General features: G+C 45.2%; 55 protein-coding genes (1 of these 55 running past the window's edge). 18 read left to right on the plus strand and 37 right to left on the minus strand.

Annotated features, from left to right (window positions below):
• Window positions 1-341: 341 nt before the first annotated feature.
• Both QMA41_RS22105 and vexH read left to right on the plus strand, forming a co-directional pair.
• Window positions 342-1,406 carry an efflux RND transporter periplasmic adaptor subunit gene (locus QMA41_RS22105; RefSeq protein WP_281630639.1) on the plus strand — a complete coding sequence of 355 codons (1,065 nt, stop codon included), beginning with the start codon at window positions 342-344 and terminating at the stop codon, window positions 1,404-1,406.
• Window positions 1,406-4,516 (plus strand): vibriobactin export RND transporter permease subunit VexH, encoded by a 3,111-nt coding sequence (gene vexH, locus QMA41_RS22110; protein ID WP_281630640.1) that lies wholly within the window; start codon window positions 1,406-1,408, stop codon window positions 4,514-4,516. The genes QMA41_RS22105 and vexH overlap by 1 nt, the downstream gene beginning before the upstream one ends.
• Window positions 4,517-4,576: 60 nt before the next feature.
• Here the strand turns inward: vexH and QMA41_RS22115 are convergent, their stop codons facing one another.
• Window positions 4,577-5,176 (minus strand): YitT family protein, encoded by a 600-nt coding sequence (locus tag QMA41_RS22115; protein ID WP_281630641.1) that lies wholly within the window; start codon window positions 5,174-5,176, stop codon window positions 4,577-4,579.
• Between the two features lie 366 nt (window positions 5,177-5,542).
• On the opposite strand from QMA41_RS22115, the gene glyA reads away from it, so the two are divergent.
• Together glyA and QMA41_RS22125 are read left to right on the plus strand one after the other, a co-directional pair.
• A complete protein-coding gene (glyA, locus tag QMA41_RS22120; protein ID WP_006957347.1) occupies window positions 5,543-6,793 on the plus strand; it encodes a serine hydroxymethyltransferase in 1,251 nt (416 codons plus the stop codon).
• 281 nt (window positions 6,794-7,074) lie between these two features.
• Window positions 7,075-7,641, plus strand: coding sequence for a hypothetical protein (locus tag QMA41_RS22125; RefSeq protein ID WP_006957348.1), 567 nt, complete (start codon window positions 7,075-7,077; stop codon window positions 7,639-7,641).
• Window positions 7,642-7,712: 71 nt separating this feature from the next.
• On the opposite strand, the gene QMA41_RS22130 is transcribed toward QMA41_RS22125, so the two are convergent.
• The 13 genes from QMA41_RS22130 to leuS form a co-directional block, all read right to left on the minus strand.
• On the minus strand, window positions 7,713-8,039 hold the full coding sequence (locus QMA41_RS22130; RefSeq protein ID WP_019277808.1) for a hypothetical protein: 327 nt from the start codon (window positions 8,037-8,039) through the stop codon (window positions 7,713-7,715).
• A gap of 133 nt (window positions 8,040-8,172) precedes the next feature.
• Entirely contained in the window at window positions 8,173-9,138 is a 966-nt protein-coding gene (gene lipA, locus QMA41_RS22135; RefSeq protein WP_006957350.1) for a lipoyl synthase, read from the minus strand.
• Between the two features lie 23 nt (window positions 9,139-9,161).
• Window positions 9,162-9,815 (minus strand): lipoyl(octanoyl) transferase LipB, encoded by a 654-nt coding sequence (gene lipB / locus QMA41_RS22140; RefSeq protein ID WP_006957351.1) that lies wholly within the window; start codon window positions 9,813-9,815, stop codon window positions 9,162-9,164.
• Window positions 9,816-9,993: 178 nt separating this feature from the next.
• The gene (gene ybeD / locus QMA41_RS22145) at window positions 9,994-10,272 is read right to left on the minus strand and encodes a DUF493 family protein YbeD (protein WP_006957352.1); all 279 of its coding nucleotides are present in this window, start codon (window positions 10,270-10,272) and stop codon (window positions 9,994-9,996) included.
• A 143-nt stretch (window positions 10,273-10,415) separates the two neighbouring features.
• The gene (locus tag QMA41_RS22150) at window positions 10,416-11,594 is read right to left on the minus strand and encodes a serine hydrolase (RefSeq protein ID WP_006957353.1); all 1,179 of its coding nucleotides are present in this window, start codon (window positions 11,592-11,594) and stop codon (window positions 10,416-10,418) included.
• 89 nt (window positions 11,595-11,683) lie between these two features.
• The gene (locus QMA41_RS22155; RefSeq protein ID WP_281630642.1) at window positions 11,684-12,466 is read right to left on the minus strand and encodes a septal ring lytic transglycosylase RlpA family protein; all 783 of its coding nucleotides are present in this window, start codon (window positions 12,464-12,466) and stop codon (window positions 11,684-11,686) included.
• Window positions 12,467-13,588, minus strand: coding sequence for a rod shape-determining protein RodA (gene rodA / locus QMA41_RS22160; RefSeq protein WP_006957355.1), 1,122 nt, complete (start codon window positions 13,586-13,588; stop codon window positions 12,467-12,469).
• Window positions 13,588-15,471 (minus strand): penicillin-binding protein 2, encoded by a 1,884-nt coding sequence (gene mrdA / locus QMA41_RS22165; protein WP_281630643.1) that lies wholly within the window; start codon window positions 15,469-15,471, stop codon window positions 13,588-13,590. Before mrdA ends, rodA begins: the two co-directional genes overlap by 1 nt.
• 6 nt (window positions 15,472-15,477) lie before the next feature.
• Window positions 15,478-15,948, minus strand: a complete 471-nt coding sequence (gene rlmH / locus QMA41_RS22170; RefSeq protein WP_006957357.1) for a 23S rRNA (pseudouridine(1915)-N(3))-methyltransferase RlmH — start codon at window positions 15,946-15,948, stop codon at window positions 15,478-15,480.
• 3 nt (window positions 15,949-15,951) lie between these two features.
• Window positions 15,952-16,269: a ribosome silencing factor gene (gene rsfS / locus QMA41_RS22175; RefSeq protein WP_006957358.1), complete on the minus strand. Its 318-nt coding sequence runs from the start codon at window positions 16,267-16,269 to the stop codon at window positions 15,952-15,954.
• A gap of 60 nt (window positions 16,270-16,329) precedes the next feature.
• On the minus strand, window positions 16,330-17,343 hold the full coding sequence (holA, locus tag QMA41_RS22180) for a DNA polymerase III subunit delta (protein WP_281630644.1): 1,014 nt from the start codon (window positions 17,341-17,343) through the stop codon (window positions 16,330-16,332).
• A 6-nt stretch (window positions 17,344-17,349) separates the two neighbouring features.
• Window positions 17,350-17,982 (minus strand): LPS assembly lipoprotein LptE, encoded by a 633-nt coding sequence (gene lptE, locus QMA41_RS22185; protein ID WP_019277803.1) that lies wholly within the window; start codon window positions 17,980-17,982, stop codon window positions 17,350-17,352.
• Window positions 17,983-18,126: 144 nt separating this feature from the next.
• Window positions 18,127-20,700, minus strand: coding sequence for a leucine--tRNA ligase (gene leuS, locus QMA41_RS22190; RefSeq protein ID WP_281630645.1), 2,574 nt, complete (start codon window positions 20,698-20,700; stop codon window positions 18,127-18,129).
• A gap of 138 nt (window positions 20,701-20,838) precedes the next feature.
• On the opposite strand from leuS, the gene QMA41_RS22195 reads away from it, so the two are divergent.
• Window positions 20,839-21,309, plus strand: a complete 471-nt coding sequence (locus QMA41_RS22195) for a zinc ribbon-containing protein (protein ID WP_006957362.1) — start codon at window positions 20,839-20,841, stop codon at window positions 21,307-21,309.
• A 69-nt stretch (window positions 21,310-21,378) separates the two neighbouring features.
• Here the strand turns inward: QMA41_RS22195 and lnt are convergent, their stop codons facing one another.
• The 5 genes from lnt to miaB form a co-directional block, all read right to left on the minus strand.
• Window positions 21,379-22,887, minus strand: coding sequence for an apolipoprotein N-acyltransferase (gene lnt, locus QMA41_RS22200; protein WP_281630646.1), 1,509 nt, complete (start codon window positions 22,885-22,887; stop codon window positions 21,379-21,381).
• 38 nt (window positions 22,888-22,925) lie between these two features.
• On the minus strand, window positions 22,926-23,825 hold the full coding sequence (gene corC, locus QMA41_RS22205; RefSeq protein WP_006957364.1) for a CNNM family magnesium/cobalt transport protein CorC: 900 nt from the start codon (window positions 23,823-23,825) through the stop codon (window positions 22,926-22,928).
• A gap of 100 nt (window positions 23,826-23,925) precedes the next feature.
• Complete coding sequence (ybeY, locus tag QMA41_RS22210; protein ID WP_281630647.1) at window positions 23,926-24,396, minus strand: rRNA maturation RNase YbeY; 471 nt, start codon at window positions 24,394-24,396, stop codon at window positions 23,926-23,928.
• Complete coding sequence (locus QMA41_RS22215) at window positions 24,393-25,490, minus strand: PhoH family protein (protein WP_281630648.1); 1,098 nt, start codon at window positions 25,488-25,490, stop codon at window positions 24,393-24,395. Before QMA41_RS22215 ends, ybeY begins: the two co-directional genes overlap by 4 nt.
• Before the next feature lie 108 nt (window positions 25,491-25,598).
• Entirely contained in the window at window positions 25,599-27,023 is a 1,425-nt protein-coding gene (gene miaB, locus QMA41_RS22220) for a tRNA (N6-isopentenyl adenosine(37)-C2)-methylthiotransferase MiaB (RefSeq protein WP_006957367.1), read from the minus strand.
• Window positions 27,024-27,311: 288 nt separating this feature from the next.
• Between miaB and QMA41_RS22225 the strand changes: the two genes are divergently transcribed.
• Entirely contained in the window at window positions 27,312-28,466 is a 1,155-nt protein-coding gene (locus tag QMA41_RS22225) for a 2-octaprenyl-3-methyl-6-methoxy-1,4-benzoquinol hydroxylase (RefSeq protein ID WP_281630649.1), read from the plus strand.
• 67 nt (window positions 28,467-28,533) lie between these two features.
• Here QMA41_RS22225 and crr read toward each other — a convergent pair whose 3' ends face one another.
• The 5 genes from crr to cysZ form a co-directional block, all read right to left on the minus strand.
• Entirely contained in the window at window positions 28,534-29,043 is a 510-nt protein-coding gene (gene crr / locus QMA41_RS22230; protein ID WP_006957369.1) for a PTS glucose transporter subunit IIA, read from the minus strand.
• A 105-nt stretch (window positions 29,044-29,148) separates the two neighbouring features.
• Window positions 29,149-30,873 carry a phosphoenolpyruvate-protein phosphotransferase PtsI gene (gene ptsI / locus QMA41_RS22235; RefSeq protein ID WP_021457651.1) on the minus strand — a complete coding sequence of 575 codons (1,725 nt, stop codon included), beginning with the start codon at window positions 30,871-30,873 and terminating at the stop codon, window positions 29,149-29,151.
• A gap of 137 nt (window positions 30,874-31,010) precedes the next feature.
• On the minus strand, window positions 31,011-31,268 hold the full coding sequence (locus QMA41_RS22240; RefSeq protein ID WP_006957371.1) for an HPr family phosphocarrier protein: 258 nt from the start codon (window positions 31,266-31,268) through the stop codon (window positions 31,011-31,013).
• Between the two features lie 299 nt (window positions 31,269-31,567).
• Window positions 31,568-32,536 (minus strand): cysteine synthase A, encoded by a 969-nt coding sequence (cysK, locus tag QMA41_RS22245; protein WP_006957372.1) that lies wholly within the window; start codon window positions 32,534-32,536, stop codon window positions 31,568-31,570.
• A 198-nt stretch (window positions 32,537-32,734) separates the two neighbouring features.
• Window positions 32,735-33,472 (minus strand): sulfate transporter CysZ, encoded by a 738-nt coding sequence (gene cysZ / locus QMA41_RS22250; RefSeq protein ID WP_006957373.1) that lies wholly within the window; start codon window positions 33,470-33,472, stop codon window positions 32,735-32,737.
• A 208-nt stretch (window positions 33,473-33,680) separates the two neighbouring features.
• Between cysZ and zipA the strand changes: the two genes are divergently transcribed.
• From zipA to QMA41_RS22270, 4 genes are all read left to right on the plus strand, one after another.
• On the plus strand, window positions 33,681-34,607 hold the full coding sequence (gene zipA / locus QMA41_RS22255; RefSeq protein ID WP_038160855.1) for a cell division protein ZipA: 927 nt from the start codon (window positions 33,681-33,683) through the stop codon (window positions 34,605-34,607).
• 158 nt (window positions 34,608-34,765) lie between these two features.
• Entirely contained in the window at window positions 34,766-36,775 is a 2,010-nt protein-coding gene (gene ligA / locus QMA41_RS22260) for an NAD-dependent DNA ligase LigA (protein WP_281630650.1), read from the plus strand.
• 496 nt (window positions 36,776-37,271) lie between these two features.
• Window positions 37,272-38,327, plus strand: a complete 1,056-nt coding sequence (locus tag QMA41_RS22265; RefSeq protein WP_006957376.1) for a porin — start codon at window positions 37,272-37,274, stop codon at window positions 38,325-38,327.
• Between the two features lie 132 nt (window positions 38,328-38,459).
• On the plus strand, window positions 38,460-39,260 hold the full coding sequence (locus tag QMA41_RS22270; RefSeq protein WP_065741309.1) for a DUF2057 domain-containing protein: 801 nt from the start codon (window positions 38,460-38,462) through the stop codon (window positions 39,258-39,260).
• Between the two features lie 544 nt (window positions 39,261-39,804).
• Here QMA41_RS22270 and QMA41_RS22275 read toward each other — a convergent pair.
• From QMA41_RS22275 to QMA41_RS22295, 5 genes are all read right to left on the minus strand, one after another.
• Entirely contained in the window at window positions 39,805-40,257 is a 453-nt protein-coding gene (locus QMA41_RS22275) for an NfeD family protein (RefSeq protein ID WP_006957378.1), read from the minus strand.
• An 8-nt stretch (window positions 40,258-40,265) separates the two neighbouring features.
• The gene (locus QMA41_RS22280; protein WP_019274732.1) at window positions 40,266-41,189 is read right to left on the minus strand and encodes an SPFH domain-containing protein; all 924 of its coding nucleotides are present in this window, start codon (window positions 41,187-41,189) and stop codon (window positions 40,266-40,268) included.
• Between the two features lie 139 nt (window positions 41,190-41,328).
• Entirely contained in the window at window positions 41,329-42,183 is an 855-nt protein-coding gene (locus tag QMA41_RS22285; protein ID WP_281630651.1) for a co-chaperone YbbN, read from the minus strand.
• A gap of 302 nt (window positions 42,184-42,485) precedes the next feature.
• A complete protein-coding gene (locus QMA41_RS22290) occupies window positions 42,486-43,313 on the minus strand; it encodes an SDR family oxidoreductase (protein WP_281630652.1) in 828 nt (275 codons plus the stop codon).
• A 45-nt stretch (window positions 43,314-43,358) separates the two neighbouring features.
• Window positions 43,359-44,273, minus strand: a complete 915-nt coding sequence (locus tag QMA41_RS22295; RefSeq protein ID WP_281630653.1) for a TIGR01777 family oxidoreductase — start codon at window positions 44,271-44,273, stop codon at window positions 43,359-43,361.
• Between the two features lie 231 nt (window positions 44,274-44,504).
• Here QMA41_RS22295 and QMA41_RS22300 point away from each other — a divergent pair, with 231 nt between their 5' ends.
• The 5 genes from QMA41_RS22300 to yfcE are packed head-to-tail and all read left to right on the plus strand — an operon-like array spanning window position 44,505 to window position 47,367.
• Window positions 44,505-45,239 carry a DUF1538 domain-containing protein gene (locus tag QMA41_RS22300; protein WP_021457029.1) on the plus strand — a complete coding sequence of 245 codons (735 nt, stop codon included), beginning with the start codon at window positions 44,505-44,507 and terminating at the stop codon, window positions 45,237-45,239.
• Window positions 45,236-46,030: a DUF1538 domain-containing protein gene (locus tag QMA41_RS22305; protein WP_019274737.1), complete on the plus strand. Its 795-nt coding sequence runs from the start codon at window positions 45,236-45,238 to the stop codon at window positions 46,028-46,030. The genes QMA41_RS22300 and QMA41_RS22305 overlap by 4 nt, the downstream gene beginning before the upstream one ends.
• Window positions 46,020-46,370: a P-II family nitrogen regulator gene (locus QMA41_RS22310; RefSeq protein ID WP_019274738.1), complete on the plus strand. Its 351-nt coding sequence runs from the start codon at window positions 46,020-46,022 to the stop codon at window positions 46,368-46,370. Before QMA41_RS22305 ends, QMA41_RS22310 begins: the two co-directional genes overlap by 11 nt.
• On the plus strand, window positions 46,367-46,771 hold the full coding sequence (locus QMA41_RS22315; protein ID WP_021457030.1) for a CBS domain-containing protein: 405 nt from the start codon (window positions 46,367-46,369) through the stop codon (window positions 46,769-46,771). The genes QMA41_RS22310 and QMA41_RS22315 overlap by 4 nt, the downstream gene beginning before the upstream one ends.
• Before the next feature lie 50 nt (window positions 46,772-46,821).
• Window positions 46,822-47,367 (plus strand): phosphodiesterase, encoded by a 546-nt coding sequence (gene yfcE / locus QMA41_RS22320; RefSeq protein WP_281630654.1) that lies wholly within the window; start codon window positions 46,822-46,824, stop codon window positions 47,365-47,367.
• A 26-nt stretch (window positions 47,368-47,393) separates the two neighbouring features.
• On the opposite strand, the gene QMA41_RS22325 is transcribed toward yfcE, so the two are convergent.
• Genes QMA41_RS22325 through QMA41_RS22340 form a run of 4 tightly spaced genes read right to left on the minus strand, consistent with a single transcriptional unit; the run spans window position 47,394 to window position 49,876 of the window.
• A complete protein-coding gene (locus tag QMA41_RS22325) occupies window positions 47,394-47,672 on the minus strand; it encodes a SelT/SelW/SelH family protein (protein WP_171341577.1) in 279 nt (92 codons plus the stop codon).
• 6 nt (window positions 47,673-47,678) lie between these two features.
• On the minus strand, window positions 47,679-48,434 hold the full coding sequence (locus QMA41_RS22330) for a sulfite exporter TauE/SafE family protein (protein WP_281630655.1): 756 nt from the start codon (window positions 48,432-48,434) through the stop codon (window positions 47,679-47,681).
• Between the two features lie 49 nt (window positions 48,435-48,483).
• Window positions 48,484-48,999: a regulatory protein ToxS gene (locus QMA41_RS22335; RefSeq protein WP_006957388.1), complete on the minus strand. Its 516-nt coding sequence runs from the start codon at window positions 48,997-48,999 to the stop codon at window positions 48,484-48,486.
• Between the two features lie 10 nt (window positions 49,000-49,009).
• A complete protein-coding gene (locus QMA41_RS22340; RefSeq protein ID WP_038510058.1) occupies window positions 49,010-49,876 on the minus strand; it encodes a transcriptional regulator in 867 nt (288 codons plus the stop codon).
• 252 nt (window positions 49,877-50,128) lie between these two features.
• Between QMA41_RS22340 and htpG the strand changes: the two genes are divergently transcribed.
• The 3 genes from htpG (at window position 50,129) to hemH (ending at window position 54,085) form a co-directional block, all read left to right on the plus strand.
• A complete protein-coding gene (gene htpG / locus QMA41_RS22345; RefSeq protein WP_006957390.1) occupies window positions 50,129-52,033 on the plus strand; it encodes a molecular chaperone HtpG in 1,905 nt (634 codons plus the stop codon).
• Window positions 52,034-52,350: 317 nt separating this feature from the next.
• Window positions 52,351-52,995 carry an adenylate kinase gene (gene adk, locus QMA41_RS22350; protein WP_281630656.1) on the plus strand — a complete coding sequence of 215 codons (645 nt, stop codon included), beginning with the start codon at window positions 52,351-52,353 and terminating at the stop codon, window positions 52,993-52,995.
• A 133-nt stretch (window positions 52,996-53,128) separates the two neighbouring features.
• A complete protein-coding gene (gene hemH / locus QMA41_RS22355; RefSeq protein WP_006957392.1) occupies window positions 53,129-54,085 on the plus strand; it encodes a ferrochelatase in 957 nt (318 codons plus the stop codon).
• A 58-nt stretch (window positions 54,086-54,143) separates the two neighbouring features.
• Here hemH and QMA41_RS22360 read toward each other — a convergent pair whose 3' ends face one another.
• From QMA41_RS22360 to QMA41_RS22375, 4 genes are all read right to left on the minus strand, one after another.
• The gene (locus tag QMA41_RS22360; protein ID WP_172846969.1) at window positions 54,144-55,634 is read right to left on the minus strand and encodes a winged helix-turn-helix domain-containing protein; all 1,491 of its coding nucleotides are present in this window, start codon (window positions 55,632-55,634) and stop codon (window positions 54,144-54,146) included.
• A 193-nt stretch (window positions 55,635-55,827) separates the two neighbouring features.
• Window positions 55,828-56,448 carry an outer membrane beta-barrel protein gene (locus QMA41_RS22365; protein ID WP_281630657.1) on the minus strand — a complete coding sequence of 207 codons (621 nt, stop codon included), beginning with the start codon at window positions 56,446-56,448 and terminating at the stop codon, window positions 55,828-55,830.
• A 307-nt stretch (window positions 56,449-56,755) separates the two neighbouring features.
• A complete protein-coding gene (locus QMA41_RS22370) occupies window positions 56,756-57,196 on the minus strand; it encodes a DUF411 domain-containing protein (RefSeq protein WP_006957395.1) in 441 nt (146 codons plus the stop codon).
• Between the two features lie 8 nt (window positions 57,197-57,204).
• Window positions 57,205-57,671: the 3' portion of a copper-translocating P-type ATPase gene (locus QMA41_RS22375; RefSeq protein WP_281630658.1), read on the minus strand. It continues 2,227 nt past the right edge of the window; the window shows 467 of its 2,694 coding nt (coding positions 2,228-2,694); its start codon lies off the right edge, out of view; the stop codon is at window positions 57,205-57,207.

Here is a 57,671-nt window from a genome sequence, read left to right on the forward strand (position 1 = left end):
ACGGATTCGAACCATCGAAGGCAGTGCCAGCAGATTTACAGTCTGATCCCTTTGGCCACTCGGGAACCCCTCCAGGGTGTTTTTATACTTAAGAAATGATTTCCCAACACATCACTCAAGTGCGGAGCGCATCATAGCAAACTCGCTAAACCTGTAAAGCCTTTTCTTATGATTTTGAATTGAATGCTGGCTTTTTGGGCAAAGATGCCAGTAATTGACCTAAAAGCTCACGTAATCAACGTCTAAACTTACAGTTTATTGCTCTCTCTTTACATTACTTGACGTTTCCAGCGCGGTTTAACGAGTACAATGTACGGAGTTTTTTGAGGCAGAATTTAAACATGAAAAATAAAATCATTCTGAGCATTTTGTCGTTGTCTATTCTAGCCGCAGCACCTGCAGTGCAAGCTAAACGACAAAGTCCACAGACAGTTACCGTGGTGACTGAACAGGTCCAGATTCATCAAGTTTCTCAGTCCCTGTCGTTAGTTGGAAAGCTGGAAGCCGAGCAATCTGTTGTAGTCTCTTCGGAAGTAACTGGAAAGGTGGATGTCATTGCAGTTAAGGCGAATCAGGAAGTCAAACAAGGCCAGATGCTGATTCAGCTTAACGATGATAAGGCCAGAGCCAGCGTGGCGGAGGCTCAAGCGTACCTGAAAGATGAAGAACGCAAATTGAGAGAATTTGAACGTTTGGTGACGCGCAATGCGATTACTCAGACAGAAATAGACGCGCAGAAAACCAGCGTAGAAATCGCTAAAGCACGTCTTGATGCCGCGAATGCTAACTTGAGTGACCTACATATTACTGCACCGTTTTCCGGCACGGTTGGCTTTGTGGATTTCAGCTTAGGCAAAATGGTCAGTGCGGGTGATGAATTAGTGGCACTGGATGACCTGTCAGTGATGCAGTTAGATTTACAAGTGCCGGAGCGCTATCTATCTCAGATCTCTAAAGGCATGAAAGTAACAGCAAAGACGGCAGCATGGAATGATGCTGTGTTCACTGGCGAAGTCGTGGGTATCGATTCACGAATCAATGAAGAAACCCTTAACTTAAGGGTTCGTATCCACTTTGACAATCCAAAACAAAGCCTCAAACCGGGTATGTTAGTGGCTGCGGATATGGATTTTCCTCCAATGGAAGCGCCGATTATTCCTGTTCAGGCACTCGAATATTCTGGCACCAAACGTTACGTCTACGTGGTTGGTGACGACAACAAAGCGGTTCGCACTGAAGTCTTCTTAGGCGCTCGTATCGGCAACCAGGTCGTGATTGAAAAGGGCCTGGATATTGGCCAGAAAATCGTTGTTCAAGGCATTGTGAACATGCGCGATGGCGTTGCCGTGAGTGAACTGGGTGAAGATGGCAAACCACTGAATAATGAGCAAGAAGGTAACAGCTAATGTGGTTATCTGATGCTTCAGTAAAACGACCTGTTGCGGCGGTCGTTCTCAGCTTACTGCTGTGTGTGTTTGGTATTGTCTCTTTCAGTAAACTGGCGGTACGCGAAATGCCGGATATTGAAAGTCCGGTCGTTTCAATCAGTACTCGTTATGAAGGTGCTTCAGCGACCATTATTGAAAGCCAAATTACGTCTGCACTGGAAGATCAGCTTTCTGGTATCAGCGGTATTGATGAAATTGAATCGACCACGCGTAATGGCAGTTCACGAATCACGATTACTTTTGAGCTCGGGTATGATCTCAATACTGGTGTCAGTGACGTTCGGGATGCGGTTGCACGTGCGCAGCGTTCCTTGCCTGATGAGGCGGATGATCCGATTGTTTATAAGAATAATGGCTCCGGTGAAGCGTCTCTCTACATCAATCTGAGTTCTTCAGAAATGGATCGGACGCAGTTGACGGATTATGTTGACCGAGTCCTACTCGACAGGTTCAGTTTGATCTCAGGTGTAAGTTCGGTGGACGTGTCTGGTGGCTTGTACAAAGTCATGTACGTTAAGCTGAAACCTGCCCAGATGGCGGGGCGTGGAGTCACAACGTCTGACATTACTGCGGCACTCAACAACGAAAATATTGAAAGCCCGGGCGGCGAGGTACGTAACGATCAGATCGTAATGTCGGTTCGTACTGCTCGCAGCTACAACGTGGCTGAAGATTTTGAATATTTGGTGGTTAAGCGTGCCAGTGACAATACTCCCATCTATTTGAAAGATGTGGCTGATGTCTATATTGGCGCGGAGAACGAAAATTCGACCTTTAAGAGTGATGGTGTTGTTAATGTCAGCATGGGTATTGTGCCTCAATCAGATGCTAATCCGCTTGAAGTAGCGGACTTAGTGCATGATGAAGTGGAAAAAATCCAGCAGTTCCTTCCATCAGGAACTCGTCTTGCCATCGACTATGATTCAACCGTTTTTATTGAGCGTTCGATAGCAGAAGTGTATAGCACTCTGTTTATTACCGGTGGTCTGGTCATTCTCGTGCTGTACATATTCATTGGTCAGGCACGAGCCACGCTGATCCCAGCAGTAACGGTGCCTGTTTCTTTGATTTCATCCTTCATGGCCGCTTACTACCTCGGTTTTTCCATCAACCTTATCACGCTGATGGCGCTGATATTGTCGATTGGATTGGTGGTCGATGACGCCATCGTGGTGGTGGAGAACATCTTCCACCATATCGAGCGGGGTGAAAAACCACTATTGGCGGCATACAAAGGGACACGTGAAGTTGGCTTTGCCGTTGTGGCGACAACTCTGGTACTGGTCATGGTTTTCCTGCCCATCTCGTTTATGGATGGCATGGTAGGCCTGCTGTTTACAGAGTTCTCGGTATTGTTGGCGATGTCGGTGATTTTCTCATCACTGATTGCACTGACTCTGACGCCAGTACTAGGCAGCCAACTATTAAAGGCTAACGTGAAACCAAACCGCTTTAACCGTTTCATCGATCGCATGTTTGGTCATCTGGAAAGCGGTTACCGTAAAGTACTGCGTGGAGCCTTGAAATGGAAATGGGCGGCGCCTCTGATCATTTTGACCTGTATCGGCGGAAGTTGGGGCTTGATGAAGCAAGTGCCTTCTCAGCTCACGCCATCTGAAGACCGCGGGGTGATCTTTGCCTTTGTTCGTGGCGCTGATGCTACCAGTTACAACCGCATGGCTGCGAACATGGATATCGTCGAGGAGCGCTTGTTGCCGCTACTGGGCGAAGGTTTCCTTAAGTCCTTCAGTATTCAATCGCCAGCCTTTGGCGGTAACGCCGGTGACCAGACGGGTTTTGTCATCATGATTCTGGATGACTGGAATGATCGTGATGTAACGGCTCAGCAGGCGCTAGGAGAGGTGAGAAAGGCACTGGTTGGTATTCCTGATGTTCGTGTCTTCCCATTTATGCCGGGCTTCAGAGGTGGTTCTAGTGAGCCCGTCCAGTTCGTGTTAGGTGGTTCTGATTACCCTGAGCTGAAACAGTGGGCCGAAAAGCTTGAGCAGTTAGCAGAAGAGTCTCCGATCATGGAAGGGGCGGACATCAACTATTCTGAGCGAACCCCTGAGCTGGTGGTGACGGTTGATAAACAACGTGCGGCAGAGTTGGGTATCAGCGTATCAGAGATTTCTGAGACCTTAGAAATTATGCTTGGCGGTAAGAGTGAAACGACTTTTGTCGAGCGTGGTGAAGAATATGATGTTTATTTGCGCGGTGATGAGAACAGCTTCAATAACGCGACGGATCTGAGCCAGATTTATCTGCGAACCAGTTCTGGCGAGTTGGTGACACTGGATGCGGTCACTAAGATTGAAGAAGTGGCTTCGTCGATTCGTTTGTCGCACTACAACAAACAGAAATCGATTACCGTAACGGCAAACTTGTCTGACGGGTATACCTTAGGTCAGGCACTGGACTTCCTAGATCAACAAGCGGTGGACATTCTGCCGGGCGATATCTCAGTCAGCTACTCTGGTGAATCGAAAGATTATAAAGAGAACCAATCCAGTATTCTGGTGGTGTTTGGCTTAGCACTTTTGGTCGCGTACTTGGTCTTGGCAGCGCAGTTTGAAAGTTTCATTAACCCACTGGTGGTGATGTTCACTGTCCCTATGGGGGTATTTGGCGGCTTCTTGGGCTTGTTCTTTATGAGTCAGGGGCTGAATATCTACAGCCAGATTGGCATGATCATGTTGATTGGTATGGTGACCAAGAACGGTATCCTGATCGTTGAGTTTGCGAACCAGCTTCGTGATCGCGGCTTCGAATTTGAGAAAGCGATTGTCGATGCCGCAGCACGTCGTCTGCGCCCAATCATGATGACGGCATTCACCACGCTTGCTGGTGCAATTCCGTTGATCTTATCGACAGGGGCAGGTTATGAAAGCCGAGTGGCGGTAGGTACGGTGATCTTCTTCGGTATGGGTTTCGCAACGCTGGTGACTTTGTTTGTTATCCCTGCGATGTACCGACTGATTTCAGCAAGTACGCAGTCACCGGGTCATGTGGAAGCTGAACTGAACAAAGAGCTAAGCCACGATGTGAAGGCCAGAACCTCACACTAATCGCAGCAACTAATAACTCAAAAAGCCCGCAATTCGCGGGCTTTTTTTATCTAGTGGTTCTCAACCGTAATTGACGGAATAACGGGTTGGTTTGTGATTCATAGCTAACACAACATTGAGCAGGATAGCGCCCAGAATGGATAACCCGATGACTTCAGGAGAGACAAAAAAGAATGAAGCGAACAAGATGCAACAATCGATGGCTAGCTGAGATTTGCCCACTGAAATGCCGAACTTATCCTGAATAAACAGGCAAAGTACGTTGAAACCGCCGAGACTTGAGCGATGACGGAACAGTATAAGCATACCCAAACCCATCAGTAACCCACCGGCAACCGCGCAATACACAACGTTGACCGTTTCAAGGCTGACGACCAGAGATAGGTGGTCTGTAAACACAGAAACCAAGGCACCAGAAATAGCACTGTTGAAGGCAAATCTTGAGCCAAAACGCTTCCACGCGAGTAAATAAAAAGGACTGTTGGCCAAAAAGTAAAGCGTACCGAAGGAAAGTGACACAAACTGGCTCATAAGCAGGGCCAAACCTGTGGTGCCTCCGGTTAACAGATTTGCAGATTGGAGGAAGAAAACGCCCTGAGCGACCAGAAATGTTCCAGTTAAAATAGCAATCCAATCTTCTTTGCGTGAGTGTTTTTCCATCAATTTGAAACTTTTACAGTAGATAATGGCGCGCATACTATTTAAAAAATGAGGTTTTCGGTAGCTTGAGAAGCAAATTTAAGGTAAACCTATGTAATTATCGTTTTACGGGGTGTAAAGGGAAAAATTGACACTTTTCATATTTATACGTTTTAGAAAGGTGACAATATGACAATCCTTGTAGAACCACATGAAGAATCTGCATGAGAAAAAGTAAAACTTTCTCTTTATGGCCAAGATCAAATTATGTAGAATGCGCGCTATTAACGTGATGCAAACGTTTGCGTGAATCAATTTACGTAGATTAATAGGGTCATTGGTAGGTTTTTTGCAAATTTCAGTTTAAATCTGAGTCAGGAGATACAGATGCTAAAGCGTGATATGAACATCGCAGATTACGATGCGGAACTGTTCGCAGCAATCCAAGAAGAAACTCTTCGCCAGGAAGAACACATTGAACTAATCGCTTCTGAAAACTACACGAGCCCACGTGTAATGGAAGCTCAAGGTTCTCAGCTAACAAACAAATACGCTGAAGGCTACCCTGGCAAGCGTTACTATGGCGGTTGTGAATACGTTGATAAAGCGGAAGCTTTGGCAATTGATCGTGCATGTCAGCTATTCGGCTGTGAGTACGCTAACGTTCAACCTCACTCGGGCTCACAAGCAAACAGCGCTGTGTACATGGCATTGCTAAATCCAGGTGATACTGTTCTAGGTATGAGCCTAGCGCATGGTGGTCACTTGACTCATGGCTCACCAGTAAACTTCTCTGGTAAACACTACAACGTGATTCCTTACGGTATCGACGAAGCGGGTCAAATCAACTACGACGAGATGGAGCAACTTGCTCTAGAGCACAAGCCTAAGATGATTATCGGCGGCTTCTCGGCCTACTCTCAAATCGTTGACTGGGCTCGCATGCGTGAAATCGCAGACAAAGCCGGCGCGTACCTGTTCGTAGACATGGCGCACGTTGCGGGTCTAATCGCAGCAGGCGAATACCCAACGCCAGTCCCTCACGCTCACGTAGTGACGACGACAACGCACAAGACACTAGCAGGCCCACGTGGTGGTCTAATCCTGTCTAACGCTGGCGAAGATATGTACAAGAAGCTGAATTCAGCGGTATTCCCTGGTGGTCAGGGTGGTCCTCTGATGCATGTTATCGCAGGCAAAGCGGTAGCGTTCAAAGAAGCAATGGAGCCAGAATTCAAAGCATACCAAGCGCGCGTAGTGAAGAACGCTAAAGCGATGGTTGCCCAGTTCCAAGAGCGTGGTTACAAGATCGTTTCTAACGGTACAGAGAACCACCTGTTCCTAGTTGACCTCATCGACAAAGACATCACAGGTAAAGATGCTGATGCAGCACTTGGTGCAGCAAACATCACGGTAAACAAGAACTCAGTACCAAACGATCCACGTAGCCCGTTTGTGACTTCTGGTATCCGTGTAGGCTCTCCAGCAATCACTCGTCGTGGTTTCACTGAAGAAGATGCAAAAGAGCTAGCGAACTGGATGTGTGACGTTCTAGATAACATCGGAAATGATGATGTTATCTCGGCAACTAAAGCCAAGGTTCTAGAGATCTGTAAGCGTCTACCTGTTTACGCTTAAACAGCACTCAGAATAGAACCATAAACCTTCCAGTTTTTGGTTTCACTAACTGTATGCTGCAATAGCCTCCTTCGGGGGGCTTTTTATTTTTTGCGAGTTTACTTCATAAAGATCAACTGGATAAACCAGTCTTCCTCTAACTTCCCCTATCATACATATTGCTCATTTATTAACGATTAAAAACGAAAACATAATCACAATGTTTCATATCTATAATTGATTGGCATTGAGTTTAAATCTATATACTTAGTCTTAATTGGTAATTCATAAGGGAGAGTTGAATGCGTCCAACGAAAGAAAATCTGACCGCTTTAGTAGGCAAAAATATTGAAATGGATATACGCCTATCATGCCGGCCAGAGAACAGCGAAAATGGCTATTTGGAAAAGCAATATGGCGTCACTTTGCTGGAGCGCGATGGTAAAGTTGTTTTGACTCGTGATGATTCATCAGTCGATGCCGGCGTATGGGTGCCTTATGCTGAAACGAAAGCGGTAGTAGGGCGTTACACGGGCAGCGGTGTTGGTTGGTTGGCATCTGGCCCTTTCAGCGGCTGTGAAATGGCTATTGGTGTGGATAAGGACCAGAATCGTGTCTTTGCTGCGCATATTGCTAAGCAGAGTGGTTCTACGGCTCCAGCCGATTACCGTAAATTCCGGACTGATGCGAAAGCAAGCGAGTTCTACTGGAACCGTATTCCTATGCCTTTTGAAGACAAATTTTCGTGCGCCTATGTCTTCGTGATCTGTTCAACGGATGGCATTATCTCGATGAACTCGCTAGAAGTTGAAGTGACCAGCATGGGGGGCAGCAACGGTAAGGTGTTGTCGGTAAGAACGTTTAAGTAGCTTAATCCACGGATGAGATGAAATAAAAAAGGTTGATATCATATCAACCTTTTTTTGATTCTAGCTTGAGCTTATTTTGAAATGCTCAGCAGAGTGCCTGACTTACATTTGAAAGAGTAGTACTTGCGGCTTTCGCTGAACTTACCTAGGCCTTCACCATCACAGTAATCGATGTTGATGTCACGCATGGTTTCTAGAGTAGCTTCACTAGTTAGAGCAAATTTAGAACCGTCAGCACAAACGATACGTACGCGACCATCATCGCTTACAGAGTAAAGCTCAACCTCTGTATTACACAGCTCAAAAGAAGCTTCACGGAAATTGTCTTGCTGTGTATTAGAAGCGCAACCTGCTGTCAGTGCGGCAAGAGCGACAGCAACAAAACCTAATTTTTTCATAATAATTCCTTGGAAGATGTACTTTTTAGTGTTGTTAGGGGTAAGCCTATAGAAGAGTTGTGTCTCATTCAAGAAACGAAATTAAAAAGGGCTGACTTATGCAGTCAGCCCTTTCTATTAACTAAAAGAACACTTAGCTTACTTCCACACCTTGTGCCTGAAGGTCAGCGTGGTAAGAAGAACGGACAAATGGTCCACACGCAGCATGGGTAAAGCCGAGCTCCAAAGCAATCTCTTTGAGCTCATCAAATTCTGAAGGTGGTACGTAACGCTCCACTGGAAGATGGTGGCGACTTGGTGCCAAATACTGGCCTAGAGTCAGCATCGTCACACCGTGCGCACGCAGGTCTTTCAAGACTTCGACGATCTCTTCTTTGGTTTCACCTAGGCCCATCATCAAGCCTGATTTAGTCGGTACATCTGGATGCTGCTCTTTGAATTTCTTAAGCAGTTGCAGCGACCATTTGTAGTTTGCACCTGGACGAGCTTTGCGATACAGACGAGGGGCCGTTTCCAAATTATGGTTGAAGACATCTGGTGGATTGTCTTTCATTAATTCAAGTGCTACATCCATACGGCCGCGGAAATCTGGAACCAGAGTCTCGATGCGGATGTTTGGATTTTTGGCACGAATCTCACGGTTACAATCGGCGAAGTGCTTGGCACCACCGTCACGAAGGTCGTCGCGGTCTACGGAAGTGATAACCACGTATTTTAGCTTCATGTCGGAGATAGTCTGAGCCAGTTTTTGTGGTTCATTCTCTTCTGGAGCAACCGGGCGGCCATGTGCGACATCACAGAATGGACAGCGGCGAGTACAGATAGCGCCAAGAATCATAAAGGTCGCCGTGCCGTGGTTAAAACACTCAGCCAAGTTTGGACAAGAGGCTTCTTCACATACCGAGTGAAGGTTGTTTTTACGCATTGCCGATTTGATATCTTGAATACGTTGGCTGTCAGCAGGCAGCTTGATCTTCATCCAGTCTGGTTTGCGCAGAATTTCTTTTTGCTCAGTTGGCATGTTCTTGACTGGAATCAGTGCCATCTTGTCGGCGTCACGGTATTTAACGCCTTTTTCCATTTGGATTGGTTTACTCATGCTTCTTTACTTCTCTTTGCTTCTCATCGCGTAGGAGAGGCCTCTTTGCTGAATTCCACTTGCTCGTAGTTAAGCAAAGTGACAAGTTCTTCGACTAGTGTCTTCTCAACCTGGGTAAGATCATCCGGGCCGCCAAGCTGGCTAACCTGAACCATTTCCATGCCAGCATAGCCGCATGGATTGATACGTAGAAATGGTGACAAGTCCATATTTACGTTGAGTGCTAAACCGTGGAAAGAGCATCCCTTACGAATTCTCAATCCTAGTGAGCAGATCTTTTTACCATCAACATAGACGCCTGGTGCATCCGGTCGTGCCGCTGACTCAATATTGTAATTTTTAAGTGTGTTGATCACGAGATTCTCAATATGAGTGACGAGATCTCTAACACCGAGTTTTTTACGACGTAAATTTATCAGGAAATAAGCCACAAGTTGACCTGGACCGTGGTAGGTAACCTGACCCCCTCGGTCGCTTTGAACAACTGGGATGTCGCCCGTATTGATCAGGTGCTCTTCTTTACCTGCTTGCCCCTGTGTAAACACTGGGTTGTGTTCAACTAGCCAAACTTCGTCACAGGTGTCCTCTGTACGAGTGTCTGTGAAGTCATGCATGGCTTGCCAGATAGGCTCATAATCTTGCCTACCTAAGTGTTTAACAACAAGCTGGTTGTGCATCCCTAATCCTATTGCCCGTAAATAAAGTTTGTGGATTATAAACTGGTTCTGGTCAATGAACTATATACCAGTAACACATTTTTAACCCTTGATAAAATACAGGATTATTATCTGTTTGATATCTAAAAAGAAAGCAGCTTACGCTGCTTTCAAAATAATTTTACTTTATCAAATAAAATTATAGAACCATGCGCACGATATCAATCTCGCCCAATTCTTTGTATAACGTTTCTACCTGTTCAATGGAAGTCGCTGTGATTGTCACAGACACTGAGTGGTAGTTGCCTTTCGCACTAGGTTTTACACTAGGGCTGTAATCACCTGGAGCGTGGCGTTGGATCACCTCTAGAACCTTCTCTGGCAGTTCAGGTTTCGCATAGCCCATCACCTTGTAAGTAAATGAGCAAGGGAACTCAAGCAGGTCTTTCAGTTTTGCATCTGAGTTGATAGTCAACATGTTGAAACTCCAAGTTGGAAAGTCGTTTTAGCAGCGCGGAATAGTACTGCCATTAATTTTAAATCTCAAGATCCTGCCGACTTGCGTTTGGCAGGAACAAAAAAAGCCGCATTATGCGGCTTTAGATGAATGTGTGGTTTGAATTACAGGAAGCTCTTAAACAGCATCACGATGTAATCCCACAGACGGCTGAACAGACTACCTTTATTGACATCTTCTAATGCCAGAAGTGGGTACTCAGCAACATCTTCGCCTTCTAGTTGATAGTATAGCTTACCAACTACGTCACCTTTCTTAATTGGGGCTTCCAGCTCTTTTTCAAGTACGAAGCTCGCCTGAAGGTTTTTGGCCTGTCCACGAGGAAGGGTAACGTAAGTGTCCTGATCTAGACCCAGTGCAACGGTATCTTTGTCGCCCATCCAGATTTTTTCTTCAACGAAGGTTTCACCAGCTTTATGTGGAGCAACAGTTTCAAAGAAGCGGAAGCCGTAACTCAGTAGTTTTTTGCTTTCTGATTTACGTGCGTTTGCATTCTTAGTGCCCATGACGACAGCAACAAGGCGCATTTTACCTTCAGTGGCCGAGCTCACTAGGCTATAACCTGCATTGCTTGTGTGACCGGTTTTGATACCGTCAACGTTCATGCTCTTGTCCCAAAGTAAGCCGTTGCGGTTGTATTGGGTAATGCCGTTGTAGGTGAATTTCTTCTCTGAGTAAATACGGTACTCGTCTGGCACGTCACGAATTAATGCTTGGCCAAGTAGCGCCATATCGTAAGGCGTCGAGTACAGGTTAGGGTTGTCTAAGCCGTGAACGTTAGCAAAGTGAGTGTCTTTCATGCCGAGCGTATCCGCCCAAGCATTCATCAGATCCACGAAGGCATCTTCCGACCCTGCAATATGCTCTGCCATCGCAACACACGCATCGTTACCCGATTGAACAATGATGCCGCGGTTAAGTTCTTCGACTTTAACTGTCGTGCCGACTTCGATAAACATCTTTGAAGAATCTGGGAAGTTTTTAGCCCACGCATTCTTGCTGATGGTTACGTCGTCTTGAAGCGAAATATTACCACGCTCGAGTTCTTGGCCGATCACGTAACTGGTCATCATTTTGGTCAGACTTGCAGGAGACAACTTAGTGTTCATCTCTTTCTCTGCGAGGATCTTACCTGAGTTATAGTCCATCAAAACGTAGCCTTTCGCAGCGATTTGAGGAGCGTCTGGTACAACAATTGGGGTGGCAAACGAAGATGATGCGAAAGTTGCAGAAAGCGCAATAGAAGACGCAAAAACGGATTTAATTAGCGTTGTTTTTTTCATATTGACTACAGGTTTTTATTAACTGTCCATATATTAACAGAAACAATCGCTCAAACCAGTGTGCGGCGTACCTCACACTGGATTGAGGACTACTGGGATTTTATAAAAGCACTCGAATAGCCCATCAGCTTAACTTGTTCTAAGGCCTTTTGCGTCAGCATATAGTCATCAAACGGGCCCAAAAACACGCGGTGCAGGTTTTTATCCGAGCTGATATAGCTCTTTACCGAAAGTGTTTGACTCAGATCTTGCGCTAAAGTTCGTACTCTGTCTTCATGTTGTGAAGACGCAACCTGAACAACGAACTTTGGTAGTGCTTTTTGTTTATGTGCTTCCGTTGGCTTGTCGACAGAGATGATCTCTATTGACACATTGGCAGTGCCTGTACGGACCACATCTAATTTGGTGGCGGCTGCAAAGCTGAGGTCGATAATCCGACCTTCATGAAAGGGACCACGATCGTTAACGCGTACAATGGCTGTTTTACCATTATCTTGATTGGTTACTTTGACATAACTCGGTATCGGTAAGGTCTTATGCGCCGCCGTCATGGAATACATATCGTACACTTCGCCGTTGGAAGTTAGGTGACCGTGGAACTTCTTCCCGTACCAAGATGCCTGTCCTTCCTGAGTAAATCCTTTGGGCTCTCTTATGATCTGGTAGCGTTGTCCACGAAGCGTATAGTCGCTATTGCCGCCCAAACTGTACGGTTCGTACTGAGGGTTTGCATCTTCGATATGATCGACGGAGATCGGGGCATCCGGTGCAATATCGTCGTCTATCGTGTAACGCTTTGAAGGCGCAGAGGAACAACCTGCTAGAATGGTTACGGCGCATAGCGTGCCTAGCAGAGGTTTATTTATTGTCATTTAAGTTGCCTTCGAAAATGCTTTTCTATGAGTGTGGATCGACATTAATATGCCAAAGCCTGCCATTAAGGTCACCATGGACGTACCGCCATAGCTAATCAGAGGCAGCGGAACACCTACTACTGGCAAGATGCCACTCACCATACCAATGTTTACGAATACATAAACAAAGAAGCTGAGCACGATACTGCCGGCCATCATACGGCCAAAAGCTGTTTGCGCTTTACTTGCTAGCACTAGGCCGCGTCCGATGATAAATAGATACAAGCTAAGCAGAATCAGAATACCAATCAGGCCCCATTCTTCGGCGATCACGGCAAAAATAAAGTCGGTGTGACGTTCTGGTAAGAACTCAAGTTGAGACTGGGTCCCTTGTAGCCAACCTTTGCCAGCAATGCCGCCAGAACCAATGGCAATCTTACTTTGGATAATGTGATAACCAGCGCCAAGAGGATCAGACTCCGGGTTGAACAGAGTACGAACTCGGACTTTCTGGTATTCCCTCATCAGGAAGAACCACAAGATTGGCAGAAATGCGCCTAGGCCACAGGCCGCAGCGAAGATGATTTTCCAACTGATACCAGCAAGGAAGATAACAAAAATCCCTGAAGCGGCAATCAGAATCGAGGTACCTAAATCGGGTTGTTTTGCGATCAAAATGGTTGGTACAAAGACCATCACCAACGACATTACAAGAGTCTGAAACGTTGGGGGGAGTGAACGCTTACCAATGAAGCGCGCAACCATTAATGGAACAGCAAGTTTGAGTAGCTCTGAAGGCTGGAAACGAACAAAACCTAGATTTAACCAACGCTGTGCGCCTTTTGAAGCCTCACCAAAAAACAGAACCCCGAACAGCAGCAGAACGCCGACAATGAACATTAGAGGAGCCAGAGATTCATAGGTTCTGGGAGGTATCTGAGCGAGAATTACCATCACACCGAGTGATAGCCCCATACGCATCGCTTGTCGATCCATCATCGCCAGACTTTGGCCACTGGCGCTGTACATTACGACTAGACCGAAGCCCATTAATACCAAAATACCTAGCAGTAAAGGCAAGTCGATATGGAAGCGCTCGAACAGCGCTCGGTTTTGGCCTGTAGCAGGATCAAAATCCATTATTCTTTCGCCTCTTTATCTTCTACTAACACGCGGTCAAAGACCTGCCTGACCACAGGGCCACCTTGTGAAGAGCCTCCGCCCGCATTTTCAAGTACGACCGTCACTACCACTTCAGGTTCTTCCAATGGAGCAAAGCCGGTAAATAGAGCGTGATCTCTTAAGTGCTCAGCAATTTCATCTGCGTTGTATTCTTCATCCTCTGCTAGACCGAATACCTGTGCAGTACCAGATTTACCGCCACTGACGTAAGGCGTATTGTAGAAGGAGCGTCTTGCTGTGCCTTTTTTACCGTGGTTAACCAGTCGCATCCCTTCTATCGACAAGTCCCAGAATTTTTCTTTGACATCAGTAATTGGCGGGTAAGTCTCGATCTCAGACATCACTTGTTTATCAAATTTCTGGCCATTGTCGATGGTAGCTCTCAATAGGTGAGGAGCGATCACTTCGCCTCGGTTAACCAACACTGAGGTCGCTTTCGCAATTTGCATAGGTGTTGCTGTCCAATACCCTTGGCCTACGCCGACAGGAATGGTGTCTCCCTGATACCAAGGTACACGGTGACGAGCCATTTTCCATTCACGAGTTGGCATGTTTGCTTTGCTCTCTTCATAGATATCGATGCCGGTTTTTTCACCAAAACCAAACATCATCATCCAGCGAGAGATTCGATCGATGCCCATGTCGTAGGCTATCTGATAAAAGAAGGTATCCACGGACTCTTCTATTGATTTGACGATATTAACTTTACCGTGTCCCCAACGTAGCCAATCTCGGAAAGGCCTAGTTTTAGAGTTAGGAATCTTCCAGTAACCAGGGTCATTACGCGTGGTGTATGGAGTGATGACGCCTTCTTCCAGAGCCGCTACCGCTAAAAATGGTTTAATTGTCGATGCTGGTGGATAAATGCCGAGAGTGGCTCGGTTAACCAATGGACGGTTCTTATCGTTGAGAAGAGCACTGTAGGCTTTGCCAGAAATGCCATGCACGAAAGCATTGGGGTCGTAGCTTGGGCTCGAGACCATGGCCAAGACACCGTTGTCTTTGGGATCGAGCACTACGGCACTACCACGACGTCCAGCGAGTAATTCGTGAATGTAGAGCTGCAAATTTATATCGAGATTGAGAACGATGTCTTTGCCAGGAACTGGCGGAATGTACTTCAAGGTGCGAATAATACGACCACGGCTATTGACTTCGACTTCCTGATAACCAGCTGTTCCGTGAAGCAGATCTTCGTAATAACGCTCGATACCAAGCTTACCGATATCACGTGTTGCTTGATAGTTAGCGTCTTTTTCCTCGCGGATCAACCGCTGCATATCGCGGTCATTGATGCGCGACACATAACCAATCACATGGGTCAAAACATCGCCGTATGGGTAATGGCGTTTTAAGCTCGCGTTGACAGCGACACCGGGGAACTTATGCTGATTGACCGAAAACTTGGCGACCTGTTCTTGCGTGAGCTGAGTCAGTATTGGTACCGATTTGAAACGTCGGGTTTGGCGTCTTTCTCTTTCGAAACGTTCGACTTGCTCTGGAGTTATTTCAATGAACTCTTGAAGACCACCGATAGTGGCTTCCATATCTTTAATTTTTTCTGGAGTAATCTCCAAATTAAAGACAGGTCGGTTTTCAGCGAGCAGTTGACCATTGCGGTCATAGATCAACCCGCGGTTTGGCGCGATAGGGACGACTTTGATACGATTATCGTTTGAGCGGGTTTTGTAATCTTGGTATTGGTTGATCTGGATGTTATAGAGGTTGGCCACTAACAGGCCAACCATAGTGACAATACCAATGAAAGCGACAATAGCCCGGCTTTTAAACAGCCGTGCTTCTTCTTGATAATCCCTGATTCGGGTACGCTTCCTTAACATTGACGCTTATTCTCGGTGATATGGATGATTAGCAGTGATACTCCAGGCACGATAGAGGCTTTCTGCCATCACGATGCGAACCAGAGGGTGGGGCAAGGTGAGTGCTGACAGCGACCAGCTTTGATCGGCCGCTGCTTTACAAGCTGGAGCTAACCCTTCCGGGCCGCCAATAAGTATGGAAACATCACGGCCATCTAACTTCCAACTGTCTAGTTGCTGCGCCAGCTGAGGGGTATCCCACTTTTTGCCGGGAATATCTAGGGTAACAATTCGATTGCCTTTTGGCACCGCAGCCAGCATGGCTTCGCCTTCTTTTTGCAGAATCCTTGCAATATCGGCATTTTTTCCCCGTTTTCCGGCTGGAATTTCAACAAGTTCCAGTGGCATATCGTGAGGAAACCGGCGCTTATATTCTTGAAAGCCTTCTTCAACCCATTTGGGCATTTTAGTGCCAACGGCGATCAATTGCAGTTTCATCGCTTAGCCCCAAAGTTTTTCCAGTTGATATAGCTCGCGTTGTTCTTCCTGCATAACATGAACAATGGTCGTGCCCATATCAAGGACGACCCACTCACCTTCACTTTCACCATCGATGCCTAGTGGTTCAAGTCCAGCCATTTTTGATTCTTTTGCTACGTGTTCAGCAATAGAGGCAACGTGGCGTTTTGAAGTGCCTGTGCAGATAATCATGTAGTCTGTGATGCTGGATTTGCCTTGAACATCAAGTGTTTTAATGTCCTGTGCTTTCATGTCGTCGGCTTTATCTACTAGAAAATCATTCAGTTCTTCAAGTTGCAAAGTCAGGTCCTCATTTGTTTATTCGGTTTAAAATCAAAGCGGCGCAGTATATCACGCTTTTTAAAGCTTCACTTGTGGCAAGCACATCTCAGTACTTAACTGATGCAATAGTGGCCAACTTGAAATCTCATATTGAGTTTTAGAGATAACTTCGGCTTTAGCAATTAACTGGATTAGCTGAGTGATCTTTGTCTGTGAAAGACGGTTTAACGCCGCAGAGTACAGTGGCCGCTTTGATTGCCATATCCGGTAGCGTTCAAATACTTGTCCTATAGTTTGCGATTGCATTTGCTGCTGCATCGAGAGTAACTGAGTCAACTCTTTCTGAATGGTTCGAAGCAAAATTACCGCTTCAACGCCTTCCGCTTCTAGTTGTCTTAATACTCGCTGAGCTCGGTTAGCTTTACCTGCTAGCAGAGCATCTGACCAGTGGAATGCGGTAAAATGATTGTGTCGGCTCAATGATTCTTCGAGTCTGATGAGGTTTAACTGCCCATCGGGGTACAAAAGGGCGAGTTTTTCCAAGCTTTGTGTCAATGCAAACAAGTTGCCTTCATGCCACTGAGCTAACATTTGAATCGCTTCCGCATCCGGATTCAGGTTCAGTGCTCTACAGCGTGACTGGACAAACTGAGGCAGGCGGCTGAGGTCTGGGGTGAGACAATTTACCCAGCAGCCACGGGAAGATAAGGCTTTAAACCACTTAGCATTTTCTTGGGCTTTGGTGAGCTTAGTGCCAATTACGACTAAAATGATGTCACTGTGCAACACTTCTGAAATGCCTACTAGCTCTTTTGCAATCGCCGCGTTTACTCCTGATTCTGGGAGCTCTAACTCAATCAATTGGCGCGATGAAAACAGGCTTAATGCTTGGCAACTGTCATACACCAAGTTCCAATCAAAGCTGTTGTCTATTGCGAAACGGTGTCGTTCTTCAAAGCCCTGAGTGTAAGCGGCTTTTTGAATGGACTGGCGAGATTCTTGTAGTAGTAATGGCTCATTGCCAAAAATCAGGTAAGTAGGGTGGAGCTGCTTATTGAGCTGCCCCACCAGCCGATCTGCGAAGATTCGCATAGGATACTATTGAACCGCTGAGTTACTGTCAGATGCTCCTTGAGGCTCATCTGACGAATAGGTTTTGATTCGGTACTGCTCTTCGTCTGTTTTTAGTTGGATCTCTTGCTCTTCCATATCAAGCTCGTTAGCTTCGATATCTGCCTTTAAACGTGCCATTTGACGAATGATCTGAGTTGCAGCCAGTTTACGCATTTCATCTTCGATCATATCGCGTTCTACTGACTTCGCCAGCGCTGTTAGCGGGTTATCTAAGTAGCTTCGAGTAACACTGGTTGAAAAGGTCTTCGAACCTAGTTCAGGGATAGTTACACGGTAAGACGCTCGGAAGGTAAGTTCCTTCTCTGCTGCACGAGTATTTTGATAAAGAGAAAGTGTACGTTCACCAACACCTTCACTTACTAAATGAAGATTCGGGATATTGTCAGAAGGCGGAACAACTTCAATCTCACTCATACGCAGTTGGGCTTTCATCATTCGGGTAAACGTACTGTACTGGTCATAACTGGTAAGAGACATCGTGTCGAGATCTTCCGGGATAGAGTAATCACCACGGAGATGGAAACCACAGGCAGACAGCAGGCTCGCTGCAAGTACAACGCTGGTGAGCTTAATAGTTGAGATTGAAAATAGGCGCATTAGTTGATGTTTCTCGATTATTTGAATACTTATCTAAGGCTACTCAGTGAATAGGCTTAGATAAGTAAAGCAGGGTAAATATACCCTGCTTAAGACTTTAGTTTAACGAATTAGTTCGCAACACTTTCTTTACTTTGCAAATGCTTAGTTTGCAACGATATTCAGAAGCTTACCTGGTACGTAAATCACTTTACGAACAGTCTTGCCGTCTGTGAACTTAGTTACGTTCTCATCGTTTAGACCTAGAGCTTCAATATCGTCTTTAGAAATATCGGCTGGAACAGTCAGTTTCGCACGTAGCTTACCGTTAACTTGAACGATGATTAGCTTCTCGTCTTCAACCAGAGCTTTCTCATCGTGTGTTGGCCATGCTGCATTGTCGATGTCAGCTTCGCCAAGACCTACCCACATTTCGCTAGAGATATGAGGAGTGATTGGGTAAAGCATTGCAACAACTGCTTTTAGCGCTTCATCAAGGATTGCACGATCTTGTGCAGATTCTTGTGGTGCTTTCGCTAGCTTGTTCATTAGTTCCATGATCGCTGCGATTGCTGTGTTGAACGTTTGACGACGAGCAACATCATCCGTCACTTTCGCGATAGTCTTGTGAACGTCACGACGAAGTGCTTTTTGGTCGCTAGACAGTGCCGAGGTATCCACTGCTTCTGCCGCGCCTTTCGAAGCGTGCTCGTTTACTAGTTTCCAAACACGTTTCAGGAAGCGGTTAGCACCTTCAACGCCAGACTCTTGCCACTCAAGTGTCATGTCTGCTGGTGAAGCAAACATCATAAATAGACGTACTGTGTCAGCACCGTACTTGTCTACCATCTCTTGCGGGTCGATACCGTTGTTCTTCGACTTAGACATCTTGATCATGCCTGAGTGTTCAACGTCACGGCCAGTGTTGTCTTTCGCTGAAGTGATGCGGCCTTTACCGTCACGTTCAACAGTCACGTCAGTAGGTGCAACCCACTCAGTACCGCCTTTCTCGTTCTCGTAAGAGAATGCATCAGCCAGTACCATGCCTTGACATAGTAGGCGCTTGAATGGTTCATCAGAGGTTACGTAACCCGCATCACGTAGCAATTTGTGGAAGAAGCGAGAGTACAGTAGGTGCATACAAGCGTGCTCGATACCACCGATGTACTGGTCTACTGGTAGCCAGTAGTTTGCTTTTTCTGGATCTAGGATGTCGTCAGCTTGTGGTGAGCAGTAACGTGCGTAGTACCAAGAAGACTCCATGAAGGTATCGAACGTGTCAGTTTCACGTAGAGCTGGTTCGCCGTTAAATGTCGTCTTCGCCCACTCTTTATCAGATTTGATTGGGCTGGTTACGCCGTCCATTACCACGTCTTCTGGAAGGACTACTGGCAGTTGGTCAGCGGGTACTGGGTGAACTTCACCATCTTCAGTGGTTACCATTGGGATTGGTGCGCCCCAGTAACGTTGACGAGATACACCCCAGTCACGTAGACGGAAGTTAACTGTCTTAGTGCCTTTGCCTTCAGCTTCTAACTTCGCTGCGATTGCATCGAATGCTGCTTGGAATTCAAGACCGTCGAACTCACCTGAATCGAACAGTACGCCTTTCTCAGTGTACGCTTCTTCAGAGATGTTCAGTTCGCTGCCGTCAGCAGGCTTGATCACAGGGATGATGTCTAGACCGTACTTAGTCGCGAACTCGTAGTCGCGTTGGTCGTGTGCAGGTACTGCCATTACAGCACCTGTACCGTAGTCCATTAGTACGAAGTTAGCCACGTAAACAGGAACCTCACGGCCGTTCAATGGGTGAATAGCAGTAAGGCCAGTCGCCATACCTTTCTTCTCCATTGTCGCCATTTCAGCTTCTGCTACTTTGTTGTTCTTACATTCTTCAACGAAAGCCGCTAGCTCAGGGTTTGTTTTAGCGGCTTCTGCTGCTAGAGGGTGACCTGCTGCGATACCAACATAAGTCACACCCATTAGCGTGTCTGGGCGAGTTGTGTAAACTTCTAGGTCAGCTTGACCTTTTACTTCGAACTTGAGTTCAACACCTTCAGAGCGACCAATCCAGTTGCGCTGCATGGTTTTAACCATTTCCGGCCAGCCATCTAGCTTGTCTAGGTCATCGATCAGTTCTTGAGCGTATTCAGTAATTTTGATGAACCATTGAGGAATTTCTTTCTGCTCAACGATTGCGCCTGAACGCCAGCCGCGGCCGTCAACAACCTGTTCGTTCGCAAGAACTGTTTGGTCAACTGGATCCCAGTTAACTGTAGACATCTTCTTGTAAACTAGGCCTTTTTCGTAAAGCTTAGTGAAGAACTCTTGCTCCCAACGGTAGTACTCTGGCGTACAAGTTGCGAATTCACGGTTCCAGTCGTAACCCAAACCAAGCATTTTAAGCTGGTTCTTCATGTACTCAATGTTTTCGTAAGTCCATGGTGCAGGTGCCGTGTTGTTCTTAACCGCTGCGTTTTCTGCTGGTAGACCAAATGCATCCCAACCAATTGGTTGCATTACGTTTTTGCCTTGCAGGCGTTGGAAACGAGATACCACATCACCGATGGTGTAGTTACGCACGTGACCCATGTGCAGTCGACCACTTGGGTAAGGGAACATAGAGAGACAGTAGAATTTTTCTTTATTTGGGTCTTCACTTACAACAAAGGTCTTGTTGTCATCCCAGTGCTTTTGAACTTTCTGTTCAATATCTTGCGGGTTGTATTGCTCTTGCATCGATGATATCCGGTTATCTTGGAAATTGTGAGTTCAGTTAGAACAGACATAAATAGATCGTCATAGAATACCTAAAGGAGAGGAGCACAACAATAGCCTACGGGCGCAATTCTCCCGAGTCGCTAGAAGGAGGTCACTATGCCAAAACGTAAAGCAGGTTATGAGGAGATGTTTGAGGATGTTGTGGAAGCACTCAAACATAGCCCAGATGAAGTCAACCACGTTTTTGAAACCTCAGAAAAGGTCGTTGAGGCGGCCAATGATTTGACTAAAGATGAGCTGGCTTTGGTGTCAGCGTATGTGAAGTCAGATTTGAAAGAGTTTGCTGATAGCTATGAGGAATCGAAGGGAGGGCCTTTTTATCTTATGGTGGCAGATTCTATCTGGCAGGGGCTATTGGATATCACAGACCGAACAAAGGTCGAATGGGTTGAATTGTTTGCTGACTTAGAACACCAAGGGTTGTATCAAGCCGGTGAAGTGATTGGGTTAGGTATTTTAGTGTGTGACGAATGTGGTCATAAAACGCAATACAACCATCCAACCGTGATCATTCCATGCACAAAATGTGGTGGGAAGGGCTTTAGCCGCCAGCTTCTGAAACCCTAAATGTAAATGCTTCTACTACTGACAAAAAAGGGGTGACGTTTGTACGCCACCCCCGTGATTAGTCTACTCTTACTTCCTCAAGCGCCAACCGGCGATCAAACTCAGTAGTACCCAAATGTAGAGTGGCCAAGTACCGAGCTCTCGATAGGGGGTTTGCCCTTGGGTGGAGGTGACCTCTGCGCGCAATACCTCTGTTTCAAATTGAGGGATCTGCGCGGTGATGTTGCCCTTGTAATCGGTCACCGCGGTGACACCATTATTAGTCGAGCGAATGACGGGTTTACCTAACTCAAGTGCTCGCATTCGAGCAATTTCCATATGTTGCAACGGGCCGATTGATTTGCCAAACCAAGCATCGTTAGAAAGAGTAAGGATGAAGTCGGTGTCATCTGTGACATTTTCACGTACTTGCTCGTTGAAAATAATCTCATAACACAGTGCTGGTGCCATCTGCTTGCCGTTAGCCTCAATATTGGGCTGTATAAAGTCACCACGACTAAACGAAGACATAGGTAGATTAAAAAATGGCGCTAATGGTCTTAAAATATCCTCAAAAGGCACAAACTCGCCGAAAGGTAATAGGTGATGCTTGTGGTAGCGCTCGCTCATATCAAAGCTGTAATCGCCATAAGGTGTTTTGCCGACAGTAAGAATACTGTTGTAAAACTGGCGATCTTCTCCCTGATTGACCACACCTGTAATGACGGCACTATTGTTCATTTTAGCGGCCGAGTCTAAGTTACTCAGATAGGAAGAGATTTCAAACTCAAACGCTGGAATGGCGGCTTCTGGCCATATGATGATGTCAGCATCCCAGTTTTCGCGCGTCAGATCAGTGTATTTCATTATGGTTGGCCAGCGCTCTTGTGGTAACCATTTCTTCGCCTGATCGACGTTGCCCTGAATTAGGGCTATTTTGGTGGTGCTACCTGGGTCTACTGTTACCCAATTGGCTGACTTAAGCCCATAACCAGTAGAAAAAATAACGGCAGGGATGAGAAGGTGAAGCCACTGTCGCTGGCTAAATGCATAGATGATACTTCCGGCACTGATTATCAGCAGCAGAGTCAGTAATTCAACGCCACCAATCGGGGCAAAATTCGCGAGGGGGCTGTCGATTTGGCTGTAGCCAAGCCATAACCATGGAAACCCTGTCATGACCCACCCGCGCAGCCAGTCACAAATCAGCCAAATCGCTGGAGCGGCAAGCATAAAACGCGTGCGGTTGCTGTGTGGAAAGTAACGGTTAAGGCTCCAAGCAAACAGCGCAGAATAAATTGCAAGATAGCCCACCAGTAGCGCCATGAGAAAAACACTGGCGATTTTCGGCATACCACCAAAATTATCAATGCTGATGTGTACCCAACTGATCCCAGTTGCAAATTGACCAATTCCCCAAGCGTAGCCAATCCATAAAGCACGCTTTGCACTTTGTTGATGAATTAAGGCCAACAATAGCAGTGGGCTGAGGATCGCCAAGGGCCAGAGCTGAAAAGGAGCAAATGCGAAGGTAGTGAGGGCGCCAACAAAAACGGCCGCAAGCGGCCGTTTTAGGCGATGAAAAAGTGTTTTTATCATCGTTATACTTCTGAGTATCCCAGTTCGGGAAATTAGCGTTACTCTTCGGCTGGTTCCGGAAGAGGCTCTTCGTCGGGGATAGTTACTTGAAGCTGTAACACGCGACGATTGTCCGCAGAGGTAACCTTAAAGCTATAATTTTCCAGTTCAACCACTTCACCGCGAGAAGGGAGATGACCGAAAGCTGTCATTACCATGCCACCAACTGTGTCGACTTCTTCATCACTGAATGAGGTGTTGAAGGTGTCATTGAATTCTTCAATTGTCGTTAGGGCTTTTACTGCATAGGTGTGTTTGCTGAGTTTACGAATATCCAGTTCTTCTTCATCGTCGAATTCATCTTCGATTTCACCGACGATTTCTTCGAGAATATCCTCGATAGTCACAAGACCAGAAACTCCACCGAACTCATCTACGACAATGGACATGTGATAACGTTCCTCACGGAACTCTTTTAATAAGCGATCTACTCGCTTACTTTCAGGAACAACAACCGCTGGGCGGATCACCTGTTCGATATCAAATGGCGCACTGCCTGAGCCTAAATATTTAAGTAAGTCCTTCGCTAACAGGATGCCTTCAACATGGTCTTTATCTTCACTGATGACTGGGTAGCGAGAGTGCTGAGCGTCAGTGATAAGGTTAACCAATGCGTCTAAATCGTCGCTACGGTCAACGGTAACCATTTGTGAACGTGGGATCATAATATCGCGCACGCGCATTTCTGCGATTTCCATAACGCCTTCAAGCATGTCTCGGGTGTCATGGTCAATCAGGTCATTTTCTTCTGAGTCGCGGAATACTTCCACAAGCTCCTGGCGATCTTTAGGTTCGCCTTGAAATAGTTGACCTAGGCGTCCGAAGAAGGACTTTCTACTCGGACCTTCAGATTTTTCTTTTTTACCTTCTAGAGAAGAGGGCGAATTGTCTTCGTTCATTGTTTCTCAATTAAGTAACGCTATCAGAAGTGTGATAGCTCACGTTGAGGGCCTGAGAGAGGTAAATAATGAACTCTCAAACCCTCACATGCGAGTGACCCTAAGGCGACTCTTTTTCAGCTATATATGGGTCTTCAAACCCCATACCCAGCATGATTTCTGTTTCGAGGGACTCCATCTCTTCGGCTTCGTCATCCTCGATATGATCATAACCTAGCAGATGCAGGCTACCATGTACAACCATATGCGCCCAGTGTGCCATCAATGGCTTAGATTGCTGATCGGCTTCTTGCTCAACCACCTGTTTACAAATGATCAGATCACCCAGCAGATCCATTTCAATACCCGGAGGTGCTTCGAAAGGAAAAGACAATACATTGGTTGGTTTGTCCTTGCCGCGATAGTCATGGTTAAGCTGGTGGCTTTCTTGCTCATCGACAATACGAACAGTAACTTCGGCTTGAGGCTGAAACTTTGCCACAGCAGAACTTAACCAGAGATGAACATCTTCAAAGTTTGGTAAGCCTTTTTCATCTTCGACTGCTAATTGAAGATCTAGTTCGATGCTCATGACGGTTTCGTCTCCGGAGTCACAGTCGGTTGAGTCGCTGGCGCTTCCTGAAGTTTTGCTTCGCGCTCTTCACGACGACGCTTTTCGTACTCTTTACGCTCTTTTTGATCTTGCGCTTCCCATTTCTCATAGGCATTGACGATACGAGCGACTACTGGGTGTCGAACGACGTCGTCAGACTGGAAGAAGTTAAAGCTGATTTCATCCACTTCATTCAGCACTTCAATCGCATGGCGAAGGCCTGATTTGGCGCCACGTGGTAAATCGATCTGAGTGACGTCACCAGTGATGACCGCACGGGAGTTAAAACCGATACGAGTCAGGAACATCTTCATCTGTTCTACAGTGGTGTTCTGACTTTCATCGAGAATGATAAAAGCGTCATTCAGTGTACGACCGCGCATATAAGCCAAAGGTGCAACTTCAATGACGTTACGTTCAATCAACTTTTCGACTTTTTCAAAGCCAAGCATCTCGAAAAGCGCGTCATAAAGTGGCCGTAGATACGGGTCGACTTTTTGGCTTAGGTCACCTGGGAGAAAACCCAGCTTTTCGCCCGCTTCAACAGCAGGACGTGTTAGTAGAATACGACGAATCTCTTGACGCTCTAGAGCATCTACGGCTGCCGCAACGGCAAGGTACGTCTTACCTGTACCGGCTGGGCCAATACCGAAAGAGATGTCATGCGTGACCATATTGACCAGATACTGAGCTTGATTCGGTGTACGTGGTTTAATCACGCCCTTCTTGGTCTTGATGAAGACTTCTTTACCATGCTCAAGATTTGATTCAGTGTCTTGCTCAAGTACACCCGTCTCTTTGATAGCCAGATGAATTTCTTCTGGTTTAATATCCGGAATATTGCCGCGAACAGGCGCAGTATTGACGTAAAGGGTTTTGATGATTTCCAGCGCAGCCGCTGAGGTATGAGGTTTACCTACGATGGTAAAGAAGTTGCCTCGGTAGCTGATTTCGACACCTAAACGGCGTTCTAAGTGTTTGATGTTGTCATCGAAAGGACCGCACAGACTCGCTAGGCGGCGGTTGTCAGAAGGTTCTAGATCAATCTCTAGAGTCACAATTTTATTGCTCAAAGTTGCCTCTCATTATTGGCCATTTCCTAGAAGCCCGATTTAGACCGGGCTTCCAATGGCTTTATATACCTATATCTAAGATGGTCACTCAGATAGGTATTTTCAAGCTTAAGGCGTAAAGGTTGCTACACCTAGCTCATCTTCGCGTTTTGTTTTTGCCATCATCTGAGTTGGCGAAATCACAGTACGCAGATCCATGTCTTTCTCTGTACGCACAATTTCACCACGTAATGAGTTAGCGAAGACATCAGTAATTTTCACATCGACAAACTGACCGATGAGCTCAGCATTACCTTCGAAGTTCACAACGCGGTTGTTCTCAGTACGTGCGCGAAGCTCCATTAGATTCTTTTTCGAAGGGCCTTCAACCAAAACGCGTTGCTCTGTACCAAGCATCAGACGAGAGAAACGCATTGCTTGCGCATTCACGGTTTGCTGAAGTTCGTACAAACGCTCTTTCTTGGTTTGCTCTGACAGATCACATGGATAGTCGGCAGCTGGTGTCCCTGGACGCGGAGAGAAGATAAAGCTGAAGCTCATGTCGAAATCGACATCTTTGATCAGCTTCATTGTTGCTTGGTGGTCCATATCGGATTCACCCGGGAAACCGACGATAAAGTCAGAGCTGATTTGGATATCAGGGCGTGCTTTACGCAGTTTACGGATAATCGACTTGTATTCGATACCTGTGTGCGGACGCTTCATCATTGTTAGGATGCGGTCGCTACCACTTTGTACTGGCAGGTGCAGGAAGCTCACAAGCTCAGGCGTGTCTTCGTAAACGGCAATAATGTCATCCGTGAATTCAAGTGGGTGACTGGTGGTGAAACGAATTCGGTCGATACCATCAATCGAAGCAACAAGGCGAAGCAATTCTGCAAAGCTACAGATATCACCTTCGTGTGTTGGGCCACGGTAAGCGTTCACGTTTTGGCCTAGAAGGTTCACTTCACGAACGCCTTGCTCTGCTAGCTGCGCGATTTCGAACAAGACATCATCCATTGGGCGGCTGACTTCTTCACCACGCGTGTATGGAACAACACAGTAGGTGCAGTATTTAGAGCAACCTTCCATGATGGAAACAAACGCGGTTGCGCCTTCTGCACGAGGTTCTGGTAGACGGTCAAACTTCTCAATCTCAGGGAAAGAGATGTCCATAACAGGCGCTTCATTACTTTGTGACTGCTTGATCATTTCAGGCAGACGGTGCAATGTTTGAGGGCCAAAGATAACGTCAACGAACGGCGCACGCTCGCGAATGTGGTCACCTTCCTGAGTGGCTACACAGCCCCCCACGCCAATGACAACACCTTCTTTTTTATCTTTAAGGGTTTTCCAACGACCTAGCTGGTGGAATACCTTTTCTTGTGCTTTTTCGCGGATAGAACAGGTATTCAGTAGTAGTACGTCTGCTTCTTCTGGTTCTTCCGTCAGCTCATAGCCGTTAGCAGCATTCAGTAGATCGGCCATCTTAGATGAATCGTATTCGTTCATCTGGCAGCCCCAGGTTTTAATTAGCAGTTTTTTACTCATGTTGTTCGCTCGATCGTTAGTTTAAATTAAGGGAGCAAATCGCCCAGTGTGGAACAGTGTCAACGCTGCATATTTCATGTGGTTGACTATATTTTAGCCGCCCTCTCGGCGGTAAGCGGCGTATTGTACTGCTTTAAAAACCTACTGACTAGTGCTGTCACACATTCAGTTAAATCCTATGTAATGCAAGGGATTTGCCCTTATCTGTGTTGAGGTTTTTAGTTACATTTTAGTAATGAAAAAGTACAATGAAAATCAGCCAGATAATCAACAAATAAAGTACAAATTATGACCAAATATGATGTTGCCGTTATCGGTGGCGGTATGGTTGGTGCGGCGATTGCGATCGGTTTCGCCAAGCAAGGCAGGACCGTTGTTGTCGTAGAAGGTACGGCTCCTCAGCCGTTTTCAGCAGAGCAGCCGATGGATATTCGAGTTTCGGCGATCTCAGAGCATTCTGTCTCCATATTGGAAGATCTGGGTGCATGGCAGGCAACATCACAGATGCGAGTTTGTCCTTATCGCAGGCTTGAAACTTGGGAACATCCAGAATGCAGAACCCGTTTTCATGCTGATGCGCTAAATATGGATCGACTTGGCTACATTGTCGAAAACCGCCTGATTCAGTTGGGGCTGTGGGGGGAATTTGAACGTTATTCTAATATTACGCTTTGCTGCCCAGAACGATTAGATCATATTGAGTTTGGTCAACCTTGCTCTGTTAGCTTAAATTCCGGTCAGTCCTTTCAGGCTGACTTAGTCGTGGGGGCTGATGGAGCAAATTCTCAGGTCAGAACTTTGGCTGTGATTGGCGTGACGGCATGGGATTATCGTCAACATTGTATGTTGATCAATGTTGAGACAGAACTTCCACAGCAAGACATTACTTGGCAGCAATTTACGCCATCAGGGCCGCGTTCGTTTCTTCCGTTGTGTGGCAATCAGGGCTCGTTGGTTTGGTATGATTCTCCTCAGCGAATCAAACAGCTGTGCTCTATGACCAATGAGCAGCTAAGGCAAGAGGTTCTGAGTCATTTTCCTGCCGAGTTAGGCGATATTAAAGTGCTCCAAGCTGGTTCATTTCCTCTAACTCGAAGACATGCACAGTCCTACTCAGCGCTTGGTTGTGTGCTTGCCGGCGATTCGGCGCATACAATAAACCCGCTGGCAGGGCAGGGGGTGAATATTGGCTTTAAAGATGTGGAAGCGCTACTTGAAGTGACGGATGGAAAAACGCATTTTTCGCAGGAAGTACTCAAGCTCTACGAACGCAAACGCCGTCCTGATAACCTGCTTATGCAATCGGGAATGGATTTTTTCTACAAGAGTTTTAGTAACGATCTGGCTCCACTGAAATTTGTCCGCAACGCGGCACTGAAAGTGGCTGAGAATGCTGGGCCGTTAAAAAGTCAGGTGTTGAAATATGCGTTGGGGCTAAAATAACCCAAGAGAGAGGCAATAAAAAACGCAGCTGAGTCGCTGCGTTTTTTTGTATTTGGCTAAGTAAAAATTACTTAGTTACGCGTAGGACTGGTGTTTCACCTACAGATACTGAACCAGATAGTTTGTTCAGCTCTTTGATTTCGTCCATGTTAGAGATAACGACAGGCGTTAGAGTTGATTTTGCTTTCTCTTCTAGAAGCGCTAGATCGAACTCGATGATAGTGTCGCCAGCTTTAACTGTTTGACCTTCTTCTGCAATACGCTTGAAGCCTTCGCCTTTTAGTTCAACAGTATCGATACCAAAGTGAACGAATAGCTCTACGCCGTCATCAGACTCGATTGAGAACGCGTGGTTAGTTTCAAAGATCTTACCGATTGTACCGTTTACAGGAGCTACCATTTTGCTGCCAGCAGGTTTGATAGCAATACCGTCGCCAACGATTTTCTCAGCGAAAACGACATCTGGCACATCTTCGATGTTTACGATTTCACCAGACAGAGGCGCGATGATTTCAATTGCACCTGCGTCAGCACTGTCGTCAGATACTAGCTTCTTAAGTTTGTCAAACAGACCCATTGTGTCATGCTCCTAACGTTTTATTTAATTCTGTCGAATTATAGTATACCAATCTCACAAGATAGACGACTATTTTTAGCCGTCTATCTTAATGGTATCAGTCAATTATTGAGTTTTCTCTGCGATGAATTTTTCTACAACGGCTTCAATTTCTGCCGCTGTTGGTAGAGAAAGCGCTTCTTCTGCCATTGCTTTTACTTCTGCAAAGTTCGAGTTACGAATCACTTTCTTCACTTTAGGAATAGAGATGCCGCTCATAGAGAACTCGTCTAGCCCCATACCTAGAAGTAGAAGTGTCGCACGCTCATCACCTGCTAGCTCACCACACATACCAGTCCACTTACCTTCAGCGTGAGAAGCGTCAATCACTTGCTTGATTACTGTAAGTACAGCTGGAGACAGCGGGTTGTATAGGTGTGAGATCATCTCGTTACCACGGTCTACTGCTAGTGTGTACTGAGTAAGATCGTTAGTACCGATAGAGAAGAATGCGACTTCTTTCGCTAGGTGGTGTGCGATAGCAGCGGCTGCTGGAGTCTCAACCATTACACCGATTTCGATGTTTTCGTCAAATGCATGGCCTTCAGCGCGAAGTTCTGCTTTGTATTCTTCGATAGCTTTCTTCAGTTCACGGATCTCTTCAACAGAGATAATCATTGGGAACATGATGCGAAGTTTACCGTGTGCCGATGCACGTAGGATGCCGCGTAGCTGGTCACGAAGGATTTCACGACGGTCTAAGCTGATACGAACTGCGCGCCAGCCTAGGAATGGGTTCATCTCTTGTGGTAGATCCATGTAAGGAAGATCTTTGTCACCGCCGATGTCCATTGTACGGATGATCACTGATTCACCGTTCATTGCTTCCGCAACTTCTTTGTAAGCTTGGTACTGCTCTTCTTCAGTTGGCAGAGCATCACGGTCCATGAATAGGAATTCAGTACGGTACAGACCGACACCTTCACCGCCATTACGGATAATGCCATCACAGTCTTTAACCGTACCGATGTTACCGCACACTTCTACACGGTGACCGTCAGTAGTCTCTGCGTGGAGATCTTTTAGCTTCGCTAACTCTTCTTTTTCAGCAAGGAATGCTGATTTCACCGCCTTCGCTTCTTCTAGTTCAGCTTCCGATGGGTTGATAACGATTTTGTTGTTCATCGCATCAAGAATCAGCATGTCGCCGTTCTTCACTTGCTTAGTGATGTCGTTAGTACCAACGATAGCTGGAAGCTCAAGAGAGCGCGCCATGATTGAAGTGTGAGAAGTACGACCGCCGATGTCACAAGCAAAACCAAGAACGTAATCTAGGTTGATTTGTGCAGTTTCAGATGGCGTTAGGTCGTAAGCAACTAGGATAACTTCTTCGTTGATATCGCTAAGTGAAACGATATTGATGCCAAGAGCATTTTTAACAAAACGTGTACCGATATCACGGATATCTGTTGCACGTTCCTTTAGGTATTCGTCGTCTAGAGATTCAAGAGCAGTCGCTTGTTCTTCGATAACCGTGTGAATCGCGTTATCGGCGTGCATCTTGTCGTTTTTGATCAGTGCTAGGATTTCTTCTTCTAGCTCTTCATCTTCAAGAAGCATGATGTGACCTTCGAAGATCGCTTCTTTCTCTTCACCGAATGTTTCAAGGGCTTTCTGCTTGATAGTTTCAAGCTGAGCTGCTGATTTGTTACGTGCGTCAAAAAAGCGAGCTACTTCTGCTTCAACTTGAGCATCAGTAATTGAGTGAGTGTTTAGGACAATTTCATCTTCTTGAAGTAGTAGTGCTTTACCAATAGCAATACCTGGAGATGCTAGGATGCCTGAAATCATAGCCTTACCTTAAATTGGTCAACTTTAAACGGGAGAAAATATGAGTGCGCTAACGATAATGTGTAGCTTAAATCTTGGCCTATTTCCAACAAAGCCATTTTGCTTTCACAAAATGGCTTTGAAAATAGGAGACCGGATTAGTGTAGTTGATCCATTAGAGCAACTAGGTGGTCAACAGCTTGTTGAGCTTGAGGGCCCTCAGCTGAGATAGTAACCTGCGTACCTTTTACTAGGCCAAGAGTTTGAAGTTTGAACAGGCTTTTCGCGCTAGCGCTTTTACCGTTAGAAGTCACAGTGATGTCTGCATCAAAGCCTTTTGCTTCTTTAACAAACTGTGCAGCTGGACGAGTGTGAAGACCGTTTTCTGCAGTGATTTCTACTTGCTTCTCGTACATGTTATATACCCCAATTGATTTATATTTTGATAGTTTCTAAATCAGATTCAGCTTAACCCCGAATGTCGCTTTGTGCCAAATACACAATATTCATTTAGTGTCATAGTCGATACTGATTGCAAATTTTCCAGTCATGATTCCAATCTGTGCTGGATCTCATCACTGGGATAAATTCTTATTTAGCTTTTATTTTGAAGCTAAAAATAAAACTGCCCTGATATTACCAAAGGTGAGGCAGGGATCAACAAAAAAGCCCCATAAAGGGGCTTTTTTAGACTAAAAATTGATTTGGCAACGAATTACTGTTGGTTCTCTTTCTCTGTAAAGATGCCCGCAAACAGCGCTGTACTTAAGTAACGCTCACCTGAACTAGGAAGTACGGTTACGATAGTTTTTCCTTCAAATTCAGGTAGTTCTGCCAGTCTATTAGCAGCGACAACAGCAGCACCAGAAGATATACCAGCTAGGATACCTTCCTCTTCCATCAGTCTACGTGCCATTTCGATAGCTTCTTCAGAAGTGACTGACTCAACACGGTCCAAAAGCTCTAAATCTAAGTTACCAGGGATGAAGCCAGCACCGATACCTTGAATTTTGTGTGGTGCAGGTTGGATTTCTTCGCCTGCAAGTGCCTGTGCAATGACAGGTGATTCTGCTGGCTCCACGGCAACAGAAACAATGTTCTTACCTTTCTCACCCTTAATGTATCGGCTTGTACCTGTAATAGTACCGCCTGTACCCACACCTGCAACGAATACGTCAACTTCGCCATCAGTTGCTTCCCAGATCTCAGGACCTGTGGTTTTTTCGTGAATCTGAGGGTTGGCTGGGTTGTTGAATTGCTGAAGAAGTAGATATTTGTCTGGGTTAGCCGCAACAATTTCTTCTGCTTTAGCGATCGCGCCCTTCATGCCTTTTGCTGCTTCTGTCAGCTCAAGGTTTGCACCTAGCGCTTTTAGCAGCTTACGGCGTTCTAGGCTCATAGACTCGGGCATCGTTAATGTAAGTTTGTAACCACGAGCAGCTGCAACGAACGCAAGAGCAATACCTGTGTTACCACTGGTTGGTTCAACAAGCTCTACGCCTGGTTTCAACGTACCAGCTTTTTCAGCTTCCCAAATCATGTTGGCACCGATACGGCATTTAACACTGAAGCTTGGGTTACGAGCTTCAATTTTCGCCAATACTTTACCTTTACTGACCTTGTTCAGGCGCACCAGAGGTGTGTTGCCGATGGTAAGAGAGTTATCTTCGTAGATTTTGCTCATGTCGTGATCCTTCATCTGTTAAAAGCTAATTGGTCTCTGAAAAACCGAGAGCGATTAGCTGGTAATCTGTGTGCTCATTATAGAGTTCGTGGATAGAAGAGTAGGCTAGCTAAAAATTCTAGAGAAGGATTAAAAAGTTATAACTTATTAGAATGGGATGAAGTGCATGTTATTCATCTAACATGCACTATTTGTTACTCAACGTTTGAACTCAGCAACCCAAATGGCTGTCGCACCACAGACTGCAACGGGCATCACGATAAGGTTTAAGATCGGTATGGTAGTAAAGATGGCTACTAGCGCTCCAAAGCTGTATGCCTTGCCTTGTTTTTGTTTCAAACTGTTACGCATTTCGTTAAAAGGCACTTTGTGATTGTCAAAAGGGTAATCGCAATACTGAACGGCCAGCATCCAAGCGGTGAACCCAAACCAAAGAATTGGCCCAAGCGTCTGACCCAAAGCGGGAATCAGAAGCAAAATGAATAGGCCGATGGCTTTTGGCAAAACATAAAGTAGCTTTTTCCATTCGCGAGCAAGAATACGAGGAGTGTCTTTGACTACGGCTAACATCCCATCATCGTTAACGGCTTTACCTGTCAGATGCTCTTCTACTTTTTCGGCCAACAGACCGTTAAATGGTGCGGCAACGAAATTAGCCAGCGTACTAAAGAAGTAGGAGAAGGTTGCAAGTATGGTCAGGACCAGCAAAGGCCACAATATGTAACTTAACCAGGAAAGAAATCCGGGTAGTTGCCCCATTAGCTGCTCTATCCAAACATCTAAGTGTGAAAACAGATAAAACAGCGCACCACCCACAAGCAAGACATTTGCTAATAAAGGAAGCAGAACAAATTGACGGATACCGGGCTTGACTGCGAGTTCAAGTCCGTAGAAGAAGTAACCAAAACCGGATCGTTGTTGTATGTTTGAATTCATAAGCCCTGACTGTTGGTGGTGTAAAATCGAACGCTTTTTATCTTAACAAGAAAAAAGCGTGTTCAAAATCACAACATTGCGTGAACTTCTCACATTAAGTTGTTCTAAAACAGGGGAGAGTTTTGGTAGAGTTACTTATAGAAAGGTTTAACCAAATTCGATAAGTTGGTTTACGGGCTAGGTATATCGAGTAATTTGAGAGCGAAAAATGCAGGAATTGCGATTTGTACTCATAATTGTCGGAGCTTTAGCAATAGCAGCGCTATTGTTCCACGGTTTATGGACAAGCAAAAAAGAAGGAAAGGCCAAGTTTGGCAGTAAGCCTCTTCGTAAATTGGATGCCGATAAAGAGGATGATCCTGAGGCGATGCCAGAACGTGCATTTGCACCCGAAGACGATTTTGAAATCATTCGTAAAGAGCGCAAAGAACCCGATTTCGCTGAAGAGAAACTCACAGCCGATCCATTGATCGATGGTTATGTTGAGCCAGACGTTGCTCTTGAGCCTCAATCTCAGGCTGAGTTGCCTTCTGAGAAAGTTGAGCAAAAGGTAATCGAAGAGCCTGATATAGACGTGCCATCAATTTCTACCAAAGCGCTGGATGAGATTGAAGCGAGCGTGGAAACAGTTGTAGCCTCAGAGCCAGAAAACACAGAACCTTTGCCGGGAATCAACGAGCCAGTTGAGCCTGAAGCCACCGTTGCTGAGCCGGAAATGCAAGTGATTGTGCTTAACGTCCATTGTGCTGGAAGCGAGCCGTTTGTTGGAACTAAGTTGTTTGACAGCATGCAGCAAAATGGCCTGCTTTATGGAGAAATGGACATCTTCCATCGTCATTCAGATCTATCCGGAACAGGCAAGGTGCTGTTTAGCGTCGCTAATATGATGCAACCTGGTACGCTTGAGCATGCAGACCCAGCAGAGTTTACAACCAAAGGTATTTCATTCTTTATGACGCTACCTTGTTATGGTGACCCAGAGCAGAACTTTAAGTTGATGCTAAAAACAGCTCAGCAGATTGCAGATGATTTAGGCGCGAACGTCCTCGATGACGCTCGTAACTTAATGACGCCAAATCGTCTGGATGCGTACCGAGCGCAAATTCAGAGTTTTAAAACAGCAGAATCTGCGTAAGCTACCCATAATTCATTCAAGGCTCCGAATCCGGAGCCTTTCTTTTTTTGAACAAGGTATAGTTGCGAACCAGACAAAGCCTGTTCATACTCCTGCAAACTATGATCCCGACATCGATACGATATCGGTCGTTAAAACGATTAAGTACAGAGTTAGTTATGTCACAAGAGATTCAAGAAAGACTCAATCAATTACGCGAGACGCTCCATTACCACGGAGTTAAGTACTATGTAGAAGACAATCCTGAGGTTCCTGATGCGGAATATGATCGTCTGATGCGTGAGTTATTGGAACTTGAGGCAGAGCATCCAGATTTGGTGAGTATTGATTCTCCAAGTCAGCGAGTCGGTGGGCAGCCACTTGACGGATTTCAATCGGTGGCGCATGAAATTCCGATGCTGTCTCTGGACAACGCTTTCGATGACGAAGAGTTAGAAAGCTTCCATAAGCGTATGTCTGATCGTATTCCAACGGCAGAATTCAATGTATTTTGTTGTGAACCTAAGCTTGATGGCTTAGCCGTTAGCTTATTATATGAAAATGGCATCTTAGTTCAGGCTGCAACTCGTGGTGACGGTACTACTGGTGAGAACATTACTGAGAATGTTCGCACTATCAAATCGATCCCGCTGAAGTTGAGTGGTCAAGGCTGGCCGCAACGTATTGAGGTACGTGGTGAAGTCTTTATGCCAAAAGAAGGCTTCGACAAGTTGAACCAACAAGCGCAGAAAAAGGGTGAGAAAGTCTTTGTCAACCCACGTAACGCAGCAGCAGGAAGTCTGCGTCAGTTGGATTCCCGTATTACGGCCACACGTCCTCTTAGCTTCTACGCATACAGCGTTGGTGTTGTGGAAGGAAATGCATTGTCTGACAGCCACTATGAGCGCTTTCTGCAACTGAAAGGCTGGGGGCTGCCAATGTGTCCTGAAACTCGTCGAGTTGCTAATTTGACCGAAGTAAAAGCCTACTATCAAGATATACTAGAGCGCCGAGAAGCTTTACCGTATGAAATCGATGGGGTTGTGATTAAAGTCGACGATATTGCATTACAAGAACAATTAGGCTTTGTTGCTAGAGCACCACGATGGGCGATTGCTTACAAGTTTCCTGCGCAAGAAGAGATCACCTTGCTCAATGATGTTGAGTTCCAAGTCGGACGGACTGGAGCGATTACACCTGTTGCCAAACTGGAACCCGTGTTTGTTGGCGGTGTGACAGTAAGTAACGCAACTTTACACAATGCGGATGAAATTGAACGCCTTGGCGTGAAAGTTGGCGATAGCGTCATCATTCGTCGTGCAGGAGATGTGATTCCACAAATTGTTTCTGTGATTGAAGAGCGTCGACCAGGTAATGCTCGCGACATCGTATTCCCTGAGCGGTGCCCTGTGTGTAGCTCAGAAGTGGAACGTGTTGAAGGTGAATCGGTTGCTCGTTGCTCTGGCGGTTTAGTGTGTCAGGCGCAACGTAAGGAAGCTCTTAAACACTTCGTGTCGCGCAAAGCTCTTGATGTTGATGGACTCGGAGAAAAGGTGATTGAACAGCTAGTGGATCGTGAGATGGTCGAAACACCAGCAGACTTATTCAAACTATCTGCAGGGGTAATAACTGTCCTAGATCGTATGGGCCCGAAATCGGCGCAGAATGTTGTTGATGCATTAAACCAGGCTAAGTTGACAACACTGCCTCGATTCCTCTACTCCCTTGGCATTCGGGAAGTTGGCGAAGCCACAGCAGCGAATCTCGCTCAGCACTTTAAAACTCTGGATGCAGTAAAAGCTGCTAATCACGAACAGCTCATTGAGGTCTCTGATATTGGTGACATTGTTGCGAGCCATGTTATTGCTTTCTTTGCACAGGATAAAAACCAACAAGTCATCCAAGATCTTCTCGACCAAGGGATAGAATGGCCTGAGATTGAAGAGCAGAGTGAAGACACTCCCCAGCCGTTAGCTGGAAAAACGGTGGTTCTTACGGGCTCCTTGTCACAGTTATCTAGAAATGATGCGAAATCTGCACTGCAGGCGCTAGGTGCGAAAGTGACGGGGAGTGTGAGCAAAAAAACAGACATTTTATTTGCTGGTGAAAATGCAGGCTCTAAACTAGCAAAAGCACAAGAGCTAGGTATAGAAATCAAAACAGAGCAGGACTTAGTCGATCTGATCTAAATCTAGTTACAATAGTAGAAAGGCCACCCATATGGGTGGTTTTTTTTTGCGGTAAAAATACTGATGTTTTTAACGGTTGTAGAGGCCAAAATTAATGCAGTGATCAAGATCTTATAACTGAGAAAGTTCCCTTTTTCATTATCTTTATGCGAGTCACTTCAAAGTTAATTTACCTGTTTTTATGCTTAAGGTTTTGATTTCTAATGATTATATTGTTTTTATCTTGATTGTTATTAGGGTAGGTGGATCTTGATCACTATGTTTAGAAAAATTTGTAGCTGGTCATATTTTTTTATTTAGAAATTAAGTTCTGATTGATGTTTTTTGTCGCGAAGTTAGTCTTAAAGCCATGGATACACCGGGTGTATGCAGAATTAGAAAGTGAGGAATTAATGATTAATCTTTTGCTTTCGTCATAGGAAATGATTCTCCCTTCGGCGGCCAACTTAAGGTGAGAACAACAAAAACAGCTATATCCATTTTTAGGAGTTTTTCCATGGAAAAAATGTTCAAACGCACTCTTCTTGGTGCAGCAGTGGCGATGGTTTCTACAGGTGCATTAGCAGCTGAATCATCTCAGGTTGGTATTATCTCTGACTTCAATGTCCAAGCTTACGGTGTGGCAGCGATCTCGATCGTAAACTACGACTCTGAAGAGACGAAAGCAGGTGTTACTAAAGATACTGGTACCGGCTATGACTACGAAAACGAATCACGTATTGGTTTCCGTGCTAGCAAAGATATGTACGAGAACGTAAATGTTTTCATGCAGATTGAATCTGGCTACGTTGGTGAAAATGGCGATGGCGCATCACTGGGCAACCGTGACACTTTCCTTGGCCTAAAAGGCGATTGGGGTAAAGTGCGCTTTGGTCGTATGCTGACACCTATGTATGAAGTAATTGACTGGCCTTACGCAAACCCTGGTTTAGGTGCTGTATGGGACTGGGGCGGTGATGTTAAATACAACCGTGACCGTCATGGTGATATGGCTCGCTACGATTCAGTTGATTACAACGGATTTACTTTCAATCTGGCAACTGGTCGTGGTGATGCAAGCGTAAAAGACAACTACTTCTACGGTGCAGCCGCGCACTATCGTCTGAATGACAGCCTAACTTTCCATGCTGCGCTGGAAACTGAAACGGATCGTCAAACTGATGCAGATGCTGGTACTCTGGCTGATACGTTTGGTTACCTAGTCGGCTTTGAAGCATCTCTTCCTGCAGGTTTTGGAATTTCTGGAGCATATAAAGCTGGTGAGTCTGATGAGCAAGGTGGTGCAAAATCAGAACAGGCTTCATACTCTGTTATCGGTCAATACTGGACTGGACCATGGGGCTTCAAGCTAGGTTACGCAGCCAATATGGATTCAGAAACTGCAGGTGTTAAAACAAACAACGAAGATAGTGTTGTATCTGGTCAGTTAATGTATGTTCACAATGGTTTCGTACCATACGTGCGTATTGCACAGCGTGATATCCTTTCTTCAGACGGTTTAACAAACACAGAAACATTTGTTGTTCGTGTTGGTCTAGAGTACGGTTTCTAAGAGTTTTCTAATTTGTTCTTAATAAAATGCGCTGGCCCTTGTTGGCCAGCGTTTGTTGTATTGAGAGGTAGAGCCTGAAGATAAAGGGTAATTCGAATAGTATATAACGGAGTAATTTCCAGGGTGGTTTATATGAAGAAAATTATTTTAGCGTCACTTCCTTTATTGATGGTAGGTTGTACCACACTAGATTCAACGAGCGATTTTACTGATGTTGTAAAACGAGTTGAATCTAAACAGAACTATCAAATTATTGTTGGTAAATCACTAACGCCGGATGCACTTGAAGTGAACGGTAGTCAGTTGGTGAAGTCATCACTAGAATTGAATTATGTAACTCCAACACAGAAAAAAAATGTACCAGATTCCTTTATTAAAATGGAATTGCAGTACTTTAAAAACTATAACGAATTTAAAACAGTAATGGTTGAAGGTAGCAATAAAGAGGTAGCTCTAAAGCCTTACGCTGCATCAGCAGAAACCTGTAGTGATGTATGTACTCAAACTCAGTATGTTAGATTTCCAGTGTCTAGCCAGCTTCTCGCACAGCAGCCGTATCAAGATCTTAAATTTGATGTGACCGCTTCGAATGCTAATAACATTACTTTCTCTATCCCTTCAGGTTACATTGAAGCGATTGTGAACAGTGCCAATTCTAATGTAGCTCCGGCTGTGGTAGCTGCTCCAGTTGTTGCCGCGACTCCTGTAGCTCACAGTTCGTCTTCAAAAGCGATAGAGATGACACAATATTGGTTTGAGCAAACGCCAAAAGAACAACGTGATGATCTATTGAGTTGGGCGGTTGAAAATCGCAACTCAACCAAATTAACGCTTACAACTGATTCCAAGCAACAAGAAATGTTTGGTTACTGGTATGGAAAAGCAACGAAAGAAGAAAGAAAAGCAGTCATTAAACAACTGCTAGAATTATAAAAAGAGAAGGAGCCGAAAGGCTCCTTTTTTCATCTCATTACCGTACCATCGCTATTTTCACATATAACGATTGGCATACGTTCAACTACCCCTGAACTTAATTCACATTTCACTATTGGGCCCGAAGCAGTGCTTCCTACGGGTGATTGTGCTGCTACCGAAAAACTAAAAATAAGACTACATGCTAACGCAACGAAATATTTCATAATAAACACCTCACTAAAAATCCCATTAAAGAGATATTTATCAGTATGTCGCTTAACGATAAAAGATCAAAAAAAAGTTTAGTTATTTAAAATTTTCTTTAATAAATAACTCTTACTTTTTGTGAGAAACTAATTAATAACTAAATGATATGGTTAGAATGTTATTTTGTTTGAAATGAGAAGATTGATTTTGATTAATGCGATTTGTCGGTATAAATAGCAACTTAATTCAAGACAATAATACGTTAAGCACTTGAATACTATAACTTGTTACTTCAAGGGAAGTGTTTCTAGAAGAAAAAAGGCTCTTTGTTAAGACAAAGAGCCTGAGATAGAGATTATTTTTTTTCTTCTATAGTGAGAATAATACCGTTCACTTGAGTTATTTCTACGAGTGTACCTGCGGGTATCGCGTGTTCAGTTTGCGCTGACCAAGTGGTATCCCCCACTTTTATGCGATGCTTTCCTGGCGCTAGGTTTTCTTCAACCAGAACTGTCTGACCAATGAGTTGTTTCTGCTTCTGGTTTAAATCTCGGTTTAGATCGTCGGAGGAGTCCTTCTTAAATTGTCGTCTCCACCATAGCCAGGTTGTCATGAGTGAAAATACACTAAAAGCAATCCACTGCAGTTGCCAACTCATCGGAAGTAAAGTAAGTAGTAGGCCGACGATTAAAGCCGACAAACCCAGCCAAAGAAAGTAACCAGCAGTACCAAGCAGTTCCACAGCCAGTAAAGCTAGCCCGAAGGCCAGCCAGTGCCAATAATTGAGAGAATCGAGTAATTCGAACAAGAGCACCTCTATTTATTTTGATCGGATTTATGCTTGAACATTTCTGCGATACCAGCCACGGAACCCATCAGCCCCGATGCCTCAAGTGGTAGCATGATAATCTTGCCATTTTCGGCTTGGCCAATCGCTCGTAATGCGTCCGTATAGCCTTGGGCAATGAAGTAATTCACAGCTTGCATGTCACCTTGGGCAATTGCTTCCGATACCATAGTTGTTGCTCTCGCTTCGGCTTCAGCTGCTCGTTCACGAGCTTCTGCTTGAAGTATCGCGGCTTGCTTATCACCTTCCGCTTTCAAAATTTCAGATTGCTTCTGACCTTCTGCTCTTAAGATTTCTGCCTGACGGATACCTTCAGCTTCTAAGATCTCAGCACGCTTGTTACGTTCTGCTTTCATTTGAGCATTCATGGCAGCGGTTAGATCCGCTGGTGGTTGCACATCTTTGATTTCAATACGTGTTACTTTCACACCCCAAGGGTTGGTTGCTTCATCGACAATAGACAGCAACTTGCTGTTGATCATATCACGTTGACTCAGCATCTCATCAAGCTCCATAGAGCCTAAGACGGTACGGATATTAGTCAGTGTCAGGTTGCGAATGGCGTGCTCTAGGTCGTTAACTTCGTACGCGGCTTTCGCTGCATCGACGACTTGAACAAAACAGACGGCATCAATAGTGACGTTAGCATTGTCTTTAGAAATGACTTCCTGAGCGGGGATGTCTAACACGCGCTCCATCATATTGATTTTATGACCTATACCGTCAATAAAAGGAATGATGATGTTCAAACCTGGTTTCAGAGTCAGGGTGTAGCGGCCAAAACGTTCGACGGTCCAGTGGTTACCCTGAGGTACAGTCTTGACCCCTGCCATGATGAACGCGATAGCGACAATGAGAAAAATGCCGATGGTAATGAGAGAGTCGATAGCCATATCTGAGTCCTTGTATAAGTTATTATGTCGATTGTTGCTTAATTCATGTGGCAGCACAATGACATAAATGAGAACCAGTGCTAAATTCGCGCAAAATTAAAGCCGGACATGCCGGCTTTAAAGGTGATTTGAGGGAAGGCTAATAGAGTACAGAGTAGAGCTGTCGACGATACTTCGCGGCAATTGGGTTTCCCTGACCTAGTGCTGCGAGAATGTCCATAAAGTGCTTTTTCATGTCGCCATCAAGAGCATTTAAATCACTGCGTAAGAAGGTCCATAGTAATTCGAGTGCTTCTTCGTCACGATTAACTTGATGGTAGCTCAGTGCCAGTTCTGCGGCGTTTTTGGCATCCGCTGGATTTTCTTTCAACGCATTCTCAAGAGACTGGATTTCAGGGCTGTTCGCCGCTTGATCGTGTAGCTCCAGTTTTGCCACTAAGCCTTTGTAGTAGTTGTCCTGATATTCCATGGGGATGGTATCTAGCAAGGCTTTAGCCTGATCAAAGCTTTGAGTTTCTAGTAAGCAATCTGCTAAAGCGAGCTTTACGTCGCCTTTCTGTTTTAGCTCATCTGGCAATGCCTGAATAAGTGCTAAAGCCTGAGCATGCTGGCCTGATTGAAGACATTCTACAGCTTGTTTTAGATTAAGCTCATCTTGGCTCGGTAGATGTTTGGCAAGCATAGCTTGAATCGCAGGAAGCTCTTGAGGACCGCCTAAGCCATCGACAGGTTGGCCGTTCACAAATAATGCAATGGTCGGCAGAGCTTGTACACCAAACTGGCTTGCGATCATCTGCTCCTGTTCGCAGTTGAGCAATGCCAGTGTGAACGCTCCATTATATTGTTGAGCAAGATTTTGCAGCTCGGGAATAATTTGAGTGCTTTCTTGGCTCATTGGGGCCCAGAAATGAATAAGTACGGGCGTTTGCATTGAGCCTTCCAGTACTTGACGGAAGTTCTGTTCGCTCAGTTCCACAATAAAAGGAGATTGCATCTGGTGATTCCTTGCAAAGAGTTGGATACAACAAACATATGGGCGGTTGCTATAGATATCAAGGGAATAGCAGATACAAAAACACCGCTTGTGAAAGCGGTGTGATTGCAGCCTAATGCAAGCGAAGGTGTTTATAAAACGATAAACAAAGTTAGCGCAACACCCACACTTAGCCAGTTTAACTGGTTTAATGTCATGTCTTTTACCGAATGTAACGCTTAAATGAGGTCATGAAGTGAACAACTTCAGGGTGTAAGTTAGCGTCTTATTGTTACGAAAAAATTACACTCGGTGATTTATTTTTAAGCAGCGCGTCGCAAAATACCATCCAATAATCGGCTAGGCAGTAACCGTTTTAACACGGCAAACACTTTGGTTGGTGTGGTGACTCTGTAGCGAATTTTAGGTTTGTCTGATTCTAATGCGTGTAGAAGAGGCGCAATACAAGAATCAGCTGGTAAAACGAAGGAGTTGTTAGAAGACTCCTTTTCTAATCGCTGTAATTGATTTTGGTATTGCTGATGATGGACGCTGTCTTTGACATCAATCCATTTTACAAACGCTTGGAGTGCATTTTTTCTGAATTCAGTCTCTATTGGCCCTGGCTCTATAAGGCTAATATGAATGTCACAGTTATGCAGTTCTAATCGAAGTGTGTCTGTCCAGCCTTCAAGCGCAAACTTGGAAGCGTTGTACGCACCTCTATATTTCATCGCTGCAAAGCCAAGAACGGAACTGTTCTGAACAATTCTGCCGTGCCCATTCTGGCGCATAACCGGCAAAACTTCGCATACTAGCTGATGCCAGCCAAAGAAATTGGTTTCAAACTGCTCTCTTAAAGCTTGAGTGGGAAGGTCCTCCAAAGCCCCCGGCTGACCATAAGCCCCATTGTTAAATAGAGCATCAAGCTTGCCGTTCGTCAGTTCTAGTGTCTGTTTAACGCCGCTTGAAATGCTGTCGCTATCAGCCAGATCTAGCTGTATGCACGTTAGCCCTTCGTTGCGCAGGCGTTCAACATCATCAGTATGTCGACATGACGCGATGACTTGATAGCCTTTTTGGTTGAGTGCATGTGCACAAACGTAACCAATACCAGTCGAGCAACCAGTGATGAGTATAGATTTAGACATGAGATCCCTTCTTCTAGCGCAACGGATATGGCTTAGAGTAAAAGATTATTCGTGATGTTGTAATAGATTTTTCAGAGCGGGCTCTAATCGGGAGTAACTGAAACGAAACCCGAGCTCCGTCAGCTTTTTGGGTTTAGCTCGAATACTATCAAACAGCAATACAGAACTCTCCCCCATAGCTAAACGCAGAGCCCATTTTGGGGTAAACAAAAGGTGAGGACGTTTGAGTGACTTCGCCAATGTTTGGCTAAACTGCTTGTTGGTCACAGGGTGAGGTGCACATAAGTTGAATTCTCCATGGGCATGCTCGGTCTCGAGTAAATAGACAATACCGCGAACCATGTCCAGCATGTGTATCCACGGCATGTATTGTCGGCCATTGCCGATTGGCCCACCTAGGCCAAGCTTGTAAGGCAGCAGCATCTTATCCAGTGCTCCACCGTCTTGCCCTAGCACGACTCCCGTTCTGAGTATGCATACTCGAGTGGATTCGGAACGAGCTCGATTAGCGATCTGCTCCCACTTTGCGCAAACATGATGAGGAAACCCTTCATTATGAACATGCAGTCCTTCGTCGAAGGGGTGATCCTGCTGGTCGCCATAGTACCCAACTGCAGAACCGCTTATAAACACAGAGGGAGGAGATGTGCTCGCATGGATCAAATCAACGATTTTTTCTGTGGTAGCCCAACGGCTTTTACAAATGGCTTCTTTTTGTTTCTTATTCCAGCGTTTGTCAGCGATGGGCTCGCCCGCTAGATTAACGATGGCATCGAATTCATTGAGGTCATGGTACTGCTCTAAGTCTGATAGGTAGGTGATGTTACCTAAATCAGCATGGTTGACGGCCGCTTTTGCTTTGGCGGGAGAGCGGGTGAGCAGAACGACTTCGTACATTGTGAAGTGCTTCAGCAATTCCCTGCCAATAAAACCTGTGCCACCAGTGAGTAGTACTTTCATTTCGCTCTCCTTTGCTCCTCCATAAATGCCAGATTACTCAGGTGGTATCTATGGTAATTCTAGTAATTATAGCGAGTTAGCAGCTATTAGGATCATTGATTATGCAAAACTAATGATTATCACAAAATTAACATTTTGTTACTTTTGTTGGCCATCCCGCTATGCGAGTCACATCAACTGTGCAATCCATTTGTCATCATAAACAAGTACTTCACGGATAAAGAGGTTTCTATGCAGGCAATTACTGCGCTGCTAAAAGCGTTCTTGGGCAGCATGCGGGATCTGTTGCCAATTGTTGCCGTAATTGCTTTTTTTCAGCTGGTGGTGCTGCAAGAGCCGCTGCCCAATATGTTATCGATATTGTTCGGTCTAATGTTGGTTGTCATGGGGTTGACGTTTTTTATCTTCGGGTTGGAGATGGGGCTGTTTCCGATTGGTGAGTCCATGGCACAGGCGTTTGCTAGAAAGGGCAGCGTTTTCTGGTTGATGATCTTTGCGTTTTGTTTGGGGTTTGGTACCACGGTAGCTGAACCCGCCCTCACTGCTGTAGCCGATGAAGCAGCAGAAGTTGCGGCCGAAGGGGGGATGATTGCTTCTGGAGAAGTGGCGAAGGACGACTATGCCAATGGTTTGCGCTACACCGTCGCCTTATCGGTAGGGATAGCCATCATGCTGGGCGTACTCCGTATTCTTAAAGGGTGGTCGATTCAGTACATGATTATCGGCGGATACATCGGGGTTGTCGTACTGACCATGTTTGCACCAGATGCCATTATTGGTGTGGCATACGATTCTGGCGGCGTGACCACATCAACTATCACGGTCCCTTTGGTGACAGCTCTCGGCGTTGGGCTTGCATCGGCCATTAAAGGTCGTAACCCGATGATAGATGGTTTCGGGTTAATCGCCTTTGCATCCTTGTTACCTATGATGTTTGTGATGGTTTATGGAATGGTGGTGGCATGATTGAATGGTCGCACTTTGTTGACACTTTCCTTGGCACTATTAGTGATGTCATCCCTATCGCATCGATTATTTTCGGCTTTCAGTTTGCAGTGTTACGCCGCCCGGTAACGAATCTACCCAAAGTGTTGCTTGGATTCGGGTACGTGATTCTTGGTTTATCTTTATTCCTTATCGGTTTAGAGCTGGCGTTGTTCCCACTCGGGGAAACGATGGCCACCCAATTGACGGCCCCCGCCTTTTTACAAGAATTTAGAACCAGCGTATCGGGCGCTATCGGGTGGCAGGATTACTACTGGGTGTATTTATTCGCCTTCTGTATTGGCTTTAGTACGACAATTGCTGAGCCTTCTCTGATTGCTGTCGCTATTAAGGCTAACCAAGTCTCGGGTGGCTCTATCAGTGTGAACGGCCTACGCATCGCCGTGGCGTTGGGAGTAGCAATTGGCATCTCTTTGGGGAGTTATCGGATCGTTGTTGGCGATCCAATCCATTACTACATTATCGCTGGTTACATTGTGGTCGTTATACAGACCTTTTACGCTCCCAAGTTAATTGTCCCGCTGGCCTACGATTCTGGCGGCGTCACGACATCCACAGTCACCGTGCCTTTGGTCGCCGCCTTAGGGTTAGGGCTTGCTTCTACCGTTCCGGGAAGAAACCCAATGATTGATGGTTTTGGCCTGATTGCCTTTGCCAGTTTGTTCCCGATGATTTCTGTTATGGGTTATGCCCAAATCACTCGTTGGCTCAACAAAGAGTCGACGAAGGAGGATAGTGAAAATGCGCTTTAAATTGATACTGGCTTTTGTCGAAGACAGTAAAACTGAAACGGTACTGGATGCGGCCAGGAATGCAGGTGCAACAGGCGCTACCGTGATCAATCACGCCAGAGGGGAAGGCCTAAATAAGAAGCGCACCTTTTTTGGTCTGACCCTAGAAGTGCAAAAAGACGTATTGCTGTTCGTTGTCGAAGAGCACCTTTCTCGTCATATTCTTGAAACCATCAGTGAGGTTGGAGAATTTGATCAGGAGTCGGGGCAGGGAATAGCGGTACAGATCGACATTGAAGATGCAGTAGGCGTTGCTCATCAGGTGGAAAAACTAACCAAAGTAGTAGAGGACGAATTATGAGCAGTCATGAAAAAATCCGTGTACGTGATGTGATGGCGAGTACTTACGTCATGATTGATGGCCTGACAACCGTCAGAGAAGGTATTCAGCTAGCTCGCAGCCATGAAGTGAAAGCTTTGGTTGTGAACAAACGGAATGAAGACGATGAGTTCGGTCTGGTGCTAATGAATGACATTGCGAAAAAAGTGCTGGCAAAGAATCGTTCGCCTGATCGGATCAATATTTATGAGATTATGACAAAACCAGCATTATCGGTGGATCCTGATATGAATGTGAAATACTGCGCACGTTTGTTCGAGCGCTTTGGTATCAGTCGAGCACCTGTGATTGAAAACGGTCAGGTTATAGGGATGGTGAGCTACAACAATATTGTGATTAATGGCATGGCAAGAGATGACTAAACATAGTTGAACCCGTAAAATAGCCTCAGTTTCTTTGAGGAAATGATGTCATGAAATTGTTTTTTGCCTCAGACTTGCATGGCAGTTTGCCTGCAACCGAGAAAGTACTTGCGCAGTTCGACCAATCTGGCGCTGAGGCTTTAGTTTTACTGGGCGATATTCTTAACCACGGGCCACGTAATCCGGTACCTGAAGGCTACAACCCTCCAGCAGCCGCGGAACGACTTAATCAATATGCGCAGAAGATTATTGCTGTTAGAGGTAATTGTGACAGCGAAGTAGATCAGATGCTGCTCTCTTTTCCTATGATGATGGATTACGCATGGGTGTTGCTTGAGAGCGGCCATCGCTTGTTTGTTACTCATGGTCATCTGTATAACACGGACAAACGTCCTCCTTTAAAGCGTGGGGACGTGATTGCACATGGTCATACCCATGTGCCTGTTGCGCAGTGGCAAGGGGAACAAGTCATCTTTAACCCAGGCTCAGTGACGTTCCCACGTAATGGTTTTGAACCTAGTTTCGGTGTTTATGAAGAAGGGGAGCTAAAAGTGAAGACCTTCGATAATCAGGTGCTAGCCTCGATTCGACTATAAAAAATGCCCGCTAAAACGGGCATTTTTTACTTAGTATCAGAATGGCCAAGGTCCCTTTCTGGATCTATGATATCTCGGACTTTCTGTTTCAGTACCTTCGCTTCTGGGAAGCCACCATCACGCTTTCTTTCCCAAATAAGAAGACCATCGCAATGAATCTCAAAACGACCGCCTGTATCGGGATGCAAGGAGACGGTTTCGATCTCTTCACTGAAAGTATGTAGCAGCTCCTGAGATAACCATGTAGATCGCAACATCCAATTGCATTGGCGACAGTAATAAATATCGATTTTTGCTTTGTCCATAAACACTCACAGTAATAACTTGATGCCGACCGCAAAGGTCAGCAATTCAAAACAAACCTTAATAACCTGATTACTATAACGAGTGCTCAGGTAAGCTCCTAGTCCTCCGCCAAGGAAGGAACCGAGCAATAAAATAGGTAGCCATGGCCAGTAAATTGGGGCGCCTGCTTGTGCCACCGCAGCACCGCCAATACCGTTCCAAAATAGCCCGACGCAAATCATTGTTAACGCGACAGCCTGCTTATAGCTATAACCAAACCAGCGAACTAAGAAGGTAGTCACTAATAGCCCAGAGCCCGCCGTGAGAGAGCCATTAATTACCCCAATTAGAATCAGGCCCAGCCCGCCGAATATCCAACCTAGCGTATGACGATTGGTTGGAAGTTCTTGCTGGCCCAATTGTCGTTTGAAGCGAGAGTAGATACCTATAGCTAGAATCATCAGCCCCAATAACGTTTCGGCCAGCTTCTCGGGAATCATCAACACGATATTGGCGCCGATGATGACGCCGATACTGCCAACCGCAATCAGATAGAGAGCGACTTTGAAGTCTATCGTTTTTTGCTTAATGTGCGTGAACGCTGCGCCAATACCGAGAGCGACGCTGGCGACCTTGTGAGTTGCAAGCGCAACGGAAAATGGTAGGCCAAAGAAAATGAGCAACGGGAATTGCAAAAGTCCAGCACCCCCGCCAGACAAGGAAGCAAGCGTGTTTGAGATAAATGAACCAATCAGTAGCCCAATTGAGTGAATCCAATCCATGATGAGTAAGATAAAGTTAGGGGAGCATCATGCTCCCCTTTGGTAGAAATTAGTTAGAGAAAAGTACCGTAGAGCCGTGACTTAAGCTCGTTAGAAGTAATGTTTTCTCATTCACAATGTCGATTCGGCGGCTCTGTTGAGCATCCATCTTAAAGATCTGAGTGATGAGTTTTAGCTGATCGGCAGTGAAGTCTTTGCTTTGTGCTGAAGAAACGTCTTTGAACTCGATAGGGGAAACCAGCAGGTAGTTATCACTGATATCCCATTCGCCCGTTTCAGATATGTTGATGACATTTTCACTTTCTGCATTGTTAGCATACAGACGAACAGTAGCAACTCGAATGTAGCTACCGTTAGGTAGGTACTTCACGTTAGAGGTGACATCCACTTTGCGAAGCGGGCCAACTGACTCTTCTTGAAGGCTATCTGTAATTACTGTCACCATTTTTGACTGCCATTCCTTCGCGGTCAGCACTTGCTCAACTTTTAGATCACTGCCCCAGTATAGCCAGCCACTGAACAGAGCTGACAGAACAAGTAATCCAGCTGCGATTTTCTGATTCATGTCGTTATTCCTATTGGCAAACTTTACTAAGGTCTTGCTGTTCAGCAAAAATACGAACGGTGATGTTTTCACCAGAGTTGTCTAGTGAATGAATGTAGTTCAGTACTAACTGATTGTTCTGGCCACCAGTCGCGATTACTTCGACGGGAGCGACGGTTGCATGAGCGGCATTGTAACGTTTCACGCATTGCTCAATTGATGGGTACCACTCACTGAGATCAGGATGATTAATCGGCGTTTTCACCGGAGTATTATCGTAAACTGCAACCTGGCGGAATTTTGATTCTGCAGGGTTGGTAAATAGTACAACGCACAAAGGGATAAGCAGTGCCAGAACCAACATAATACGCATAGCCCATCTTGATTGAGGCTTAACTTGCTTTGCGACGCTTGGTGCTGATTTTGTTTCCGTAACGGTCGACTTAAGTGGGCTGACTTCGTCTACATGAGAGTCTGTAGGTAGTTCAACCGAAACATCTTCTGCTTCAAGTGCTTCCTCTTCGGCTACTGAAGTGTCTCCACTCATAAATGGGGTTGCACGTTCTACATTACAAATAAGTTGATAGCCGCGCTTAGGCACTGTTTTGACATATTGAGGAGACTTGGTTGAGTCTTGAAGCTGCTTGCGTAATGTCGAAATCGCCTGAGTTAGGCTGGAGTCATCGACTTCAAAGCCTTGTTCTCGCCAGACGAAGTCATGCAGTTCGTTGCGGGATACGATGTCATTGGGTTTTTCTGACAGTAAAAGCAGGATGCGACTTTCATTGCTTCCCAGACGAATGACTTCATTGTCGTTTGACTTGTCCACCAGAGAGTTCGTATTGGGGTCAAAAGTGAATCTGTTAGCAAGATTGAACTTAGTGCCTATGTTACTCATTGGATATGACCATTATTGTTGTATAGATTTCATCAGATGCGCGCAAAAATCCCTATATCAGGGAGGTGACGTTTAGTTTTTTTGATTTTTTGAGGTGCAAGAATAGTCAAAATAAGATCAAAAAAACACTGTTTTTATGATTTTTGACCTTGAATTTACAATTGTCACCCTCATGTTAACTTGCAGATTATCTCAGTATCGCCCCCGTTGACAATGCGGAGGCTTGATAAATATAGATGTTACGGAGCTATCATGAGCGATACAGCAACACAAAACAAAGAAACTCGTGGCTTTCAATCTGAAGTAAAACAGCTACTTCACTTAATGATTCACTCTCTTTATTCCAATAAAGAGATCTTTTTGCGTGAACTGATTTCGAACGCATCTGATGCTTCAGATAAGTTACGTTTTCAGGCGCTATCTAATCCTAATTTATATCAAGGCGATGCTGAATTAGGTGTAAAACTTTCATTTGATGAAGCGTCAAATACCCTAACTATTTCTGATAACGGCATTGGTATGAGCCGTGATGATGTGATCGAGCATTTGGGTACGATTGCAAAATCAGGCACAGCCGAATTTTTCTCAAAGCTGTCGGAAGACCAATCTAAAGACTCTCAACTGATTGGTCAGTTTGGTGTTGGTTTCTACTCTGCATTTATAGTTGCCGATGCAGTAACAGTTCGTACTCGTGCTGCTGGCCTGTCAGCTGATGAAGCAGTTCAGTGGCATTCTGCTGGTGAAGGTGAATACACCATCGAGACAATCTCAAAAGAATCTCGTGGTACTGATATCGTTCTTCACATGCGTGATGAAGGAAAAGAGTTCCTGAACGAGTGGCGCTTGCGTGAAGTGATCAGCAAGTACTCGGATCACATTGGTATTCCTGTTGCCATTCAGACTGCTGAGCGCGACGAAGAAGGTAAAGAAACAGGTGAGAAGAAGTGGGAGCAAATCAACAAAGCTCAAGCACTTTGGACACGCAACAAATCTGATATCTCTGAAGAAGAGTATCAAGAGTTCTACAAACACGTTTCACACGACTTCGCAGATCCACTAGTGTGGAGCCACAACCGTGTTGAAGGTAAGAACGATTACACCAGCTTACTGTATATCCCAGCAAAAGCGCCTTGGGACATGATGAACCGTGACCACAAATCGGGTCTCAAACTGTACGTTCAGCGTGTATTTATCATGGACGACGCTGAGCAATTCATGCCTTCTTACCTGCGTTTCGTTCGTGGCTTAATTGATTCAAACGATCTGCCATTGAACGTGTCACGTGAAATTCTACAAGACAACAAAGTGACGCAATCTCTGCGCAACGCTTGTACTAAGCGTGTTCTTACGATGCTTGAGCGCATGGCGAAAAATGACGAAGAGAAGTATCAGTCATTCTGGAAAGAGTTTGGTCTGGTTCTAAAAGAGGGCCCTGCAGAAGACATGAGCAACAAAGAAAAAGTTGCTGGTTTGCTGCGTTTTGCTTCTACAGAAGTGGATTCCTCGGAGCAAACGGTCGGTTTAGCCTCTTACGTTGAGCGTATGAAGGAAGGTCAGGACAAGATTTACTACCTGACAGCAGATAGCTACGCTGCTGCGAAGAACAGCCCTCACTTAGAGCAGTTCAAAGCAAAAGGCATCGAAGTCATTCTGATGTTTGATCGTATCGATGAGTGGTTGATGAACTACCTAACAGAGTTTGATGGTAAGCAGTTCCAGTCGATCACTAAAGCAGGCCTTGACCTCAGCAAGTTTGAGAACGAAGAAGAAAAAGAAAAGCAGAAAGAGACGGAAGAAGAGTTTAAGTCTGTTGTTGAGCGTACGAAGGACTACTTAGGCGAACGCGTAAAAGAAGTACGTACTACGTTCAAGCTAGCTTCAACACCAGCGGTTGTTGTGACAGATGATTTTGAAATGGGTACACAAATGGCGAAGTTGCTTGAAGCCGCTGGTCAGGCTGCACCTGAAGTGAAGTACATCTTCGAAATCAACCCAGAACACCAGCTTGTCAAACGCATGGCGGACGAAGCCGATGAAGAAGCGTTTGGTCGTTGGGTCGAAGTGCTTCTTGGTCAGGCAATGCTAGCTGAGCGTGGTTCGATGGAAGACCCGTCTCAATTTGTAGGCGCTATCAACTCGCTTTTGACTAAGGGCTAATAGTCAAACGGTAACAAAAAGCTCGCATCATGCGGGCTTTTTGATTTATTTGCGCTTATCGTGAATAAAACAACGTAAGTTTGCAGCTTAATGTGAGTGTTTAAGCATTCTTTAGTCGTAAGCTGCGCTACGCGAACAGATTGTGTGATAGAATGCAATCTTGAAACAAAGTGAGCAGGCGTGTAATGTGCACGCCTGTTTTATTGTCAACTGAAAGAACAGTTATACCGAAACTTACCGTGAGCTAAGGCTGTTGTTTGTTATGAACACCATAGTGAGCTTCGGTATAAATCATCATTATCTTAAGAGGATTCAACATGCGCATCATTCTTCTAGGTGCTCCAGGTGCAGGTAAAGGCACACAAGCAAATTTCATCATGGAAAAATACGGTGTTCCGCAAATCTCTACTGGTGACATGCTACGTGCTGCTATCAAGGCAGGTACAGAGCTTGGTAAACAAGCTAAAGCTGTTATCGATGCTGGTCAGCTAGTTTCTGATGAAATTATCCTAGGTCTAATCAAAGAGCGTATTGCTCAAGATGACTGTGAAAAAGGTTTCCTACTAGATGGTTTCCCGCGCACGATTCCTCAGGCTGATGGTCTGAAAGAAATGGGCGTTGATGTCGATTACGTTATTGAATTTGACGTTGCTGATGACGTTATCGTTGAACGCATGGCTGGTCGTCGTGCTCACCTACCTTCTGGCCGTACTTACCACGTAGTGTACAACCCGCCGAAAGTTGAAGACAAAGACGACGTAACAGGTGAAGACCTAGTTGTGCGTGATGACGACAAAGAAGAAACTGTTCGTGCTCGTCTAGGCGTTTACCATGAGCAAACTGCACCGCTTATCGACTACTACGGTAAAGAAGCGGCAGCAGGTAACACTAAGTACCTTAAGTTTGATGGTACTAAGCAAGTTGCCGAAGTTAGCGCTGATATTGAGAAAGCACTGGCTTAATTTTGCTAACGGCAGAATTTAAAAGTTTGATATAGTAGAAGCGACCCAGATGGGTCGCTTTTTTTATCGCTACATATTGATCGATAAAGAAGTTTTCAACGTAAAGCCTCTTTTAAAGTGTCGACAGGGTCCTATGCAAAACAATAAAAAACAGGGTGTGCTACTGGTCAACCTAGGTACACCAGATGCACCTACAGCTCCTGAAGTAAAGCGTTTTCTCAGCCAGTTCTTGCATGACCAACGTGTTGTGGATATGACACGTTGGTTATGGTGTCCGATCCTACATGGCGTCATTTTGCCTATTCGCTCACCCAAAGTTGCCAAGTTGTATGAGAGCGTTTGGATGGAAGAAGGCTCTCCTCTTATGGTTTACTCTAAGCGCCAAGCTGAGAAACTGGCTAAATCGATCGATATCCCAGTCGAACTTGGCATGACTTATGGTAATCCGAGTCTTCAGTCTGGGATGGAATCCTTGATAGAAAAGGGCGTGGAAGAGGTGATTGTATTGCCACTTTACCCACAATACTCGGGAACAACCACTGCCGCAGTTTCTGATGGTTTAACCAAAGCATTTAAAAATATTCCGGTGATGCCAGGGTATAAAATGCTCCGCGATTATCATGACCATCCAACTTACATTAAAGCGTTGGCAGAGAGTGTAAGGCGCTCTTGGGCAGAAAAAGGACGTGGTGACTATTTACTGTGTTCGTACCATGGTATTCCTCAGCGTTACGCAGACAACGGGGATATATATCCCAAGCACTGTGAGGCGACCACAGAGTTATTAAGACTGGAATTAGGTTTGAACAAAGAGCAGATTGGAATGACCTATCAATCCCGCTTCGGTCGTGAAGAATGGCTGCAACCCTACACGGATAAAACCCTGGAAAAGTTGCCTGAAAAAGGTATCAAGAAGCTGGATATCATGACGCCCGCCTTTTCTTCGGACTGCCTTGAGACTTTGGAAGAGATTTCGGAAGAATGCAGAGACGTATTTCTTGAGCAAGGAGGAGAAGTCTTTAACTTCATTCCATGTTTAAACGATGATGATCTCCATATTCAGATGATGGTTGAACTTATTGGTCGCTAGGCAGCTCAGTTTGATTAGAAAATCCACCTCACGAGGTGGATTTTTTGTGCCTCAATAATTAATCGTAAGGTTGGCAGAATTGCTCAATACCTTGCCATAGAACCGACTGCGGTTCCTGAATGTACTTAACGTCTTTTAGTGCCTCACGCCAAAGATCGAGGCATGACTGCTGTCTGTCGGGGCTAGAGTAGTGATCGAGTACCCGCTCAGCCTCAATGGTACTGGTGAGTGCTGAAATAGCTTTGAGATAGTGGGCAACATACATTTGCTTGTTGCCTATTTTTCGGTTGATGTTGGCTTGCAGTAACAAGATCAGCGCATTTTCTGGTATCTCGGTTACATACTCTCTTTGCAACATTCGTAAACTGCGTTCAACTTCACCCGAACGATAAGTAAGGAGTGCCAGCAGCATATGCAGATCTGGTGGAGGCACTGGAGTTTGCTTCCTCACCTTTTTTATCCAACTCTTTAATCCATCGCTAGATTGCTGAGTGAAAAGTAACTCTCGAGTATAAAACAGTACTTCAATCCCAGATAGCTGGCGGGAGAGCAGCTGTTCAAGAGTCAGTTCTGATACAGGTACAATTTGGCTAGACAACTTCGAAGATAATGGCTTTATCGGCTGTGGGAGCTTGAAGTACTCACTTAAATCCACATTAAGTTGGTTAATCGTTGCAGCTAAGTAGGGAGGCTGAAGATGATATATTTTGCGCCATGCGACTCGGCCAGAAGCAGAGTGGTGAAGAAGGCTCTCCAAGTTCAACACTCCGTTTGTATCTTCCCACAGATTAAAGCTCAGAGTGTAGTCTGAGTCATAAAAGGCTTCAGAGCCGGGGAAGTTTTCATGTTCGCTTAGGCTTTGCAGGTAGTAGGTTGGCGAACTCATATTCGATAGATGGATATACGGAGAACAGCTTTGTGAGTGCAGGATCAGTGCTTTTAATTTGAGAACGGTTTGGTTCAAGCTCTGTTCTTCATGGTTGATACTATCGAGAAGCAGCCTAACCTGAGGGATATGCAGAGTATTACTTTTTTTGTCTTCTTCAAAATGAGACCAAGTGTGGATCGCGAACACTACAGCGATCGCACTCAAAATCAAATTTAAACTCCAGGAAAAATAGCGCAGCGCTGTTTGCTTTTTTTCAACGCTCTTTTTAGCGGTTTGCGGAGCTTTGTTCGAGTCCGATGTTTTTGCTACAAGCTGAACGCCGCTTTCTGGAATGTAATAGCCCCGTTTTGGGTAAGTGATGATGATCTTAGATGGATCGGCTTCTTCAGAGTGTTCACGGAAGAGGTTTCGCAATAAGCTAATTCTGTTGGTGACCACATTTTTGGAGATGTACTGACTTTCCCAGACCGACTCTATAAATTCTTCAATTGACGTTGGGTTCCCAACGTTTGTGAGTAAAATTTCCAGTAACGCCAAATTTCTTGGTTCAAGAGATATTTCTCCTTGTTTGGAATGGAGAGTTTTATCCGCTGGATTATAGGTAAGATCTGCAATAGCAATATTGCATTGTTCTGATTTAGCTTTTTCAAGTAGATTCATGCAGTGCTATCGAAGTACGTCGTGATTGAACAGAGGACGCGAATTCTACCGCAATATCAATGTTGCTTATAAGTCCTGAATGTGACATTAGATGTCTTAAAAATGAGAACTTGAACCGAGATTGTTTAATTTTAAATGATAGAGATGGGAAATTCAGGTGTGGAGAGTCCAACCACACCTGATGGACGTTAGCTTAGAAAGAGTAGCTAGCGTTAAGGTAGCCAGTGTTTGAAGATTCAAACTCAAACTTGGCAGAACCAAATTCGTGTGAATTATCATGGTAATAGCTGTAGCGATAGCCTAATTCCATGCTGAATTGTTCGGTGAAATGATAGCCAAGGCCTGTATTTACGCCTAATACCGCACCTGAATTGGTGTCACTTAACTCATCATAGGTGTTAAGTAGGCGGTCACGATTAGAAAGTTTAAGCTTGCTGTTGTAGTAACCAAGGCTACCACCAGCAACTAAATAGAACTTGTCTGTGACATCGTATAAGTAATCTGCCCCAGCACCTAACTGATAACTAGTAAGTTCTGCTTTATCAGTTTCAAACAGAGAAATAAGTTCATAAGTAGACTCACCGTTAGTCTGAATGTAACCGTAGACACGTACGTTGTCGTTAATGTAAGTACCACCTTTTAGGCTGATAAAGCCTGCATCATCTAAGTTGTCTACAACTTGCTTAGTGTCACTACTGTTACCTGAAGTATCAAATTTTCCACCGCCTAGCTCTAATGAAAGGAAAGCCTGGTCCGCAAGTGAAGGCATTGAAACCAGTGCAGCTGTTGCCGCTAAAAGAAGAGTTTTTTTCATAGTTTTACGCTCAAAATATTGTTTGTATGGAGTTGTGATTGCCTGGACTGATTTGATGAAAAGCAGTGATTGTCATCAATTAGCAGCAATATGAGAATTGCGTCACGTATGGTCGCTTTTTCGCCGGATGGAAGTTAACTGAGCGTGTTGAAGGAAGCTAAAAATAAAATTAAAAATAGTTGAAATAAGTTAAAATTTTCATCTAATTAATTGATTTTAAAGTGCTAGTTTGGTTTGTGATAATCGATAACGCCTGACAAAAATCAGGCGTTTAAAAATATAAAAGCATCAACAGAAATGGTTATTACTAATTTCCAGGGTAAGAGCGGTATTCGAATACCTGACCTTGTTCGTTAAACGCATAAACAGAATAGGCGTCTTTTTCATTACCATATTCCATACCAGGCGAACCCATCGGCATGCCAGGAACGGCTAAACCTTTAGCATTTTTAGGTGGGTTCTCTAAAAAAGCTTTAATGTCCTGTGCCGGAACGTGCCCCTCAAATACAAAACCGTTAATTTCAGCTGTATGGCATGAGGCCAATTGTGGCTTTATCCCCAGCTTTTGTTTGATTGGGTTCATATCATCGTGCAATTTTTCTTCAACCGTGAATCCAGCTTCCTGCATGTGTTTGGTCCATTCTGTGCAGCATCCACAATATGGTGACTTGTGGTTGAGCACGTCTGCCGCCAGTACGTGACCGGACAGTAAAAGAAGGGACGCAAAGGAAATAACTTGAGTTTTCATACACACCTCTATGAACGAATCGAAGATTTAAAGAGTCTTAATCGGTTGGCATTGCTCACGACTGTGATTGATGAGAGCGCCATTGCTGCACCAGCGACGACTGGACTGAGCAAAAATCCGAATGCTGGATACAGTACGCCAGCTGCGACCGGAATACCTAAAGAGTTATAAATGAACGCACCGAATAAATTCTGCTTCATGTTTTTAATCGTTGCTTTGGAAAGTTCGATGGCTTTAACAACGGCCAGCGGTGATGAGTTAAGCAAGGTCATTTGTGCACTTTCGATTGCGACGTCGCTACCGCTACCCATTGCGATACCGATGTCTGCGAGCGCGAGAGCCGGTGCATCGTTGACACCATCACCAATCATAGCAACTCGCTTTCCACTTGCCTGAATTTGAGCCACATGACCTGCTTTTTCATCAGGCAGTACTTGAGATATCACCTGTTCGATACCCAGTTGTTGGGCTATCG

Source organism: Vibrio sp. St2 (assembly GCF_947311885.1).
GTDB lineage: Bacteria > Pseudomonadota > Gammaproteobacteria > Enterobacterales > Vibrionaceae > Vibrio > Vibrio coralliilyticus.

Excerpts from the sequence above, each read along its gene's own strand:
- lptE (WP_019277803.1), bottom strand. The coding sequence starts at position 17,982 with ATGCGCCTATTTTCAATCTCAACTATTAAGCTCACCAGCGTTGTACTT.
- glyA (WP_006957347.1), top strand. The coding sequence starts at position 5,543 with ATGCTAAAGCGTGATATGAACATCGCAGATTACGATGCGGAACTGTTC.
- rlmH (WP_006957357.1), bottom strand. The coding sequence starts at position 15,948 with ATGAAACTGCAATTGATCGCCGTTGGCACTAAAATGCCCAAATGGGTT.
- QMA41_RS22270 (WP_065741309.1), top strand. The coding sequence starts at position 38,460 with ATGAAGAAAATTATTTTAGCGTCACTTCCTTTATTGATGGTAGGTTGT.
- QMA41_RS22370 (WP_006957395.1), bottom strand. The coding sequence starts at position 57,196 with ATGAAAACTCAAGTTATTTCCTTTGCGTCCCTTCTTTTACTGTCCGGT.
- miaB (WP_006957367.1), bottom strand. The coding sequence starts at position 27,023 with ATGAGTAAAAAACTGCTAATTAAAACCTGGGGCTGCCAGATGAACGAA.
- leuS (WP_281630645.1), bottom strand. The coding sequence starts at position 20,700 with ATGCAAGAGCAATACAACCCGCAAGATATTGAACAGAAAGTTCAAAAG.
- QMA41_RS22130 (WP_019277808.1), bottom strand. The coding sequence starts at position 8,039 with ATGAAAAAATTAGGTTTTGTTGCTGTCGCTCTTGCCGCACTGACAGCA.
- QMA41_RS22330 (WP_281630655.1), bottom strand. The coding sequence starts at position 48,434 with ATGGATTGGATTCACTCAATTGGGCTACTGATTGGTTCATTTATCTCA.
- QMA41_RS22150 (WP_006957353.1), bottom strand. The coding sequence starts at position 11,594 with ATGAAAAAAACAACGCTAATTAAATCCGTTTTTGCGTCTTCTATTGCG.
- QMA41_RS22125 (WP_006957348.1), top strand. The coding sequence starts at position 7,075 with ATGCGTCCAACGAAAGAAAATCTGACCGCTTTAGTAGGCAAAAATATT.
- zipA (WP_038160855.1), top strand. The coding sequence starts at position 33,681 with ATGCAGGAATTGCGATTTGTACTCATAATTGTCGGAGCTTTAGCAATA.
- ybeY (WP_281630647.1), bottom strand. The coding sequence starts at position 24,396 with ATGAGCATCGAACTAGATCTTCAATTAGCAGTCGAAGATGAAAAAGGC.
- mrdA (WP_281630643.1), bottom strand. The coding sequence starts at position 15,471 with ATGTTAAGGAAGCGTACCCGAATCAGGGATTATCAAGAAGAAGCACGG.
- htpG (WP_006957390.1), top strand. The coding sequence starts at position 50,129 with ATGAGCGATACAGCAACACAAAACAAAGAAACTCGTGGCTTTCAATCT.
- crr (WP_006957369.1), bottom strand. The coding sequence starts at position 29,043 with ATGGGTCTGTTTGACAAACTTAAGAAGCTAGTATCTGACGACAGTGCT.
- QMA41_RS22290 (WP_281630652.1), bottom strand. The coding sequence starts at position 43,313 with ATGTCTAAATCTATACTCATCACTGGTTGCTCGACTGGTATTGGTTAC.
- yfcE (WP_281630654.1), top strand. The coding sequence starts at position 46,822 with ATGAAATTGTTTTTTGCCTCAGACTTGCATGGCAGTTTGCCTGCAACC.
- QMA41_RS22300 (WP_021457029.1), top strand. The coding sequence starts at position 44,505 with ATGCAGGCAATTACTGCGCTGCTAAAAGCGTTCTTGGGCAGCATGCGG.
- ybeD (WP_006957352.1), bottom strand. The coding sequence starts at position 10,272 with ATGTTGACTATCAACTCAGATGCAAAACTGAAAGACCTGCTTGAGTTC.
- lipB (WP_006957351.1), bottom strand. The coding sequence starts at position 9,815 with ATGCACAACCAGCTTGTTGTTAAACACTTAGGTAGGCAAGATTATGAG.
- QMA41_RS22195 (WP_006957362.1), top strand. The coding sequence starts at position 20,839 with ATGCCAAAACGTAAAGCAGGTTATGAGGAGATGTTTGAGGATGTTGTG.
- lipA (WP_006957350.1), bottom strand. The coding sequence starts at position 9,138 with ATGAGTAAACCAATCCAAATGGAAAAAGGCGTTAAATACCGTGACGCC.
- holA (WP_281630644.1), bottom strand. The coding sequence starts at position 17,343 with ATGCGAATCTTCGCAGATCGGCTGGTGGGGCAGCTCAATAAGCAGCTC.
- QMA41_RS22315 (WP_021457030.1), top strand. The coding sequence starts at position 46,367 with ATGAGCAGTCATGAAAAAATCCGTGTACGTGATGTGATGGCGAGTACT.
- ptsI (WP_021457651.1), bottom strand. The coding sequence starts at position 30,873 with ATGATTTCAGGCATCCTAGCATCTCCAGGTATTGCTATTGGTAAAGCA.
- QMA41_RS22365 (WP_281630657.1), bottom strand. The coding sequence starts at position 56,448 with ATGAAAAAAACTCTTCTTTTAGCGGCAACAGCTGCACTGGTTTCAATG.
- ligA (WP_281630650.1), top strand. The coding sequence starts at position 34,766 with ATGTCACAAGAGATTCAAGAAAGACTCAATCAATTACGCGAGACGCTC.
- QMA41_RS22340 (WP_038510058.1), bottom strand. The coding sequence starts at position 49,876 with ATGAGTAACATAGGCACTAAGTTCAATCTTGCTAACAGATTCACTTTT.
- adk (WP_281630656.1), top strand. The coding sequence starts at position 52,351 with ATGCGCATCATTCTTCTAGGTGCTCCAGGTGCAGGTAAAGGCACACAA.
- vexH (WP_281630640.1), top strand. The coding sequence starts at position 1,406 with ATGTGGTTATCTGATGCTTCAGTAAAACGACCTGTTGCGGCGGTCGTT.
- QMA41_RS22155 (WP_281630642.1), bottom strand. The coding sequence starts at position 12,466 with ATGACAATAAATAAACCTCTGCTAGGCACGCTATGCGCCGTAACCATT.
- QMA41_RS22295 (WP_281630653.1), bottom strand. The coding sequence starts at position 44,273 with ATGAAAGTACTACTCACTGGTGGCACAGGTTTTATTGGCAGGGAATTG.
- QMA41_RS22280 (WP_019274732.1), bottom strand. The coding sequence starts at position 41,189 with ATGGCTATCGACTCTCTCATTACCATCGGCATTTTTCTCATTGTCGCT.
- cysK (WP_006957372.1), bottom strand. The coding sequence starts at position 32,536 with ATGAGCAAAATCTACGAAGATAACTCTCTTACCATCGGCAACACACCT.
- hemH (WP_006957392.1), top strand. The coding sequence starts at position 53,129 with ATGCAAAACAATAAAAAACAGGGTGTGCTACTGGTCAACCTAGGTACA.
- QMA41_RS22115 (WP_281630641.1), bottom strand. The coding sequence starts at position 5,176 with ATGGAAAAACACTCACGCAAAGAAGATTGGATTGCTATTTTAACTGGA.
- QMA41_RS22310 (WP_019274738.1), top strand. The coding sequence starts at position 46,020 with ATGCGCTTTAAATTGATACTGGCTTTTGTCGAAGACAGTAAAACTGAA.
- corC (WP_006957364.1), bottom strand. The coding sequence starts at position 23,825 with ATGAACGAAGACAATTCGCCCTCTTCTCTAGAAGGTAAAAAAGAAAAA.
- QMA41_RS22285 (WP_281630651.1), bottom strand. The coding sequence starts at position 42,183 with ATGCAATCTCCTTTTATTGTGGAACTGAGCGAACAGAACTTCCGTCAA.
- QMA41_RS22265 (WP_006957376.1), top strand. The coding sequence starts at position 37,272 with ATGGAAAAAATGTTCAAACGCACTCTTCTTGGTGCAGCAGTGGCGATG.
- QMA41_RS22305 (WP_019274737.1), top strand. The coding sequence starts at position 45,236 with ATGATTGAATGGTCGCACTTTGTTGACACTTTCCTTGGCACTATTAGT.
- QMA41_RS22225 (WP_281630649.1), top strand. The coding sequence starts at position 27,312 with ATGACCAAATATGATGTTGCCGTTATCGGTGGCGGTATGGTTGGTGCG.
- QMA41_RS22335 (WP_006957388.1), bottom strand. The coding sequence starts at position 48,999 with ATGAATCAGAAAATCGCAGCTGGATTACTTGTTCTGTCAGCTCTGTTC.
- cysZ (WP_006957373.1), bottom strand. The coding sequence starts at position 33,472 with ATGAATTCAAACATACAACAACGATCCGGTTTTGGTTACTTCTTCTAC.
- QMA41_RS22360 (WP_172846969.1), bottom strand. The coding sequence starts at position 55,634 with ATGAATCTACTTGAAAAAGCTAAATCAGAACAATGCAATATTGCTATT.
- QMA41_RS22240 (WP_006957371.1), bottom strand. The coding sequence starts at position 31,268 with ATGTACGAGAAGCAAGTAGAAATCACTGCAGAAAACGGTCTTCACACT.
- QMA41_RS22325 (WP_171341577.1), bottom strand. The coding sequence starts at position 47,672 with ATGGACAAAGCAAAAATCGATATTTATTACTGTCGCCAATGCAATTGG.
- QMA41_RS22105 (WP_281630639.1), top strand. The coding sequence starts at position 342 with ATGAAAAATAAAATCATTCTGAGCATTTTGTCGTTGTCTATTCTAGCC.
- lnt (WP_281630646.1), bottom strand. The coding sequence starts at position 22,887 with ATGATAAAAACACTTTTTCATCGCCTAAAACGGCCGCTTGCGGCCGTT.
- rodA (WP_006957355.1), bottom strand. The coding sequence starts at position 13,588 with ATGGATTTTGATCCTGCTACAGGCCAAAACCGAGCGCTGTTCGAGCGC.